Origin of the sequence: Faecalibacterium sp. 3, assembly GCF_048323735.1 — a bacterium.
Classification (GTDB): domain Bacteria; phylum Bacillota; class Clostridia; order Oscillospirales; family Ruminococcaceae; genus Faecalibacterium; species Faecalibacterium wellingii.
This window is the reverse complement of record NZ_JBLWFN010000001.1, coordinates 1,219,797-1,276,328: the sequence shown is the minus strand read 5'-3', so window position 1 is coordinate 1,276,328 and position 56,532 is coordinate 1,219,797. Positions and strand designations below refer to the sequence as shown.

Below are 56,532 nucleotides of genomic sequence, written 5' to 3'. Positions count from 1 at the left end.
CCTCGGTGTCGGGCTTGAAGCGGACATACGCCGTTGCCTGCATGAACTGGGTCAGGTTGTCGCTATCCGCCATGGCTGCTTCGAGGTTCTGGATGGAGCGCTCGCTGATGGTGAACTGATAGCGGTTCGCCAGCAGACGGTGTAACCCCTCCAGCATCCACAGCAGGATGCCGGGACGCTCCTCGGACAGCTCTTCGATGAGGAAGGGATTATCCACCCGGGCAGGGTCACGGTCTTTCACCGTGATGAGAATCTGTCTACGCCAGAAGCCGTCGCTGTCATCGTGAGCAGCCACAAGGTTGCCATTGCCGAAGCAGATGAAACGAACGTACAGCAGGCCTTGGACAGCCTGCTTGTTTTTCCGCTCGATGCACAAACGGTCTTCAGCGGTGACGATGGACTTGATGTTCCGTGTTTCGGGCAAAGCCACCATGTTCAGATCGTCATCGACCATGACCAGCTTATACTCCAGATTTGCACTGGCAAAGCGGTTCGTTTCGATGCGGAGGATGGATTCGGAGTGAGAGGCTTCCCCGAACAGCTTCTTCAGCAGCAAGCCGATGCGGGATTTTCCCTCGCCGCCCTTGCCGGTCATGACCAGCATCTTCTGCGCCTTGGTAGACGGGATCAGGAGATAGCCAAGGTATTCCTGCAAGGTCAGAATGTCCTCCGGGATGAGCAGACCGTCCAAAAATTCCAGCCACTTGGTCGGTGCGGGGGCATCGGGCTGGTATTCCACGGGGAGCCGGTTCAGGCAGAGTTCCTTTTCCGGCACAAAGCCCCGCTCGTCCAGAAAGTAGGTTCCGTTCTGGAGATGGATGCGGTCAAGCTGGGGTTTCCATTCAGGGGTATAGGTTTCGATACGGAGTGCGTCCAGAACCTGCTTCTCCTTCTTGGCAAGGTTGTCGAGCACAAAGTCACGGAGGTCGCTGTGGACTTCGTAGAGCAGTGCATCCTCGTCTACCTCGCCGTTCTGGTCGAACAGCTTCTGTTTCAGGCACATCATGGGGTGTTTCTCTAAAAGGTACTGGCAGTAAGCGGTTTCACGCACTTTGCCCTTACTGTCTACCCAAGGGCATTCGCATTCTTCCTCTTCTTCCAGTTCGTCCTCATCACGCCAATCGTCGTTCCTCTTTTTCCAGTCGCTCATGCAATCCCTCCCAATACTTCCGTAGCTCGTCTTCGGTCTTCGGGTCCGGGAGCACCGAACAGTCCAGATAATATTCAACGATGTCAAGGTTCTTTATCGCTTCAAGGAAGCAGGGGTGAAGTTCTTCTGTGGGTGACTGCGGTGCGTATCGGATCCGCCAACGCTGCAGACAGCGGTAATAGTCCAGCAGCTGCTGCCGGACGGTGGGCGGTCTGCGGGGAGCAAGCCGCACCTTGCCGTCGGCAAGTGCCATGCCGAAATCGTTCTTCAACTTTTCCACGGCCTTATAGGGAGAAAGTTGAAAAAGTCTGCCGACAAAATCGATCACATCGCCATCTGCCTGACAGGCGAAACAATGGAAACGGCTGTCCACCTTCATGCTGGGGTGTTTATCCCCGTGGAAGGGGCAGCACATCATACCGTTCCGGTTTACGGCTAAGCCGTACAGCTCCGCTGCCTGCCGGGTCGAGATGGCGTTCTTTACGTCCGAAAAGACAGAGGTGCTACCCTCCGTCCCAATGGGTGGGGTACAGGCGAAAGGACGAAGCCCGGTGAGGGGCGTGGGTGAGGTTGGGTTTATTCACACATCGATCCGTCAGAGTGTTGTTCATTTGACCTCCTGCTGCGGTACGGTGTGGCTGCGCTCTTCCTTGCGGAAGAAGGCTTCCACGTTCTGTTGTGCGGTGCGGAGTTCACGCAGTTCGATCTGCGCTTTCTTGTAGCGGGTGTAGAACCCGTTTTTCTCCGAGGAAAGGGTCTGATATTCGGCATCCAGCTTTTTGAGGTCCGGCAGTGTCCTGAGCCCGTTGGCCTTGAAATAGGCGCAAGCGGCCTCGTACACGGCAAACTCTGCACGGTGCTGCTCCTTGAACTTGGCGTGGTTCCGCACCGTCTGGAGCTTCTGTGCAAGAGGCTTGTACTGCCGATAGACCACAAGATGCCCGCGCAGCTCCTTGAGGGAGACCATGCGGGCATCCAAGTCTTTGACCACCGCCAGTGCATCGTCGTGCTGGGTTTTCAGTTCGACAATGCGCTGGTTCAGGGCATCTTCGCTGAGCAGCTTTTTCTCCTGCATGAGACACAAGGTCTGCGACCAGCGTTTGAGGTTGAACTTTTTCGCCCAACGCTCATAGCCGATGCCCTTGCCCGCAGTAACGTTCGCCTGAATGTCAACCAGTTTCCTGATCTTATCCGGTTTCTTCTCGCTGCTGGGCTGGATGATGGCGGTAAGCTGGATGTTCTGAGAGAGGGCGGTCAGTACCTGCTCCTTTTCCAGCTTCTTGCTCAGTTTCTTGGCGGTGATGAACTTTGTCCGGCCGGGCGGGCAGTAGCTCAACCGGCCTCGGCTCTCCTTCACGGCGATGCCGTGTTCCTGCATGAGCAATGCAGAAAATTCCTCGAAGGTGGTGGTCTTGTTCAGCACAGCGTAGATCTGCTTTCGCAGCTTGTCCAGCTCGGTCTGATAGACGGTCTGGGTGGGCTGCTGCCCTTCGGCGGCAAGTTTGGCGTTGGCATGGTCGAGGCGGCGTTGTCCGCGCCGCTGTGCCCAATACTCGCGCTCCGAAACATGGTCGCCTTTGGCTTCCAGCAGGTTGATCTGGTTCAGGTCGGCTTGCTCGCACATCTCCATGACTGCGACACGGAGGTGCCGGAGCATGGCAGAGGTGCAGCGGTGCTTCTTGCCCGCTTCCCAGTCGCACGGCTTGTCCATGAAGGTCTGCCGTTCCACGGTGCGGACACGCAAGCTGCCGATGACGATGTGGACGTGGATGTTCCCGGCACTGTTGTGACCGTCCGGGTGGGTGCAGACGATGGCGGGATGACCGGGGAAGTTGTCCTTGCAGAACTGCAAGCCAAGGGCTTGTGCCTTCTCCATGGTCAGACCGTTCTCTACTGCGTCCTTCGGGTCGAAGCTCACAATGTAGTGATGGGTCTTCACGTCCTCCCGCCCGCCGTTTTTGCCGTACTTGCGGTTGGCAATCAGGCAGGCCATAGCGAACGAGGATTCGCCGCACTCAAGGGTGTCGAGCAGGTACGAATCCCGCAGCTTGGGTCTGCCCTTCTCATCCAGAATGGGCAGACCGGTGTACTCGTTGTGCTGAAAGGTGAGATAGCTTTCGGCGGCGGCATAGTTAGAGTTCTTCGAGCTTAAATGCTTGATGGTTGCCATACAGTTCACCAACCGTTTCTTCGGCTTTCAGCCGAAAGCTCGTGAGTGCGGACAGTTCCTCCAGAATCTGTGCCCGGAGCTGCTCGGTGTCTTTGCCGCCGGAGTTGAAGTGCCGTGCAAGCTGGTTGAGGTTGCTGCCTACCTTGCTGCACTGGGCAGACAAGGCGGCAAGCGCCGCCAGTGCATCCTCGCCGCCCTGCGCCACCACAACGGTGTGCTTGACGTTCACGCCGTACAGGACGCGGCGGACGAGTTCGGATTGGGTGAGGTGGAGTTCTTTGCAGGCGTATGCGATCCGCAGTTTTTCCTCTGCGGTCACTCGGACTTTGATGATGTGTGTCTTTCGTTTTCGCGGCGTGTCATTGCGGTTCTTCTTTGCGTGTACATTCGGACTTTTCATTTCAGCCATATTCGACCTCCTGTGAAAATGATAAATGCCCGCTCCGGGATGGAGAGGGCTATGTAATGCGACACGCCGCATTCGCACCAACGGTGCGAAGCTAGAGCAGGGTTTGGGGAAGGCACTCCCCAACAAGGATGACTGAGTGGACAGCAATTTTTCAAGCATTGAAAATTTGTGGCCACAGGTCGATACTTGCTTTCGCCCTTTCCGTGCAACACTGAAAATTTCAGAAGTCGAACCGCAATGCACGTTGAAAATTTTGCAGAGCAAAACGTGTGAAAAGGCAAAGCCCCTGCTCATGGTCACCGTTCACACCGAACGCAGTTCCTGCCCCTGTTTGTGCAGCGGCGTTGTCCGGCTCGCCCACAGAAAGTGTGAGGTCATGGCACAGTATCTCGTTCAGACGGCTTATGAAGAATTCAAGGTGCAGTATGAAGAAAGCCGGACGCAGTGCGGACACTACAACCTGCTTCTTTCAAGCACAAGAATAACACTTTACGGTTGTGCAGTCAACAACCGAAAACAAATTTTGGAAGATTGAACAACTACATAAGATTTTATTTGTGAAAAAGAAAAATACCGCCCACGCAGCGCAGCGATGATTTTGTCGGGTGAAACGGCGGCAAAATAGATCGGGTGTGTTGCGGGGCGGTAAAAATCTTCATGGGGAATAAATCCTCGCCGCTCTGTACTTTTCTACAAAATTGGTGGGATTTGCGATAAAGGGTATCATGGATCGCAGGGCGCGTCAAGATGGTTTTGCAAATTTTATTGCAGTAAAGCGGTGATAGTAGGACTTATATTCTGGGAAATTTGATGGAAACCGGTGCTTGTATGCACGGTTTTATCGCAGCAGTGTCGAGGAGAGCGCGAACAGTGTCGAAAGCGCGGGGTTTAATTACCAAAAAGACTGTCACAATGAAATAAAAACTGTGCAGGGTGTATACTGCAAGCACAAGGAGGGATGCATATGAGAACTGTAATCCTAGCGTCACACGGACATTTGGCATCCGGCATGAAGAACACGGTGGAGATGATCCTGGGAGAACAGGAGGCGCTCAAGGCGTTCGATGCCTACACAACGCCGGAGTGCAATGTCCATGACACACTGGAGGCGATGCTCCGTCAGGCAGACGGAGAATGCGTCATCGTTACGGATGTGCTGGGTGGCAGCGTGAATAAGGAAGCTGTCGTCTTTGCGGCACAGCCTGGTGTGCGCGTGATCACCGGAATGAATTTGACGCTGGTCGCAACTCTGCTGACCGAGGAGGAGCTGCCGCTGGATGAACTGGTCAGAACCGGCATCGCAGAGGCACAGGCTTCCATTCAGCAGCCGGAGTTCGTCAGTAAAGAAGAAGATTTCTGATAAGGAGGAAAAAATTTATGATCCAACTACTGCGCGTTGACCATCGTCTGCTGCATGGTCAGGTGGTTTTCAGCTGGTGTGGCCAGCTGAACCCCAACTGCATCCTGATCGCAAACGATGCGGCCGCTACCGATGATGTGCGCAAGGCTGCGCTGCGTCTGGGCAAGCCCAACAATGCCAAACTCGTCATCAAGACGGTGGATGATTCCATCGCCGCCATCAATGAAGGCAAGACGGACAAGTACAGCCTGATGATCGTGACCGGCAATGTCAAGGATGCGGTGCGTCTGGCGCGGGAGACCACCCAGATCAAGAGCATCAATCTGGGCGGCACAAAGGCTGCGCCGGATCGCCACGCGCTGTCCCCCACGGTCTATGTGTCGGACGAAGAGGAAAAGCTGCTGCACGAGGCCGCCGCGGAGGGCATTGAGGTGTTCATCCAGGTAGTGCCCAGTGATGCCAAGAAGATATTGACCTGATCCATCAAGAACAGGAGGAGAACAACATGCTTGTAAAGACATTATTGATCGCACTGGTTTCCTTTATCGGTTTTCTGGAATGCGGCGTCGGCAACTCCATGATCCAGCGCCCCATCGTGATGGGCCCGCTGGTCGGTCTGGTGCTGGGCGATGTGAACGCGGGTCTGGCCGTGGGTGCTACGCTGGAGCTGGCCTTCATGGGCAACGTGACCATCGGCGCAGCGCTGCCGCCGGAGATCACCGCAGGCGGCATTCTGGGCACTGCGCTGGCCATCGTTTCCGGCAACGGCACCGAAGCAGCCCTTGCACTGGCACTGCCCATTGCAACGGTGGCTCTGCTGATCAAGAACACCTTCTATCTGACCGCCCGCAGCTGGTTTTTGCATAAGTCTGATAAATATGCGGCTGAAGGCAACGCCGCAGGCGTAAATGCCATGCACATGATCAGCTTCCTTTCCTACGATATCGTCATGTCTCTGGTCATCGCCATCTGCTTCTACTGCGGCAGCGACGCGGTGCAGAGCTTCCTGGCCATCATCCCCGCATTCATCATCCACGGCATTTCTGTGGCTGCCGGCATTCTGCCTGCACTGGGCTTTGCTATGCTGGGCAAGATCCTCATCAGCCCCAAGGTTGCTCCGTATTTCCTGCTGGGCTTCCTGCTGGCTGCATACCTCAATGTTCCCGTGCTGGGCATTGCACTGCTGGGCGTGATCATTGTGGCTCTGATGCTGGTCAACGACCAGAACAAGCCGAATAATACTGCTGTGGTTGACGGAGGTGCTGACGATGACTTCTAATAACGAGAAAAAGCTGCTCACCAAGAGCGATATCAACAAGGTTTTCTGGAGATCCTTTACGGTCAATGCATCCTTTAACTACGAGCGCCAGATGAGCCAGGGTGCGCAGTATGCACTGTCCCCTGTCCTGCAGAAGCTGTACCCGGAAAAGAAAGATCTGGCAGAGGCGCTGCAGCGCCATGCAGAGTTCTTCAACACCACGCCCATGCTCTGCCCCTTCATCCTCGGCATTACAGCGGCCATGGAGGAGGAGAACGCCACGCAGGAAGACTTTGAGCCCAACACCATCAACTCGGTCAAGGCCGGCCTGATGGGCCCTCTGGCCGGTATCGGCGACTCGGTATTCTGGGGCACCCTGCGTCCTCTGGCCGGCGGCATCGCCTGCTCGCTGGCACTGACGGGCAACCTGTTTGCGCCGTTCCTGTTCCTGCTGCTGTTCAACATCCCCAACGTGCTGGTGCGCTACTTCGGCTGCCACTGGGGCTATAACTCCGGCATGAAGGCGCTGAACCGCTTTGAGGAACTGGGTCTGACCGAAAAGATCTTTACCGCGGCAGCCATCATCGGCCTGCTGGTCATCGGCGGCATGTCGGCCTCCATGGTCAGCATCAACCCGGTCGTTGCCATTGGCAGCGGCGACAACGCCATCAAGCTGATCGATGTCATCAACGGCATCATGCCCAAGATGCTCTCGCTGTTCACCACGCTGGGTGTCTACAGGCTGCTCAAGAAGGGCACAAAGCCCAACACGATCCTGCTGGGCATCATCGTAGTCAGTGTGCTGCTCACTGCTATCGGTATTTTCTGAGCAGAACTTTTCAAGACGGCGATTTTATAGTAAAATGGAAAGCGGATGGGAGCGTGGGCTGACATCCGCTTTCCCACTTATCAGGAGGCTGCAATGAACTGTACCGAAGAATTTATTGCGAAAATGAAGCAGAAGGATATCGTCATCAACTTTGTGCAGGCATGGCGCAATGATACGCTGGAGGAAAGCTATGCCCGGCTGGATAAGCCTACGCGCCTGCACGCTTATTCGGTAAGCAAAAGCGTTACCTCCATCGGTGTGGGGCTTGCCGTGCAGGAGGGGCTGCTGCGACTGGACGACCCGGTGCTCAGGTTCTATCCGGAGTATGACCCCGCAGAGCTTGCACCGAACCTGCGCCGCATGACCGTGCGGGATCTGCTGAAGATGGGCTGCGGCTCCAAGGATAAAATGTTCTTCTGGAATGATGCGCAGCGGCTGCAGTGCAGGGACTGGCAGGATTATTTTCTGCGCAATGCGTTCCCCTACGAGCCGGGCACTCGGTTCGAGTACAACAATTTCAACAGCTATATGTGCAGCTGCATCGTGGAGCGCGCTGCGGGCTGTACCCTAAAGGACTACATGACGCCCCGCTTTTTTGATAAGCTGGGCATCGGCAACCCGGACTGGCTCACCTGCCCCATGGGACATTCTGCCGGAGCGAACGGCCTGTTTTTGAGCATTGACGAGATGTCCCGCATCGGGCAGTTCCTGCTGCACGACGGTTGCTGGAACGGCGAGCAGCTTCTGGACCCCGCATATTTGCATGAGGCAGAAAAAAACCAGTACCCGGTCAATGCCCCCAAGCACGGCTACGGCTATTTCTTCTGGACGAACCCGGACGACGAATCCTACCGCGCAGACGGTATGTATGGTCAGTACATCGTGGTGGTGCCCAAGAGCAAAGCGGTGATCACGGTGCAGGCGCTGGACAGTAAAAAATTCTTCGACGATGTGTGGTCGGAGCTGGTAGTCCCCTTTCTGAACAAGGGCTGAGCGTAAAAAACAACAGGAGCAAAGGTGACAATGGCAAATCTGCAGAAGCTGAATCCGACCCAGCAGGAGCTGTACAACTATCTGGAACAGCAGACCGGACAGGTGAACTTTGAGGTGCTGCAACCGTTTACCACGCAGGAAATGGGTGCGGTGCTGCACATCAGCCGCAACACGGTGAGCCAGTACCTGAACGAGTTTTTCAAAGAGGGCTGGATGGTCAAGATCAATACCCGGCCGGTCTATTATTTCCTGCGGGAGACGCTGAGCCGGAAATTCAACGTTCAGACGCTGGATTCTGAATATGAGGATCTGCAGTTTCTGCAGCAGGATCTGAACCATGGCCGCCGTGCGGACAGCTGCTTTGCGGGAGTCATCGGCTATCACCTCAGTCTGAAATCCGCCGTGGAAAAATGCCGTGTGGCGGTGGAGTATCCGCCCACCGGTCTGCCGCTGGTGCTGGCGGGCGAAAAAGGCACCGGCAAGCGTCTGCTGGCCGGCAAGACATGGGAGTATGCAAAGGAAAAGCAGGTCGTGCCGGCAGAGAGCCGTTTTGCCGAGTTGGACTGCGCCATGTGGGGCGCAGCAGAGCCGGGCGGCACCGGCTTTGCCGCTTCGTTCAAACGCAGGCTGGAGGCTGGCACCGGCAGCGATTTTTTGTACCTGCACGGCTTTGACCAGCTGGAGAGCAGTGTGCAGGCCGAGGCGGTGCGCTTTTTAACGGCAGTGCTGCCGGAGCTGGGCGCGAAGTATCCGCGCCTGATCTTCGGTGTGCAGACGGTGCCGCCCTCGCTCAAGAACAGTGTGCCGGTGCAGGCAGAGCTTCTGCCGCTGCGCACCCGGTCGCTGCTGGAGAAAAAACGGCTCATCTATCGTTTTTTGATGCAGGAGGAGCAGCGCATCGGCCGCAGGGTGCAGGTGACGGGTCAGGCATACCAGATGCTGATGCAGTATCCGTATGAGCGGAACGTGGGTCAGCTGGAGCAGGTCATCCGTACCAGCTGCACCAATGCATACTCCCGCAGCCGGGACGGCGACATCTGCATCGGTCTGCCGGTGCTGCCGGATGCCGTGTTTGAGAGCTGCCTGCTGCTGCCGGAGGCCGGTGCGCAGAACCGTCCGCTGACATTGGACGACCTGCGGGAGGACTGCGGCTTTGAAAGGGAGCATCGTCTGCTGGAGGAGATCCGGGAGCAGGGGCGGCTGTATTTACAGGGCAGTCTGGAATGTGCCGGATTCTGCACCCGCATGGTGCACCGGCTGGAGGAGTACAACAACTATATCCTGTTCCAGAACAAGATCGCAGATGAGCGCATCAAGGGCATCGAACAGGGAATGCTGCGCATCTCGGAGCGCATCCATGAGCTGTACGGCGTCGGCTTCCCCAACAGCTTTATCCTGATGCTGGCGCGGTGGGTGTATTTCGGCAATGTGTTCGATGATGCCTTGCCGGAGGACAACGCCGAGATGCAGCAGCTGGTGGCAGACCTGACCGAGGCTGTCCGGCGGGATGCGCCCTACAGTTTTGCGGTGGCAAGTGATCTGCTGCTGATGGTGCAGAACACCACCGATGTGCATTTCTCGTCCATCGGCATCCTGATGATCAGCGCTTTTGTGGAGGTGCTGCACCGCCCCGGCAACAAGCTGCCAGTGCAGGCGTTCATCATCTGCCACGGTTACGCTACGGCCAGCAGCATTGCAGACGTGTGCAACAAGATGCTGCATAAGTATCTGTTCAACGCCATCGATATGCCCTATGATGTGCCGGTCAGCGAGATCGTCAGTCAGGTCAAAAAGATCCTTTATTTCAACGAGAACCGCGATGTGCTGATCCTGGTAGACCTCGGCTCACTGGAAAACATCACCGAGCTTCTGGACGACCTGCCGAATGTCAACCTCGGGATCATCAACAATGTTTCCACAGCGATGGCACTTTCGGTGGGCAGCCATATTCTGGACGGGATGCCGCTGGCAGAGGTTCTGGAAAATGCCAAAAATGCTTCGCAGATCCGCTATAAGATCTTGGAAAAAGCCCGCAAAGAGGATGTGATCCTGTTTGTGAGCGAGAGCGGCAGCAACGTCGCTGCAAAGGTGAGCGAGCTGTTCATGCACAGCCTGAATCATCTGAACACGAAGGTAAACGCGCGCTTTTTGTGCTACGATGTGCAGACCTATGAGCAGCTGCGTCAGAATGGCCACTGGGACACCTGCAACGTGTTGTTTGCAGCGTCCACCATGGAGCTTGGCCCGGCGGATTTCCCGGTGGTGGCCGTGGAGGACATCATCACCCAGCGCGGACTGGATAAGATCAAGAGCGGCCTCAGCGGTTATCTGACCGAGGAAGAGTTCGAGCACTTCAAGCAGAATCTGGTCAATCAGTTCTCGCTGGAAAACGTGGTGGAATCGCTCACCATCCTGAATGCATCGCGGGTGCTTTCGCTGGTAGCAGATATGCTGGAGGAGATGCAGCGGGCGCTTGGCTCCCACTTCCAGCCCAAGACCGTGGTGGGTCTGAACCTGCACATCAGCTGCCTGATCGAGCGGCTGGTGAAAAAAGAGGAGATCAAGAGCTACCGTGATCTGGAACGCTTCTGTGAAGAGCACCGGGACTTTGTGGCACTGGCGCGGCGCTGCTTTGCCAACATTGCCGAGCAGTACCGCATCAACCTGCCGGACAGTGAGATCGGCTATATTTACGATTATATTTCCCACGATTACAGCGATGAAAGTCCTTGGAAAAATGAGTTTTGAACCAATAGGAGGAAATTCAAATGGATTACAATAAAGCAGCTCTGGAAATGCACGAGACCCACAAGGGAAAGGTGGGCATCGTGAGTAAGGTGGAGGTCGCCACCCGTGACGACCTGTCCACCGCCTACACCCCCGGTGTGGCCGAGCCCTGCCGCAAGATCAAGGAAAACCCTGACGATGTATATAAGTACACCTTCAAGGGCAACATGGTAGCCGTTGTCTCCAACGGCACCGCCGTGCTGGGTCTGGGCGATATCGGCCCGGAAGCCGGTCTGCCGGTCATGGAGGGCAAGGCCGTGCTGTTCAAGGAGTTCGGCGGCGTGGATGCCTTCCCCATCTGCATCGACGCCCACGACGCTGCCAGCGTCATTGCTGCCTGCAAGGCCATTGCGCCCACCTTTGGCGGCATCAATCTGGAGGACATCAAGAGCCCCGAGTGCTTTGAAATCGAGGAAACCTTGGAGCGGGAGCTGGACATCCCGGTGTTCCACGATGACCAGCACGGCACCGCTATCGTTGTCACCGCTGCCCTCATCAACGCCCTGCGTGTGGTGGGCAAGAAGATGGAGGATGTGCACATCGTGCTGAACGGTCCCGGTGCTGCCGGTACTGCCATCATCAAGATGCTCATGACCGCAGGCGCAAAGGACATCATTGCAGTGGATCAGTTCGGCACCCTGTACAAGGGCTGCAACAGCGCCGAGGCCCACAAGAACTGGCTGGGCGAGGTGACCAATCCCCGTCAGGTCAAGGGCGGCCTGAAGGAAGCACTGGAAGGTGCCGACGTGTTCATCGGTGTGTCCCGCCCCGGCATCCTGACCACCGAGCTGTGCAAGACCATGAACAAGGACGCCATCGTCTTTGCCATGGCCAATCCCACCCCGGAGATCATGCCGGACGAGGCGAAGGCCGGCGGCGTGCGGGTGATGGCCACCGGGCGCAGCGACTTCCCCAATCAGGTGAACAACGTGTTGTGCTTCCCCGGCCTGTTCAAGGGCGCGCTCAGCGTCCGCGCACGGGATATCAACAATGAGATGAAGCTGGCTGCTGCCTACGCCATTGCAGACCTCATCACCGATGCCGACCGCAGCGAGGAGAACATCATCCCCGGCGCGTTCGACCCCCGCGTGGCCGAGGCTGTGGCAAATGCCGTGGCAAAGGCTGCCCGCGAGACCGGCGTGGCGAAGAGCTAACAAACAAGATAAGGAGCCGGACGACACAACGGATATTTTTAATAATGCTTTCGCAGGAAAGAACGATCATGGACGACCTTAAAATCGTATTTAGTGATGTAGATGGAACGCTGCTTGATTCTCGTCAGGAGATCACGCCAAGGACGCTTCGGGCCTTGAAGCTCCTGCAAAAAAAGGAGATCCCATTCGTTATTATCTCGGCGCGCAGTCCTTCTGGCATCGAACCCATTGTGAGGAAATACGGCCTGCGGTGTAGTATTGTTTCCTATAGTGGAAGCCTGATACTGAACGAGGAGCGACAGATCATCTATCACCGCGGGATGAGCCGAGCAGAAGCAGCAAAAATCCTTGACTTTACGGCGCAGCAGCACTTTGATATGGCATGGGGTGCATACTCGTTTGACCAGTGGGTCACACCGGACCGTACGGATCCGCGCATTGAACGGGAAGAGCGAATCGTTAAGGCGACCGCCCAGCAGGGCGTGATCGCGGATATGATCGCCGATGAAGTGCATAAGCTGTTGTTCATCTGTGCTCCCGCTTGGACAGACACCATAGAAGCCACATTGAAGGCTCAGTTTCCGCAATACGAAATTGTCAAATCATCGAATGCTCTGCTGGAAATCATGCCCGGAGGAACGACCAAGGGAGAAGCCGTGAAAAGGATCTGCGCCCTGCGGGATATCTCCCCGAAGGATGCTGTTGCCTTTGGGGATAACTACAATGATGTGGAAATGCTGGAGCTTGTTGGTCACGGCTATCTGATGAGCAATGCACCGGAGCTGCTGAAGAAGCATCTGCCCAGGCATACTACCGATCGTGACCATGATGGTATAGCTGAGGCGCTTGCAGCGCATGGGATATGCTAATAATACAGTTGGCATCATGTAGACGACCAGCTTTTCATGGTCAGGGGCAACTCCATTACAGAGGCCGGAACCGCTGGGTATGAGCCGTATTCTGAGGTGATGGCCTCGCTGATTGCACAGGTGCTGGGTCTGCCGGACTACAACGCTTGGGAAATCGTCAAGCGCACCAATGCCTGCCTGATGGAAGCCCCCTATTGGCTGCGATTCAGCGAGGATGAAACCTTTGAGGACACCACGTGCGGCCGAGCCAGAAGGATCATGAATGAAAATCAGAAAACCAGCTGATGTTAAAAAGCCAAATCTCACCGTACATCCTGTACTGCTTGAGGTTTGGCTTTTTTCTTAAGCAATGCAGACGTATATACATCTGCGCACTTATTGGGAAACCTCAAACCCTGTAATTATCATGCTTCCGTGATGGCTGCGCGCTTCTACGGCGCACCAAAAAGCGTTTTGTAAAAACGCGCAGCCTGCATCGGTACGGTGCAGATCTGAAAGGGTTTGGGATTTCCCAACAAGCATTTTGAAATTGGATTTTAAAAAATCCGATTCAAAAATCGCAAGTTGGTACCAACTTGCACTGCTTGCTGCGAATGCGAACGCCTTTCGAATTGCAAAATGATTTTTCAGTTGCTATACTGGGCTTACCAAAATTTTGTCAGGAGGCTGCTACAGTGACTGCACAGATAATGCAAATCGGGAACAGACCTTGCCGCATTTACGGCGAAGCCCATGCAGAATACCTACTGCTCCAAATGACCGGTGAACATGAGCTGCAAAGCATGGAAAGCGAGGTTACCGCTATTGCACAGAGTGCGCACCACTTTCTGTTTGCGGCTATTCCGGTGGAAAGCTGGAACGATGCACTTTCTCCGTGGATGGAATCAGAAACGTTCCGTTTGCAAGTTCATGTTCGATTTGTTTTTTGCGATTTGTTGCCTCCTCTTTTGTAGAAAAACTTTCCCATTTGTTGCAGTCTTTACCCTGCTCGTCTTGGTAAGTATAGCGGACACCATAGGAGCTGCCGCGTTTCGTGATATATGCCATAGATGTCATGCGGAATACGATTCAGCAGTACATCTGCCAGTACGGACGGGATTGGTCGCGTTTCCGGGATGTTCGGATACAGCTTGTAGATGGGAACACCTATGCACAGCTCTCTGCCGTTGACCTTATCCAGCAGCTACATTGTGTTATCACGCTGGTGTACAAGGATACTGCGTTGAAAACGGTGAACAAAGAAGCATTCCGAGAGTGCGTTAAAAGCTTGCTGAAGCAGTCCAAAATGTTTACCGATAAAGAGCTAGATGCAATGTTTGCGTAAAACAGGATAGCTGAAAATAAGCAAAGCCCACAAGCTGGATATAAAATCCGGTCTGTGGGCTTTACCATATCAGGAGTAATATTTCTGTGTGTGGTTGCCGGGACGAAGTGCTTCTGGAACTCAACGGCAAGACCTATATGCTGTCCCTCAAGGTCTACGAAACGGTGAAAACCGATGTGGCCTATGTGCAGGATAAGACGGTCAGCCAGATTCAAGCAAAGGATCGGATTCTCGAATATCTGAAGCATAAGCCGTCGATTACGAATCAGAAAGCTCAAGAGCTGTGTGGGTTTAATAAGAATCAAACCTATTATATCCTGCACCAGATGTGCAAGGACGGAATCTTGCAGCCTGATGGCGTAGGCCGAGGAACGAAGTACAAAAGCGTGAAGTGAAAATTTACGCTGACTTTTACGCTGAAAGTTTGATTTACGCTGAATTTGCGCTGAAAAACGCGCGCCGCGCGATTAGCATTTTTGCCGCGCGTTTTCTGCGGCTCAATTCTCCGGCCTGCCGTGGTCGCAGCCGAGAGAAAGATAACGCTTCATCTCCCCTCTCAGCACCATCTGTGCATACTCCAAGGGCTTATTATACAGCAGCCAGTCCAGCTCTGCCCGCTGTGCCGGGGTGTTGCCGTACTCATCCTCGACGGCGATGCAGTCGATGGCAAGGGTGGTGCCATCCTCGAACCGGGCTTCCACCCGGTTGCTGTCCGTGTTGTAGCGGCAGGGAAGTAGTTTGTTCATGGTGAACCTCATTTCTATATCAAACGGTGTCTGTTCGGATGTCCTAAACCCTGCCATAGAACCGATGTGTCATGTAAGATTGTTGTTTGGATAAAACTGGGAATTTTTGTGCTGCTGATGCCTCAAAAATCCAGCAGGAAAGTCGCTCATTTTGAGACCATCTTGTCGGGCTGATTTTAGCTCTGCACACTTTTGCACATTTTCTGCACATCGCAAGGATGGATAACAGGTGCAAAGGCGTGCAAGCAATGCAAAGGATGCAACAGAATAACAACGGCAAAATAACGGTGATTCGATTAAAATGACGTTTTAACGTCAAATGATGAAATGGACAAAATGTGCCATTCGGTTCCTACGAATCAGTAGGCCGGGGGTTCGAGTCCCTTCCATCGCACCATGACGAATGTTCTTACAGCATTTAGCTGTCAAAGAGCATTCGTCATTTTTTATTTGCTAAATAGCGACATCACAGGGGGCGTAGTTCACAACTACGCCTTTTCTTGTATTCACCGATACATCAGGTGTCGGCAAAGGAAGTGCGCTTGGAATCTCGATGGTGCCCACGCAGTTGTAGTGAATGCGGAGCCGCTGCTCCCATACACCGTTGACCTTTTCTGCATTGAACACTTCGATTTTTTCCACCAGTTCATTCAGCATCCGGGGTGTCAGCTTTTTTGCTCTGGTGTACTTGCGAACCAGACGGATGAACATATCCGTTGTCATGGTGCGGCTGCTCTGCTTTTCGATTTCGGAGCGGAGCTGTTTGATTTTCTCGGTCAGCTCCTTTTGCTCGTCCTCATATCTCCGGGACATTCTGGAAAAGCGTTCATCAGAGATTTTGCCGGAAACATTGTCCTCATAGATGCGCTCAAAGAGGCCATCCAGTTCTTCGTCACGGGCAAGGAGTGCTTTCAACTCTTTCTCTTTCAGCTTGCGGTCGGCTTCGTCCGCCTGCTGGGAGTGCCCGATAACAGCTTTCAGAAAGTCGTCCTCGTAGAGGCTGGCAAACTTGGTCAGCCGCCGAATCTCGCCCAACACCACTTCTTCCAGAAAGTCTACCCGGATGTAGTGGGTGGATTGACAGGTGCCACGGTTGCCCTTGTAGTTGGAGCAGTTGAAATACTTGATTTCCGGGTTGCCCTGATTGAAGTGGAAATGCAGATTGCAGCCGCAGTCTGCGCAGACAAGCAGGCCGGAGAACATATTGTGTTCTCCGTTGCTGGTACGGCGTTTGCGCATTTTTCCGCGTTTCTGCTGTACCTGTTCAAATACGGCACGTTCAATAATGGGCTCGTGAACATCTTGGAACACTACCCAATTTTCCGGGTCGTTATGAATCCGCTTTTTGTTCTTGTAGGACTTGGAGTAGGTTTTGAAGTTCAGAACATCACCACAATACTCCTGCTGGTACAGAAGATGGGTAATCGTGGAGCCATTCCACTTGGTAGCGGGCCGTATCTTGCTCCTTCCGGGACGGCCGATGCCTTTCTGAATCCAGTAGGCCTGCGGGGTCAGGATGCCTTCTTTTTCAAACTGGGTGGCAATCTGTTCCGTGCCAAAGCCCTCCAACGTCATATCAAAAATGCGCCGGACAACTTGTGCAGCTTCTTCATCAATGACCCAATGCTTGGGATTGTTCGGGTCCTTGATATACCCATAGGGAGGAAGTCCCATCGGTTCGCCGGAGTTGCCTTTGATTTTATTACTGATACGGCGTTTCTTGCTGATGTCGCGGGCATACCACTCATTGAACAGGTTTCGGATGGGTGCCAGTTCATTTTCTCCCTCGGCCGTGTCGATGTTGTCCGAAACGGCAACAAGTCGGATGTCATGGTCTGGGAAAAATTCTTCTGTCAGCCGCCCGACCTCGATATAGTTTCGGCCCAGACGGGAAAGGTCTTTGACGAACACAGCAGAGGCTTTTCCTTGTTCAAGCTGCTGCATCATTTCAACGAAACCGGGACGGTTCATGGTCACGCCGGAAATGCCATCATCCAGAAAGTGAACCAGATTGGTATAGCCTTTTTCCTTTGCAACTTTGGTGAGCAGTTTCTTTTGGTTGCCAATGCTGTAACTCTCGCCCTCCAAATTATCATCACGGGAAAGACGCTCATAGAGAAAAGCGGTTGCTTCACGGGATTTCTTGTTACTCGACTGTTTCATACTCGCTCCTTTCTTGGGACAGTCGAATAGCAAATTCACTTGTACACCTATATTATAACACAATCCGCTTTCTCTGTCCGCTGCCTCCCGAAAGGTCATTATAATTTTTCGCTTTCGGATTTCATCAGCCGGAGAAGAACTTCTCCTAAGGTTTGGGAACTTTCTTCTTTGAACACCGGCTCAACGATAAAGGAGCGATTGCCAATACGATAAGTCGAATCCAGAGTAAGCATCTCTGGATTTTTTGTTTTTTCAGTGTTTGTCTTTTTCGCTTGCATCGTAAAAATCCCCTTTCTTAAAAATCAAAAAATGAGCCAACGGACGGCTGCTGGCAACAGCCCACGGGAATCTCACCCCTGCATTCCTCATGCAGCCCTACTCATTGCCTGCGACGCTCTGAACGCTCGGACTTTGACGGTAAGGGAGTATCAGCCTGTCGGTATGTCATGGCCCGCAAGTAGCCGCGCTTGCATTGCGGCGTGGTGATGATCGCTCCACTTTTCAGAGAAAAGCATCATGGCGCACCCGCCGTCCGGCTCGATACAGACAGCAACGTATCCGTTTGCCCTATGATGCACCGCCGTTATCTTGCGGGCTTTCTTTATCAAGGAACAATAAGGCTTTGTCAGCCTGTAAAAGCATACCGTTTCCGATATGCTTTTACGGAACGACAAACAGCCCATAACGGGAAGCGTGGAAAGGGGTACACGCTCCCCGCATGGGCTTAAAGAGTTAGCCTACATGAAACGCAAGAGTGCGGGTAATAAGGCGCACTTGCAGCCTGTTACGCATTTCTTCGTCCACATAGGAGTAAGTATTGCCCGCGTCGTCTTTCAGTGTTCGGGTACAAAGTTTCGCTATGTAACCCTCGTAGTGCTTCAAGATCGCGCACATGGCGGTTGTGTCGCCGTTTGCCGCTGCGGAAATGACAGGGAACGGCAACAGATTTTCAGACTTCCTAACGGTATTCATCATCTGCTTTTCCCTCCAAATACTGTTTGATTTTCGCAAGCGCGGATTTCCTGTGCCGGAAAACCGTCGTGCGTACAACATTCAGCAGTTCGCCAATTTCCGCGTCGCTCATATCCAAGAAGTAGGACAAAAGGATAATGTCGCGTTTCCTTTCGGGCAAAGCGTTAAGGGCTTCGGCAAGCAGTTCATTTTTGACGAGTACATCAAAGCCGGACACTTGAAAACGGAAATAATCGCTTTCGTATTCGTCCGTTGTGAAAAGCTGCGCGAGTTCGCTTTCGCTCAAATCCGAAAAAGTAACTTCGCGTGCTGCGCGTTTCGCAAGAGTGCGGCGGTGGCTTTTCGCTTCGCCGACCAAAGTTTTCTTTGCTAATGCGTCGTACTGATGTTGTATTCTTTCCTTGTCGGAAGAAGATAGCTCCATAGAGTTCACCTCCTTCCCGCGTGGAGTAGAGGACGGGAGTTAAGGGCTTGTCCTCTCTGCCCCTTTCGCTCCGTACCCGTTCGGGAGATGGCTCTTGAGTGCGCTTTTCAGAAAAAAGTTGAAAAAAGCAAAATGCGCCCGTCCGCAAGACGCGGACGGGCGCAAAGGAAATGTAAGCAGTAGCTAAATGTATTGACAGTTCACATTCATAGCCGGAATATCCCGCTTGCGGAGCATAGCTTTTTTTGACCGCAAAGCATTAGGCGGGTTACAGTAAATAAAAATGGACACGGCGATACCTCCCCGATACCGCCGTATCCTTAAAAAAGGGCGACTTTAATACACTACCCGCAATCCATTCTATAATAGGGAACAGCGGCTTTTGCGCAATATTAAATAAAAAAGCCGATAACACATAGGTTTTTTGACCTAATGCGTTATCGGCTCTGCGTCTATGCGTCTGGCACTTTTAATCATTTTTTTTTGAATTTATTATATGTGTTAGCTAACTGTCCACAAGCCGCGTTAATCTCTCTGCCATGAGAAACTCTCATAGTAACTTCAAGTCCTGCTTGCTCTAATTGATGTTTGAATGCAACTATTTCCCGTTTCTGTGGTGCTTTAATTCTTGAATTGCTTGTTGGGTTGTATTGTAACACGTTAATCATAACTTTTTTGCCCCGAAACCATTTTGCAAGTTGTCTTACATCTGAGGGCCGGTCATTTATACCCGGTAAAAGCAAATACGCAAAGACAATTTTGCGATTATGCCTTTCAGAATAGGATAAGGCTTGCTTAACAACATCTTCAATAGCATATATGCGCATGTGAGGAATAATACGATTTCTTGCAGATTGTGTTGCTGCGTGTAAAGATATTGTCAACTGAATTTTAAGATGTTCCTCGCGCAATTTTTTTAATTGATCGACCGGACCAACTGTTGATATGGTAATGCCGTCGGTTGGAAAGTTGAGCCCATATCTATCTCGGAGAATATGGATTGCTTTTATCAAGTTGTCATAATTGAATAAAGGCTCTCCCATACCCATAAAAACGATACGGTTTACTTTTCGACGCAACAATATAATCTGTTGTACGATTTCTGACGATGTTAGATTACGAACAAAGCCATTTCGCCCGGACTCACAAAAAATACAACCAACAGGACAACCGACTTGTGTGCTCACGCAAACAGTTCCACCATCTCGCCGCTTGATAAAAACCGTTTCAATGTATTTGTTGTCTTTCAGTTCGTAAACATACTTTTCAGTATCACTGCTTTTGCAAATATTTTTTACCAACATTGATAGATTTTTTTTGCGTGGTAATTGCTTATATAATTCTTCATATAAGGCTTTTGCTTCATTCTCGCCAATAACTTCCGACATTTCTTTGTAAGTAAATCCGTATGGATCATTCCGTACTTCCGCAGGCGTATATTTAGGTAAACGTTTCATTTTTATATCCTTTCTTCTAAATAATAAAAGTTTGTTTTTCTGTATTTTTGATTACAATCTCTAATTTTTCTACATCAATGATATGCGTCAATTTGCATTTAGGGCAGAAAAGAGGAAAATCTTTTAATACAGTATTATGAAATACTTGAACTCTCGTCTTTCCGTTACAAATCGGACATTTTATCCAATATTTTTTAAGCATTATATTTCACTCGTCCTTTTTACACAAAAAAATGCAGGTCAATCCTCAACATGAGCATTGACCTGCATTTATAATGCACAGAGCAGTACAACAAAACTAAGGCATAGCTTGCACTATGTCTATACTATATCTATACGTCGTTAGTTTTTTGTATAGCATCCGCAAAATAAGCATGACAAAAAAGCCCATGTTGAAAATGGGAAAATCCTTTTTTTCAATGCTTATCTAATACGCATGCTATGCAACATAAACGCCGCCTCCTTTTACATTAATTTTATTTTATCAGAAAATCAGTCTACTGTCAATACACAACAGGAAGTATTTAACCTAATGATATGAATTGTGTGGACATATCCAAAAAGAAAGGTGAACTGTAAAATGTAACAGGGTGAATGAAAATGGCAAAAAGACCCGTACCATTGTACGACTTTAAGGCTTTCGGGGCAGCTATAAAAGCCGCGAGAAATGAATACGGCGAGAGCCGCAAAAAGGTAAGCGACGAGTTATATATTTCCCCGCGCTACCTTGCGAATATCGAGAACAAGGGACAACAGCCGAGTTTACAGGTATTCTATGACCTTGTAACCCGGTATCATATTTCGGTAGATCAATTTTTCTTCCCGAACAGCAATGCGGAGAAATCCACCGGGCGGCGGCAGCTTGACGCGCTGCTGGACGGTATGAGCGATAAAGGCATACGGATTGTAACCGCAACAGCAAGGGAGATAACGGAAGTCGAAAAAGCAGAGGACTAACCTCACAATATGGGAAACAGGAGATTGCAGCGAGCGCATGGCGGCTGCAATCTTTTTTTGCGTCCAAAATTAAAGGAACGCGCAACAAATACCGCCTTTCGGTGGGGGTATGGAGTAGATAGCAAGCATAGGGAGTGTAGCCACTCCCGGCAAAAATGCTTGCTGGGGAATACCCCAGACCCCCAAGAAACGAGGTGAAACTATGGCGAACCGAACCCGAAAAATTGTTCTGCGTGTTCCCGTGACGCCGGAGGAACAGGAACTTATCCGGCAGAAGATGGCTCTGCTGCACACACGGAATTTTTCAGCCTACGCCCGGAAGATGCTGATAGATGGTTATGTTGTCCACATCGACACCACCGACATCCGGGCGCAAACCGCCGAACTGCAAAAGATTGGTGTCAACGTCAATCAGATCGCGCGGCGGCTGAACAGCATGGGGCCGCTGTACACACAAGACGTTGCGGACATCAAGGGAGCATTGGCGCAGATATGGCAGTTACAAAGATACATCCTATCAAGTCAACGCTGAAAAAGGCATTGGACTACATCGGGAATCCGGCCAAGACGGACGAAAAAATGCTGGTGTCCTCCTTTGCCTGCTCCTACGAAACCGCCGACATCGAATTTGAACTGCTGCTGTCACAGGCCATGCAGAAAGGCAACAATCTGGCCCACCACTTGATACAGTCTTTTGCGCCGGGCGAAACCACGCCGGAGCAGGCCCACGAGATTGGTCGACAGCTTGCAGATGAAGTCCTGCAAGGAAAATATCCCTATGTACTGACCACGCACATTGACAAGGGGCACGTCCACAACCACATCATTTTCTGTGCTGTGGACATGGTGAACCAGCGGAAGTATGTTTCCAACCGGCGGAGCTATGCTTACATCCGGCGCACCAGTGACCGACTTTGCAAGGAACACGGCCTGTCCGTGGTAATGCCCGGCCAAGACAGAGGCAAGAGCTATGCCGAGTGGGACGCACACCGCAAGGGTACAAGCTGGAAGGCGAAGCTGAAAGCTGCCATAGATGCAGCCATCCCGCAGGCCAAGGATTTTGACGATTTTCTGCGGCTCCTGCAGGAGCAGGGCTACGAGGCCAAGCGTGGCAAGTATGTTTCGTTTCGTGCGCCCGGACAGGAACGGTTCACCCGCTGCAAAACGCTGGGCGAAGCCTACACCGAGGAAGCCATCATCGAACGCATCAAAGGGCGGTTCGTGGAGCGGAAGCCCAAAGAAAACCGCAAAATTTCGCTGCGGATTGATTTGGAGAACAGCATCAAGGCCCAGCAGTCCGCAGGGTATGAGAAGTGGGCAAAACTCCACAATCTGAAACAGGCGGCCCGGACGCTGAACTTCCTGACCCAGCATGAAATCGAAAGCTACCCGGATTTGGAAAGCCGGGTGGCCGAGATCACCGCCGCCAGCACCGAAGCTGCCGCCGCATTGAAAGCAGCAGAGCGCCGACTTGCAGAAATGGCCGTGCTGATAAAGGATGTCACCACCTGTAAGGAACTGCACCCACTGTTGCAGGAGTATCAGCGGGCTGCTGACAAAAAGCAGTTCCGACGTAAACATGAAGGAACCTTGATTCTCTATGAAGCAGCGGCGAAAGCTCTAAAAGAGCAGGGCTTTCAAAAGCTGCCCGACCTCTACGCCCTGAAAAACGAGTATAAGCAACTGGCCGAGCAGAAAGACCAGATGCAGCGGCAGTACAATGATGCCAAACGCCAGATGCAGGAGTATGGCATCATAAAGCAGAATGTGGACGGCATTCTGCGGACAGCACCGGGAAAGGAGCAGATGCAGGAACGGTAAATCTGCACAAAATATTGTTCGGATTTTTGAATCCCAAACGCTTAGACCGGGTGGCGTTTCCGCCCGAAATCATGTAAAATAGACTTAGACAACGAAAGCGAGGAACCCTCTATGGCAGAAGTGAACGATAACAGCTCTATCCAGCTTTTTGAAGATCAGAAAATCCGCACTGCATGGGATGCAGAAAAGGAAGAATGGTATTTTGCCATCGTTGATGTGATTGCTGTTCTGACTGACAGCGCAGACCCACAGAACTATTGGCGCGTTCTAAAAAAGCGCCTTAAAGACGAAGGAAATGAAACCATTACAAATTGTAATGGTTTGAAAATGACCGCTCCTGACGGCAAAAAGCGCAAAACGGATGTCGCTAACACTGAACAGCTCCTGCGTATAATCCAGTCCATCCCGTCCCCTAAGGCTGAACCGTTCAAGGCATGGCTGGCAATGGTGGGCAAGGAACGCATCGAAGAAACCATCGACCCGGAGCAAGCTATTGACCGTGCGCTTGATACCTATTTGAAGAAAGGCTACTCCGAAGAATGGATTCACCAGCGGCTTTTGGCAATCCGCATCCGCAACGAACTAACGGACGAATGGAAGAAGCGCGGAGTGCAAAAGGGCAAGGAGTACGCCATCCTGACCGATGAAATCTCCCGCGCATGGTCCGGCATGACCACGGGGCAGTACAAGCGGCTGAAAGGTCTGACAAAAGAAAATCTCCGGGACAACATGACCGATTTGGAACTTGTTTTGACGATGCTGGCCGAAGCCTCTACTACGGATATTTCCAAGACTGCAAAGCCGCAGACCTTTGAAGAAAACAAGCAGGTTGCCAAGCGTGGCGGCAAAGTGGCCGGCATTGCGCGGCAGGCTCTTGAAGCGGAAACCGGCAAGCCTGTTATCACGGAAAAGAATGCGGTTAACTTCCAGCAGCTTGTGACCGACGTTGTAGAAGATGCCGCCGAACTGCCGGAAAATCCCACCGAGAAAAAAGATAAAGACTGATACATGAAAATAGCCGGACACCGTAGCCACAAGGCCACCGTGTCCGGCTATTTCTGTGTTGACAATGGCACATTACTTTCTCTAAAAATAATGTGTCATTGTCAATCTGGCGGTATCACTCACCCGTAAAATCGAAACTCTGTCCGTCAAAGTCGGCATCGGTCATGCGCTTCAACTTTGCAATGGTGCCATTTGCCAGCCGCCGCATTTCCGTGTCCATATCCGGCAGGGCGGCGAGCATCCGTGCCATCGTCTGGCGGCGGTCAGAGGTGTGGTACATACAGATCAAATTTTCTTCTTCTACGCTGAAATTCATGGTCAGACCTCCATTTCGTACTGTTTTCTGCGGGCCGCTGCCTTTATCGGGCTGGCAGCCTGTTTTGTTTCGGAAAGCTGCTTGCGGACAGAAGCGCGGGGCTTGCAAATGCCCTTGTCCCGATTCTCGTTTTTGTCAATCAGCGCGTAGATGCCGAAACGGTCTTTCACGCTGGACAGGTGCAGGGATTTATACGGCAGCATGGCAAGCAGCTGGTCCGTGTCCCGGCTGGATGCCAGCTTGGTGAAATAGGGCGATACCTCTACCATGAAATGATTCTTGTCCGGGCTGTTGGGAGCCGCCAGCCGCTTTATATCGGTTGCGATACGCTGCGCCTCGGCTTCGATCAGCCCGGCGTGTAGTGCTGCAAGATGTTCTTTGAAATCACTGGGCCGTGCAGGTTCCCGGCTGCGTTGCTCCTGACGGATGGCCGCTTGCAGAAGTTCCGGGTCACGGGGCTGCATTTCATACCGCACGAACTCTCCGAAATATTTGTCCGGGCGACTGTCGAAATGCTCTTTCGGGCCAATCTCCCGCATTCCACTTTCGTAGATCAGGCGATTGGAGCCCACGGGCAGGGCGGCATCCCGGATGTGCTGGAAATGCTGCTGGTAGTCCAGTTCATACAGATTGCCTTGCAATGTTCCATTAGCTGTGCCGGTCAGCTCTACCGCATAGGCAAGAATCCTGTCGTGGGTTTGCTCGCCGCAGAATTTCCATGTGTTGTAGGCTTGCGTGTCTTTGAGCAGCACGTCCCGTTCCCGGAAGCAGAATGTTCCAGAAGGCCGGGACAGCCACAACAGCAGCTTATCTTCCGGCTGGTCGCTGCGGGCGGCCTCCCGCATCATCTTGATGTCATAGGCAAAATCGCTCTGGTAGTATGCGGTGTTCTGGTGCATGATAGCTTCCAGCGCAGCGATTACATCCATATTTTCAAATTTCTGCACGGTTTACACCTCCAATTCCTTTGACTTTTCCCGTGGCTGTGTTTGCTTGCTCTGTTCCTTTTTTGCGGCATCCAGTTGTGCCCGGATAGACGGCTTTTTCGGTTTGGCTGCGCGGGATTTCTTGGCTTTCGGTGCCTTTTCTTCGGCCTTGACTGCGGCGGCAAGGTCTGTCAGAGAGATTTGTTCTCCGGCCTTTGCTTTGGCCTCCAATTCGCCCAGAGAGGGCGCATTGTTCAGCACGCCATCAATCATATTTTCGTTTTGTTCCGTGGAAAGTTCTGCGGTGCGCAGCGGATTTTCCCGCAAGAACTCCGGCACCTGCTGGAAGCCCACACTGTCGCAGTAGTGGGCGGTGTCCTGCCCATTCTGGTGCAGCACCACCACATCCGAAACAGACAGCGAGTGTCCCTTGAAATCTGCCGGATAGTCCACATTGAATGTGCGGTAAATGTCCTCCAACGTGGTGCCAGCAGTCAGCGGTGCGGCGTATACTTCCGTATAGTTGGCCTTATCCACGGTCAAACCGGCAGCCTGCAGGCGGTCGTAGGGCTCAAAACGGTAATCACGGGTGGAATCTTCATTGCGCAGCTGGTAAATGGAAAAGCTGTCCTGCTGCGGTGCTTCAAAGCCTGCCGCTGCGTATTCCTCTACCGTCATTCCGGCAGCGGCCGCTTCCTGCTCAATCTCGGCCTGTACCTGCGCCTTGTAATCCTGCAAGCTCTGGTCAAAGTCAGCCAGCTTGGGAGGTTCAGGCAAGTTATACTGGCCTCGGTTAAGCAGCGGGCGGCAGTCATGCACATAGGCCACGACAGCGTTGTAATGGGCAGCCTGTTCCGGCGAAATGTTCTGTCCCTCCCGCAAAGCGGTGGTGGCTGCCTGCTCCATGGCCGAAAGATTGCAATGCTGTTTGAGGTACGGGATAAACTCGGTCAGCACCATTTCCCGCTCTGCCTTGTCTTGTTCCAACGCTTCCGGGCCCTTGTTGTGCAGAACAAAATTTTTCCAGTTCTCGTCCTTGGCGTAGTATTCGTGGTAGTTCTGGATATGCTGAACCAAAGAACCCTCTCCGTCACCAAAATCCTGCCGTCCCTCGTAGTTTTCGGGTTGGCCGTTCAGGGTAAAATCAATACGGAATGCGGTCTTGTCGTACCAGCCGCCCGTGTAGCCGTCCTTTTCCCGGTCTGTGTGCTGGGCGGTGTCCAGTTCTTCAAAAACGCGATTTGCCACAGACAGAGGCATGGTTTCGCCGTCCTGCAGCTTGTCACTTTCGCTCCAAAGAATTGTGACCGTAGGTTCTGCGGCGGGGTCTGGAATTTTAACGGGTGCGGGAATTTCGTTGGCCTTTTCCGCCGCCTCTTGGAACGCCGCCAGCTTATCGTCCAACAGGACTTCCGACACTGCGGCTGTCTGCCCCAACAGATTAAGCGCTTCCTGCCCGGCATCCGGCAGGGTCAGACCGGGCGCGTCCAGCTGGCCTCCGTCCAAAGTCTTGTTATCCGGGCCGTACAGGGTGTAGTCATAGCCGGAATCGCAGGTCTGGATGAATAAAATATTGCCGTTGTCCAGCGCAAATGCGGCTTCCTGTGCAGCGGAAAGGTCTGCTTCCCGCTGTTGGCGCAGTTCTGCCAGATGTTCGTCCAGCGCAGAGATCAGCTCATGGGCCGCGCTGCGGATAACTTCCAGAGAGGCTTTCAGCTCGGCCAGTTCCCGGCCGGAACTCCACCCAGCCACATAGCCAAAGGAATACTCGGACGTGTCCAGCCCGTAGTGCTGGCAGACGGCATAAGCCACGCTTTCCGCCTGCACCTCGCGGGTGCGGCTGTCCGGGCGGTTGGTCTGTTCCGGGTCATTCGGGTCGATGGCGTGCAGCTTGGCATGGGCAATCTCATGGATGGCCGTCTTGATGGTTTGCAGTTGGCTCATGCCCTCTTGGATGGCAATGCGGTTGTCGAGCAGATGAAAGTACCCATGCGCGCCGCCCTCGATGCCCTCAAACTCGATGGGCACCGGGGATGCCTGTTCCAATGCCTTGAAAAAATCTTGGTAGTCCTGCACACTGCCGGACAGTTCGTTCACCGCGATAGAGGGCAGAGGTTCGCCCTCGGTCTGGCTGACATCGAACACGGACACCACCTTGAAAGCCGGAATCTGCACCGTCTTTTCTTCCGTCAGCGGCTTTCCATCCTTATCCAGAATCGGCTTGCCCTGTTCGTCCCGCTTTTCCATCTTCTGCTTGACCTTGTACGGCGCAGGAGCAAGAATCTTGATGCTCTTTTCGCCTTTCTTTACGGTGCGGTGGAACGTGTCCTTCCACTTGTTGAATCCTGCCACCAGCTGCCCGCCCTGCATGGCAATCAGCAAGGTGTTGTTGAAGCTGTAATTGTGGAATTTTGCCATCGTGGTAAGATAGGCTTTGTAGCGGTCGCTGTCGAACAGCTGTTGGATGCCCGTTTCTAACCGGTCCGTAATTTCTTTCATGCGCTCTGTGCTGTCTTTGCCGTTCAGGATGATGGGGATAACTTTCTGCGGTTCCGTTTCAGGCTGAACAGGCGGCGGGATGTTGGCCGCATCCCGCAGAACTTCCGGCGCGGGAAAGGACAGCACCCGGTATTCCTCCGGCACGGGCTGGCCCTCGTGGACTTTCTGCCACTCGTCCCCGCTTTTGACAAGGTAGCCGTACTGGGTGAACGCACCCTGTTCCTGCTGAGCCACATACCGGCCAAACTGTGCCGTGTCGATGCCGCCTTTCCATTCTTCCGGCATATCCACCATGCCGGAGCGGTTCAGGTAGTAATCTCCTAGCTGGGCAGGCCCGTGTACTTCTGGCAGATGTACATAATAGTCCACGTTTTCGGGAAAGTCGGTGATTCTCCCGATGCTGGAAAGCTCACTCTGCGGGGCTTGCAGAGCGGCGTTCAGTTCTGCACGTTCCCCGGCAGAGAGTGTTTCCAGTCGTGATGCCAGAAAGTTTAGTTCATCCACATTGGATGCCAGCACCATGTTGTAGGGGATGGCAAAACGCTTTTCTTCCTCGGCAAAGTAGCCGGAAATGAAAAGGCCCTGCGGGTTATCGGACGAAATGTCGATTTGCCGCAGAGCCGCTTGTACCTGTTCGGTTGTGGTGGGAAGGTCCAGCCAGACGCCATCCCTGCTTTGCTGCCGATTTTGCAGCTGGATGGAAAATAATTCGCTCATTTGGTCACACTCCTTTTTGCTATCCTACGGATAGAGAGAGCCGGTTATGGCAAAATGAATGCTTCACCTTACCATAACCGGCCCTCGTATTTTTGCCTTACTCTTTGCGCTCTACCCGGTAATTGACGTACTTGCCTCCCGTATCTGCCAGAAGCACCGTTGCATCATAGGTTTTGCCTGTTTTCTCGGAGTAGAGGCCCTTGACCTTTGCCTTACCGTTTTTGAGCAGAGCAGCGGCGATCTTCGGTGTGAACGCCTTTTTGCGCTGCTCAAAGAAGCGGTCATTCTTCCACATCACAAACTGACAGCTACGATTCCCGCAGTAGAAGTTTTTCTTGCCCTCATAGACGTTTTCACTGCACCGGGGACACTTGCCGATAATAACCCGTTCCGACTGGAACAGGTTTTGCTTATCTGCACTGATGCAGGAGTAGGTCTTGACCAGCTGGCGCACCTGCGCTTCAATTTCGGCCATGAACTCGTCCGCGTCTGCGTTGCCCTTGGCAATCTCGGTCAGGCGGTTTTCCCATTCGGCGGTCAGGGCGGGAGAGGTCAAACTTTCCGGCAGAACGACCGCCAGATTGATGCCGTCCTTGGTGGGGACAAGTTGCTTGCCCTTGCGCTGCACAAAGCCCATTTGCACCAGTTTTTCCAGAATCGCGGCGCGGGTGGCGGGCGTACCCAGCCCCTTGCGTTCTGCATGGCCCAGGCCACCCTCTCTTGCTCCTGCGGAGCAATTCACCTTGTCCTCCGGCATATCCTCGGCTCCGGCCCGCTCCATTGCTGACAGGAGTGTATCTTCCGTGTAGGCTTTCGGCGGGGACGTGAAATGTTCCGAAATGTCAGCCACCGCAGAAAAACTTTGTCCATCGGCCAGTTCCGGCAGGGTGTTCAGCACTTCTTCCTCGGTATCTGCTTTCAGGGTGGAGCGGAACTGCTGGTCGATCTCTTTCCAGCCGAGAATAAGCACCGTTTTTCCCTTGGCGGTGAACTCGTTCCCTGCACAGGAGAACACGGCGGTCACTGTTTCGTACTCGTGGGGTGCGGCCACCGCACAGAGCAGTTTGGAGCAGACAAGGTTCATCAGCTTGCATTCACTTTCGGCAAGACCAGCGAAGCCCTGTTTTACAAATTCGGCGGTGGGAAGGATGGCGTGGTGGTCCGATACCTTTTTGCTGTTCAGAATCCGGCCCACTTCCGGGGTCAAGTCAAGCCCTTGGGCAAAGGGCAGCAGCCCCAGCAGATCAGACACAAGATGTTGTGCTGTCTGGCCCATGTCCTCGGTCAGATATTGGCTGTCCGTGCGGGGATAGGTCAGCAGTTTCTTTTCATAAAGCTGCTGGGCATAGTCAAGGGTCTGTTTTGCGGTAAAACCGAACAGACGGTTTGCTTCCCGCTGCAAGGTGGTCAGGTCATAGAGCTTGGGCGGCTGTTCTGCCTTTCTCTCCCGCTTGACAGAAGTACAGACGGCAACTGCACCCGTGCATTTTTCTTTGAGAGAATTTGCGGTTTCTGCATCCGCAATGCGCCCACTGTCTGCTTTCAGGCTGCCGGACTGGATGCCGACCGTATAATACTTTTCTTTCTGGAAGCGCAGGATTTTTGCATCCCGGTCCACCAGCATTTTCAGTGTCGGGGTCTGCACCCGGCCCACCGTCAGGGTCTTGTGGTACAGCACCGAAAACAGCCGCGTTGCATTGATACCCACCAGCCAATCCGCCTTTGCACGGCAGAGGGCCGACTGGTATAGCGCATCGTAGTCCGAATCCGGGCGCAGGTTTGCGAAGCCCTCCCGGATAGCAGCATCCTCCATGCTGGAAATCCAGAGCCGCTTTACGGGTTTTGTGCAGCCGGCCATTTGGTAGACAAAGCGGAAAATCAGTTCTCCCTCCCGACCTGCGTCGGTCGCGGCGGTCACACTATCCACATCCGGGCGGTTGAGCAGGGCACGCAGAACTTCAAACTGCGGTTTCTTTTCGTCCGGGACAATGAACTGCCACAGCTGGGGCAGGATGGGCAAATCTTCATACTTCCACTTGCAGTATTTTTCATCGTACTGGCCCGCTTCCGCAAAGGACACCAGATGCCCGATGCACCAGCTGACCAGATACCCGCCACCCTGCCAGTAGCCGTTTTGCTTTTCATCGGCCCCGATCACGGTGGCAATGCTGCGGGCAACACTGGGCTTTTCGGCAATCACCAGCTGAAAGCTCATGTTTCGTCCTCCTGTCCGTCCTCTGAATGAATTTCGATTTCAGCCGGTTCCTCGTCTGCATCCTCATCCTCGCCAAAATCGTACTCGTCCAGATCATCGTGGCCGGTGGTATCGGTCTTGGGCTTGCGGAACTTGAAATAATAGAGGGCCGCGCCGCCGCCCGCCAGAGCCAGCACCAACAGGATCATCAGACTGCCCATGTTGGACTTGGGCTTTTCCTGCGGCGTTTCGGTATCAGTTTTCACCGCTTCCGGGGCCGTGCAGTTACGCAGGCTCTTTTCACACAAGGGGCAGTTTTCGTTGACACTTCCGGCCTCACATTTCACCGTGCAGGTGCAGACCTCGGCGATCTGCGGTTCTTCATCCAGCAGGGCCAGCAAGTCGGCATCGTCCACTTGGTTCAGGAAGTGGACAGAGGTTTCTTTGTCCTCGTTGGCGCGGTCAATTAGAATGTAAAAATAATTCCCGGCTTTGGTGGTCACGGTGATAAGCTGTTTGTCCCCGTAGAAATCATCCACCAGTGTTGCGTTGCCTTTGGGCGTGATGGGCATACCCTCCGGCTCCATGCCGCCCGTGGTGGGTTCTTCTTCGATAATCTCCGGCAGAGGTTCCGGGGCAGGGTCAGTACCGCTTGCGAAAGCGGGCATGGAAAAGGAGCAGAGGCAGAGCAGGATAGCCAGCAGTCCGGCAGCGAAACGGTTCCAGTTGTCAGGTTTCATCGGCGGCATCCTCCTGTTTGTGGTACGGGGTGACGGTAGGAGCGGCGTTCAGCGCACCGCTGCGCAGGAAGGCCGCAAACTCGTCCGGCTTCATATTCATGCTGCGCACCAACTGAATGATCTGCAAATTTTCCTGTTCGGTCTTTTCAGCTTCCAGTTCTTTCAACTGCTGCTGGTATTCGCTGATTTTTTCTTTGAGCCGTTCAATGTCGCGCTCAATGCGGGAAAGTCTTTTTGCCATATAAAATCCTTTCTGGCGTCACGGTAAACGCCCATAGCTGTAAAAATGTTCTTGCCAATATTTCGAGTTGAGGTTTGTGTAAGAGATCGGGTCGCCGCAGTGCAGCATGATGGAATTGCCCACATAGATACCGCAATGGCTCACGCCGGGGGTATCGTAGGTGCCCTTGAAAAACACAAGGTCGCCCGGTTTGACCTGTGCGGCCGAAACAGGAGTACAGAGGTTGTAAAGGCCCTGTGCGGTCTGGCGGCCCACGTTCCAGCCGGAGTGATTCAGAACCCACGAAATGTAGCCGCTGCAATCAAAGCTGGTGCTGGGCGAACTGCCGCCCCACACATACGGGTAGCCGATGTACTTCGTGGCTTCCTCCATCATAGCGGCAAACCTATCATCCTTTAGTGCTTCCGGGGGAATATCGTAGTAGGTGGGCTGCTTGATGGTGGACGCATTGGGGTACTGTGCCTGCCCGAACAAATCCGGCCGGTTGCCCAGTGTGCGCATATAGAGCGAATAGGCACTGAGCTGTTCTTCGGTCAGCACTTCCACGGGTAGGTGGGATAAATCCTTGTTCTTCAGCTTGACCGTGCAAATGTAGTATTCATACGGTTCTTGGTAGGTGATAACTTGCGGCACACCATACGGGCCAATAATGACCATCATTTTTGTACGGTAACGTATCTGCATGGTCACGGTCTCGGTCAGGATGTACTGCTTTTCAAAGAGCATTTCAAGTTCGCCCTGCACCTCGGCCAATGTAAAAACGCCATCATGGAGCGCGGACAAAATCGAGATCAGCACATAGGGGTCATGCTCGATTTCGTCCAGATAAAAATGGTATTCATCGTAGTTGTGGGTGGCCTCGTAGGTGTCGAGATACCGTTGCAGCTTTTGTTCCAGCTTGGCGTAGGTTTTCTCTGCACCCAGCATATCCTTGTCCTTGGAAAAGTAAGAGGATGCCGTCACGCCGGTTCCGGCAGTGCCCGCCATCACGGTGCAGGACTGCAAGCCCGTTATCAAGAGCAGAGCCAGCAGACCGAACACGGCCACGATCAGAATGGTTTTCCAATTCCGGGCCGCAAATTCGACCACCCGTTCGCCGCTTTCCGCTGCAAATTTTGTCACCCGGAAACCATTTTCTGCGGTAGTGGCTGCACCCTGTGCGGCGGCTTGTCCGGCCTGCCGTGCAGCTTTGGCGTACTGTTGCTTGATACGCTGTTTCTGCCACATCCGGGAAATGGGATTGCTGGCGGACTGCGCGATCTGCGGATTGTCCCGCAAAGATTTCTGGTAAAAGTATTCTGCATTGGCAGACATGAGCTGACGCTCTGCCTTTTCCACGGCCTTGTAGGGCTTCATCTTGTGGTGCCGGATGCCGCTGCGGATGGCTTTGGCGGTCTGACGCTCCACCAGTTCTTCACCTTTGTGGCCGCCCTCCACGCCCACATTTTCGTGTTCGACCTCGTGGATTTTTCCGTGAGCGAACAGCAATGCTTCCGACAGCGGGCGGCTGGCCGGGTTTGGTTTCAGGCTGGGCGGGCCTTTGTCCTGCTGCTCAAACCGCAGGGTGGATTTTGCCTTGCCGCTGGCTGCATCGTAAACTTTTTCCTTGACCGGGACACGCTTCTTCGGCAGAGCGGCGCGGGCCGCATCCAGCTTGTCGGCCTTTGCTTCCGCCTTGTGGATGTACGGCTGCAACTCCGGGTCTGCCCGTTCGTCCTCGGTCAATTCCAAACGGGCAGCGGAACGGTGCAGACCATCTTCACTTTTGGCGGTGGCCGCTGTTTCTGCTGCCTTTTTCGCTTTCTTTTTATTTTTATGCCCGTCCTTGATGTCCTCGGCCCGTTCCAGAATTTTTTCGGCCTTGCCCTCGGCATCCGTGGAATAATCCTGTTCCGCTTCCCGGCAGGAAACATTCTCCACAGTGCCGTCAGCCTGATTTTCTACCACCAGACCGTCACGGGTCATGGTTTGGGTGACTTTGGCTTTTGCCTGCAATTCTTTCAATGTTCTTCACCTCCCATCGGACAGCGGCCCGTTTCAATGTCCGCAATGTATTTGAGAATCGGGAACACCTGCGGCGGCGAAACTGCATTGCCCAGTGTTTTCATCCGCTTGCTGCGGTTCGGCACTTCTTCGGTCAGGCGCGGGATGTCGGCGGGTTCTTCGGCCCAAAGGGAATGTCCGTCCATTTGCGCGGGAAACCCATCAGCCACTCTACCCAGTCCGGGTTGAGGTAGGGCTTTTCCAGCGTGGTGGGGGTCATGCGGTAGACCACATGGGAAAGCCGCGCCGTCCATGCCTTGCCATCCTTGTTCATTTTGCGGTAGCTGCCATTTGCAGAAATTTGGATGTCCAGCCCCTTGCCCACATCCCCGGTGTCGCTGGCAAGGGGCGTGGGAAGCAGCGGAACCGATGATGAATACCCGTTTCCGTTCGTGCCACGCGCCAACGGCAGCAGCAGGTAATACGAAAACCCGAACATCGTAACCTGCCTGCTCCAAGTCAATGAGCGTTTTGTCGAGCCCCATACGGAGGAAGCCAGCAACATTTTCTCCAAGCACCCAACGGGGCTGCAATTCCCGGATAACGCGCAGCATTTCGGGCCAGAGGTAGCGTTCATCGTGGAAGCCGCGCTGCCGCCCTGCGGTGGAGAACGGCTGGCACGGGAAGCCGCCTGAAATGAGGGTAACGGTGCGAAGTCCTGTTTTTTCAAAGAAAGCCTCCTTTGTTACAGTGGTGATGTCCTGAAAACGGGGCACTTCCGGCCAGTGGCTTGCCAGCACAGCGGCGGGAAATGCCGCCCACTCGCATTGACAGACAGAGGTAAACCCCGCTGCTTCCGCGGCAAGGTCGATGCCGCCGATGCCGGAAAACAAGCTGAAATGTGTTAAGCTCATAGCTCCACCACCTCGCTGAGCCGGGTGGTCATGATCTTATAGAGCTGTGTGTTTTTCGGGATGGGGTTGGAAAACGGAAGCACCACGTTTTCAAAAATCAGCAGTCCTTCGCCCGGTTCCGAATTGTCGATGTACTTCTGCTGGTCTGCGGAGAGGTTCAGCCGTTCCGAAAGGATTTTGCGGTCGCCGGATGCCTGATTCAGCAGCGTGATGAAGTCGCTGTTTTCCAGAATGTTCTCAATCTCCGGGGAAGAAAGAAGGTCCTTCACATTTTGGGTGGCACCTGTGGGCACGCCGCCCCATTTGCGGAAGCGCTTCCAAATCTCGGCACTGTACGCGGCGGTCTGTTCCTCTTTCAGCAAAAGGTGGAACTCGTCTGCAAAATACCATGTGGCCCGGCCTTGGCTGCGGTTCTGGGTGACGCGGCCCCATATCTGGTCTTGGATAATGAGCATCCCCAATTTTTTTAACTGTTTTCCTAACTCTTTGATGTCAAAGGCCACAAGCCGGTTGTGGATGTCCACATTCGTTTTGTGGTTAAACACGTTCAGCGAGCCGGACACATACAGGTCCAATGCCTGCGCTACCCGGTCCGCTTCCGGCAAGTGTTGGTCGAGCAGGGCTTGGTGCAAATCGGAGAGGATGGGCATATTCTCCGGGCAGGGGCTCGCCAGATAGGGGCGGTAGATGGCTTTCACGGCACGGTCTATCACGGTGCGCTCAATCGCTTCCAGACCTGTTTTACCGCCCATGACCAGCTCACAGAACGACAGCACAAAATCCGATTTCAGGGCAAGCGGACTATCATCCTCGGAGTAGTTGAGGTTGATGTCCAGAGGATTCACATAGTCCTTGCTGGTGGGCGAAAGTTTGATGACCTGCCCATGCAGCCGCTTGACCAGCGGATAATACTCGGCTTCTGGGTCTGAAATAAAAATATCGTCAGCAGTCGTTAAAAACACACTGACGATTTCAGACTTGCAGCTCATGGATTTGCCGCTGCCGGGCGTACCCAGCTTTAGGCCGTTGGGACACCGGGCCTGCTTGCGGTCCAGCATGATCATGTTGTGGGATTTTGCGTTGATGCCGTAGTACATGGCCGCGCCGCTCTGGAAAAGCTCCTGCGTCACAAAGGGCACGAACACCGCCACGTTGGAGGTGGTAAGGCTGCGCTGAATCTTTATCTGGTTGATGCCCAGCGGCAGGCTGGACACAAGGCCTTGCTCCTGCTGGTAGTCCAGCCGGACAAGGGAACAGTTATATTTCTGCGCCACACCTGCGGCTTGGAACACATCGTTGCCCAGCTTTTGCTTGGTGTCGGCCACGTTCAGCACTAAAAAAGTCAGCATGAAAAGCCGCTCGTTCCGGGTCTGCAATTTATTCAGCAGCTTTTTGGCATCCTCGCCATAGGTAGCAAGGTCGCTGGGGAGGATATCCATGTCGTACCCGGAACGAACAGCCTTTTTCTGTTCCTGAATCTTCATAGCGTCAAGGTCTGTGATTTTCCGTTTGATGGTTTTGATGGCCTCGGTCTGGTCGATGGCCTGCACATGGAGATTGACGAGAATGCCGCTTTCGGTTTTGAGGAAGTCGGCCAGCATTTCGTCCGAAAGTTCCGGCGCAAGGATTTGTAAAAAGCTCACAGCTCCATACTTGCCGCCCAGTCCAAAAGTCTTGGCCGTGCCGAAGCAGAGGGAGGACGGGGCCACAAAATCCTTGGTAGACAGGCCGGAGGGTGCCAGCCAGTCCCAGTCAAAACGGAACGGTTCGCCGTCCGGGTGGAAGATGCCGTGCAGAACTTCCAAACGCTCCTGCCCGTCCATAACGTGTGCCACACAGCCCATGGTCTTGAAATAGCCCAGCAGGTCAAGGCCAATGCGGGTCAGACGGGCCCGCGCTGTTTTCAGGCTGTCGGCCTCGATGGTGAAGGTCAGGTATTTCGTTTTGACGATGCCGTTGTTGCCGCTGGCAAGCTGCTTTTGCAGGATGGCGGTGTACTCGGCGCGGATGTCGTCAAAATCATCCCCCTGCGGTGCGATCTCAAAACTTTTTGCGTACTGCACCGGGTCAACCTTGCGATTCAAAAACGAAAGCTGCACATGGATGGAGGCATCCACATAGTTGTAGAGGTCGCACAGGTGTTCAAAGATGGCGGTTCTTGTTTCCGGCTGGGCCAGCTGATAACTGATGTCCTCAAAGGCAATGCACTTGGAGAATGTGCGTCGGTCAATGCGGCACACACCGTCCGGGTAGATGGCCTCATACGGGATGGTGGCCTGTGCCGTGCGGGGCTTGCCGTCACCCTTGTACTTGCGGATAACGGCATCAATTTCTTTTTTCTGGGCGCGGGTGAGCTTTTTGGGCTTTTCGGTCTCGCGGGGTGTCGTTTTTCTGGACAATGGCCTTTACCTCCTGTTCCATTTGGTATTGCCGCACAAGGGCGGCATAAGCATTGTTGGTCTGATAGGGCCTTTCCTTGGGGCGCAGAAAACAGCACTGAATCATTTGCTGAATCACCACTTCAAGGGGTTGGCCGTGCCGCTCGAACAGAGCGAACAGTAGCCCCGGCAGCATGGCAAAAATCATCAGCAGGGCCGCTGCACTGTTGGAAAGATAGTTCCGGGCCAAAAAATAAAGCGGTCCGCCCGTTAAAAGCGCACCGCCGAAGCAGACCAGCTGCCGCTTGGTCAGCCCGAATAAGACTTTGGATTTTACATGGGTCAAATCTTTGGGAACGGTCACATACGCCATACGTTTTTCCTTTCTCGGCCTTAGTGGGCACCAAACACCGACTTGCTGATGCTGCCGGTCTTGAACAGACAGAAACAGAGTAGCACGGTGTAGCCCATGCAGCCCCAGATGGCCCCGGCAATGTCCGCTGCACCTGAAATGTTGCGTATCAGCACCGCATAGATGCCCACGACAATCATAATCAGGAACGCTTGGAAGCCTAACGCCAAAAGCGATTTCAAATAGTTCTGCCCGGTGCTGCGCCACTCGCTGCTGCCCATGGTCGCCAGCGGGATAGGCCCCAGTGCGGTCACAACGTAAATCTCAATCATGCGGCCGTAGGTCACAAGGAAGATGCAGATGGACAGGATGTTCATGGTCAGGCCCACCACAAGGGTCTGGAACCACAGGCTAAGCAGACTGCCGATGGTCATGCTTTCCAGCTGAAATTCCAGTCCGGGTATCAGGCGGTCAAAGTGGATGGACGTTTCACCGATGATAACGCCGGAGCTTTGGTTGACAACGCTCTGGGTGGCATCGAACACGCCCATGACGATATTCCATGTGTTGCTGACAATGAGGATGGCAAAGGCAGACTTGAAAATCCAGCGGAAGAACATGGAAGTATCGAAGTCGTGCATATTGTTCTTTTCGGTAATCATCTGGATAAGCTCATGGCACATCACAAGGGCAAGGATGGCCGCTGCAATGGGCAGTACTACCGTTTCGGAAAGACTGCGCAGCATATTGAAAATGCCGCTGTTCCATGCCTGCGGGGTAGAACCAACGTCCGAAGCGATTTCGCCCACCTTGGCGTTCACGTTATCGAACAGGCCGGAGAGGTTGCCCGTGATGCCATCTATCAAAATGCCTTTTATCCATTTCTCGATGATCTCACTAATCAAGCAAAGATACCTCCTTTCCCGCGCCCTCCCATGTGAGTGGGAGAGCGCGGAGTAGGATTTTAAGTGTTAGTTGTTCGGGAAATTGTGGGCAGCGATGCAGGGCTTAGCCCAGCAGCCCGGACAGCAGCGGGACAAGGGTCACGCCGATCAGGGCAACGCCGCCGCCCGCGACCAACTGCTTCACGCCCTGGCTCTTGCTGCCGGGGTTATCCTGTCCATAGCCCTCCAACAGGTTGATGCCGCCCCAGACACACAGGGCACCGCCCAGACCTACCACGATAGTCTGCAAAGTATCGACTGCGCTGTTGAAAAATTCCATAAGTTCCTCACTTTCTGCCGCTTGTTCTGCGGCACTTAAAAATAAAAATTATTCGGCTGTGTTTTCGTCCGACAGGTCAATTTCGTACAGGTCAAAACTTTCGTCCTGCGCGACTACCTGCTGCCGTTTCCGGCGCAGGGTGGATAAGAACCTGTCCACATCAAAGGTGTTTTTCTTGTCCGCGTCTGCAAGGTACTTGTAGTGCGGGTGCTTGGTGATGTCGAACTTCTCCGAGAAGAACGGCCTCACACCCCGCAGCTGCAAAATACATCTGCCGCCGTCCATGATTGCGATTTCGTCCTCTGACATCAACGCCTTTCCTAATTTTTGATAGTTCAGTCCGTGGGAGGTTTGAGAACCCCGGTTCTCGCTGGTGTTGAAACTGTCGATGGTCTCTTTTCCCAGCGCATCGGAGATCTCTTTGGCATTTTTACCCCGCCCACTCAAAAAGAGAACAGAATCGCAGTTGTCCGAAATGATTTCGGCTGCATCTTTGTAGATGGCTTTTAACTGCGACTGGCTCTGCAAAATGATGGATGCCGAGATTTCCCGGCTGCGGATGGTGGCGATCAGCTTGTCGAAGTTTGGAATCTGCCCGATGTTAGCGAACTCGTCCAGAATCAGCCGCACATGGACAGGCAGCCGACCACCGTATTTATCATCCGCACGGTCACACAGCAGATTGATAAGCTGGCTTTGAAGCATGGCGAGAATGAAGTTGAATGTGGTGTCCGTGTCGCTCATAATCAAAAACAGCACGGTCTTTTCATCCCCAATGGTGTCCAGTTCCATTTCATCGTCCTCCATCAGCTCCCGCACCTCCCGGATGTCAAATGGGGCTAAACGGGCACCACAGCTTATCAGGATGGAGGAACGGGTCTTGCCGGCCGACAGCAAAAACTTTTTGTACTGCCGGACGGCGAAGTGGTCCGGGTCTTTCTGTTCCAGCCGTTCAAACATGAGGTCCACCGGGCTTTGAAACTCCGGGTCATCCTCGCGGGCTTCACTGGCATTTATCATTTCCAGCAGGGTGGTGAAGTTCATTTCCTCTGCCGGGGCCTCGTACCAGATGTAGCCGATCAGAGCCGTGTAGAACAGCCGTTCCGACTTCACCCAAAAATCTTCTGCTGATTTTTCACCCTCGCCCTTGGTGTTGGCGATAAGGGTATTCACCAGCTTCAGCACGTCTTTTTCCGAGTGGATATAGACAAAGGGGTTGTACTTCATGGACTTGGAAAAGTTTATCGTGTTCAGGATTTTCACCCGGTAGCCTGCCCGCTGGAACATTTGGCCTGTTTCGAGAATCAGTGTGCCTTTTGGGTCTGTGACCACGAATGAGGTGGGATAGTCGGAAGTGGGGAAACATTGCATGAGGTTGGGCTTCACATAGAAGCGTGTCTTGCCGCTGCCGGAGCCGCCGATCACCAGCACATTCTTGTTCCGGGCCGTCTTGGGGTCTTTGGGCCGCCCGGTCATGGTCAGGCGTTCGGTCTGGGTCAGCAGGATGTTGTTTTCAAACTTGGGGTCGATGTAGGGGGCAATATCCTTGGCGGTGCCCCACCGGGCAGAGCCGTATTCTTCACCCTTGCGGTACTTCTTGGCGTTCTTGCCCTTGCTGTACACAATGAGACGGACAGCCACCGCCCCAACAACGCCCACACACAGGTCAAACGGGTGCAGGCTGGGCAGCGGGCTTGCAAAGGCGGCGGAGATGCCGCTCGTTAGGTGCAGCAGCTTTGTCGAAGCATCTGCGCCCGCCGACAGACGGTACGTCTGCCCGCATTTGGCAAACAGGTACACGAACAGCAGATATGGCAGATTCAGCACCAGCAGTTTTTTTAGTTCAGGCTTCATCGTTCCAGCTCCCTTTGCTTGATTTTTTCTTTCGCAGGTTTCGGCTGCTGGGCCGCTTTCTGCTTGGCTGCGGTCAGCACCTTGCGGATGGAGGGCCGCTGCTCCTTGGAGAGCGTTTTGGCTGTGAACTCCCGGAACGCCTGTTCCAGATTGTCCGTATCCTTGGCCTTGAAGATCACGATGTAGTGGGGCGGCTGGGTGGTCTTGTCCTTACGCAAGGTGAAGTCCACGCCGTACTTCTTGGCGCAGGGCTTGAACGCCCCGATGTTCGCTTCCGTGACTTCAATGTTGGTCAGGGCCGCGCCGTGGGCTTTCAGCTGTTTCAGGCTTTGCTTGCCGTGGTGCAGCTTTGGCCCCTTGGCCCGGTGCTGCAAATATTTTTTCAGGGCAGCTTGCAACGCTTGGGCGGTGAGCTTGCCCGTTTTCATGGACAGGGCAATAGTTTTCTGGGTGACTTCTTCCTGCAATATGAATCCCTCCTTGTTGCAGAAAATTCAGAGCGGCAGCTAGGGTGGAACCACCAGCCGCCGCAGGTAAAGTGTTCTCATGGATGGGTACTCCTTTCGGTCAGGTGTTGGGCGGGCGGCCCCAATCGGGCTGCGCCATATCGTGCGCCACAAGGGACGCATAGTAGCTGTTGATGGTGCTGGGGGCGTTGAACAGCATGGCCCGCAGGTATTGCTTGATGTTGCGGACTTTGGTGGTGTTGTCCCGCAGGCAGTCCATGACGAACTCGATGTGATGGCTGCCCAGTTTCAGGAACTTGGCCTTGACCAGCTCTGCCGGATAATCGTCCCCGGCAACCCGGATGGACTTGCGGGAAGTGCAGACCGTTTCCAGCAGGATGTCCACGATCTCGTCCAGCTGTTCCCGGTCTATCCGGGGATTCTGGGTGAGGGTGTCATACTCGATGTTCTCCAAAATCAGGTCCCGGTAGATTTGATAGGCCGTTTCCTTTCGGCTTCCGGTTCGTTCCGGCGGCGGTGCCGCTGCCTCGTCCTCGTCCAAAGGCAAGGGGGTTGGGGAATGGATAGGAATGGAATCGGTATTTAATCCCTCTTTCTTTTGTTTTTCTGTAATTAGTTTATCTTTATTTAATTGCATTGGATTTTCCAACGTAGGGTTTTCCTGCGTGGGATTCTCCAACGTTGGATTTTCCAATGTAGGTGAAACCGATGCAGGAATGGGCTGCGGCAGCTCAAAGATCACATAGTCTGCGCCGCGCAGCCGCCCTTTCTCGTCCCGTTCTCTGGAACGCTGGATGTATCCTGCCTGTTCCAGTTCCCGGATGGCCTGCCGTATCGCATCGATGCTTTCCCGGTTGATACGGGCTAGCCCTTGCAGGGTGTAGTCCCAATCTTCCGGCAGGGAGAGCATTTGGGAGAGCAAGCCCTTGGCTTTCAGGGACAAGGCCCGGTTCCGCAGGTGATGGTTCGACATGACCGTGTAGCCGCTGTTCTTTTCTACCCGAAATACTGCCATTTCACGGATGCCTCCTTTCGTTGCAAACAAAAAAAGCAGCGTCCATTTGCTCCCGGTGATGGGAGAAGTGAACGCTGCGCGTACTTGATAATTTTTAGGTTGTGTGGTATATAAAAGGCAACTGTTTTTTCAATACAGCCGCCCATCGGGGTGCGATACAAGCAAGTTGCTATCCGATGACCTCAAAAACAAATTGTACTACGATGGTTTTCAAAAAATGCTGTATCACTACTCGCACCAGAAAATGCCGTGAAATCGAAAGATTTCATGGCTTTTTTGTTTTGTAAGCCATGAGTGCACGGTTTCTGCACGGTTTTTGCACGGTCGGTGTTTTCCATGTCCGATGATGTAGGGCGCTGTATTGCATTGCAATCAGTGCCCTTTTTTGCATCAGGCGAGCAGGGCCAGGCGCAGCTTTGCCTTCATTTCCGGGTCGGCATCCTTGAGCAATTCCAAAAGAGCCGTCATGGAGATGGTGGGTTCGCCTGCGGCGGGTACAGCCTGTGGGCTGGAGGTGTCGGGCTTGGCATAGAAGCCGCTTTCAAACTTCTTGCCCAGCTCCACACGGGAGGACTGCTGGATATGAGCGTAGGTGTTCACCAGCATATCCGCACTGGCGTGTCCGGTAGTCCCCTGCACTGCCTTGATGTCGCCGCCGGAGATCATCAACTGGTAGGTGGCACTGGAATGACGCAGCCCATGAAAGACGATGCGCGGGAACTCCGGGTGTGCATCCTGCCATTTTAGGAACTTCTTGCGGATGAGCACCGGCTCCACCGCCAGACCGTTGGGCAGCCGCAGCAGCATCCCGCTGTTGCGGTACCGCTCCGGGTCGAGGGCTTCTTCCCGTTTCAGCCGTTCCAGCCACTGCTTCAGCTCCTCCCGCAAGGCAGCGGTCATAAAGATGGTGCGGCAGGAGGCTTCGGTCTTGGTGTCCTTCAGGATGAGGGAAGTCTTGCTGCCCTCCAGCTTGTCCGGGAAGATGCGGAGGATGCAGCCCTTGTCCACCTGCGCCAGCGTGTCCTTCTGCACCCGCTGCATGGAACGGTTGACGGTGAAGGTGCCCATGCCGTTGGCAGCATCAAAGTCGATGTCCTCCGGGGTCAGACCTGCCACCTCCCCTTCCCGCAGCGCACCCACCAGCGTCAGGTGCACCGCCAGATGCAGGATGGGGTCCTCCATGCTGTCCAGCGCTGCCCGCATCTCCTCCACCTCCCAGATGCTGCGCTCTTGGGTGGTCTTTTTGGGCGCTTCCACCGGGACGGGGCTTTTGATGAGGATGCCCCACTCCACCGCCAGTAGAAAGGAATTGTGCAGCAGTTGGTGGACCTCATGGAGGGTAGTGCCGGAAAGGGTGCGCTTCTGCTGCTTGGGCGAGAGGTCTCGCCGTTTGCCGCCCACATACTGCCCGCAGGGGGTCTTGCTCAGGGTGTCGTACAGGGCTTCGATGTGGTAGGGACGCAGCTTCTGCATCTGCATCTCCCCGATATAGGGGATGATGAGGTTCTGGATGAGGGCCAGATTGGACTGGTAGGTTTTCGGTGCCCACTTGTGCTTGCTGCACTGCTTGGGCAGCCAGTCCATCAGGAACTCTGCCACCGTCACCGTGGACGGGATCAGGAAATTACCGGTCGCCAGCTCATGCTCGATCTGCTTCTGGCGTTTTACCGCCTCCTCCTTGGTGGGAAAGCTTTCCCATTTGTCGCAGCTCTTGCCGTGCTCATCCTGATAGGTGTAGCGGACACTGTAAGAGCTGCCGCGTTTCGTGATATATGCCATAGATTTGCCTCCTTATCAAGCTGCCCGGTTGAGCCACGCATCGAAGCTGTCTTTCGGGATGCGGATGCTTCCGCCTGCCCGCAGGACACGGAACTCGGTGGTGCTGTTGCACAGGTTGTAGGCGGCACGCTGGCTGATGGCCAGCATCTGTGCGACCTCCTTCACCGTGTACACCAGCTTTGTGGTCTCAGGGCTGTTGGTCGGAGACTTGACGGCATTGGTTCGAGTGACCACCTCCATTGTAGCCGGATCGGAGTCCGACTGCAAGGACTTTTTCGTATAATCTAAAGATTTCACATTCTCGTACATTTTATTACACATAGGCATTTCTCCTTACTTATCGTGGCGCATCGCAGGCTCCTGCGTGCGGTTCTCATAGAATCGAATGACCTCCGGCGGGATGCTGTCCAGCGTTTTCAGGGCGGCTTCATAGTCCTGCCGCAGCTTGGCATCCTCCAGACGCTTCAAGACGCTCCCTTCCTTCGCTTTGTCCAGCGAGGCGGAGAGCGTCTTGTTCTTCTCTTTCAGTTTTTCGTTTTCGGCGGCGGTCTCCGTAAAGGCGACCTGATAGCGGTTCAGTTCGGTGCGCATTTTGGACACTGCCGGGATATAGCTGTCCAGCACCTTGCTGATCTCCGCCGCACGGCTCTTGCCGTTGAAGGGGGTGATGCCCACCAGCAGGGCATCCAACTGCTCCTTCTGCTTGGTCAGTTGGGTCATCTCCTTGAAAATGCGGGGCGGGATGTGCTCCCGCCCGGTCTGGCTGGCGCTTTCACCCCGTTCCAGCTCCGGGTACTGCTTGACCATGTGCTGCCAGAACTCGTCCTGCCACCTCACAAGATTCTTGCGGTTGCCAATGATCTCTTTCGCGCTCAGCCGTCCATCGGCGGTCAGGGGCACGAAGCAGAGGTGCAGGTGGGGCGTTTTCTCGTCCATGTGGACAACAGCCGAGATAAAAGTTTGGGTGTTCTGCTTGCTTTTCAGAAACTCCAAGGCATACTCGAAATACGCCTTGATCTCCCGGTTGTTTTTATCCTTGAAAAACTCCGGGCTGGCGGTGACAAGAGCCTCTACCACCCGCACGCTGTCCTTGCGGACACGGCAGTGGGCCGCTGTGATCATGCGGTCGGCTTCTTCCCGGTACCTGCCCTGCGGCTGCACCAGATGGAGGTTGTAGCGGCTCCGGTTCGTGTCGATATCCGGGTTGCTGGCGTACTGCTCTTTGGTGCGTTCGTTGTGGGCTTCGATGGGGCTGATGGCAGGCCCCTTGTACTTTTTGAATCGTAAAATGCCGTGTTGGGCTTTCATAGATCACGCTCCTTCTTGGGGTGTACAAAAATCTGTACGGACTTCAAATAATCTGTACGGTTCGTACGGCGTACGGAAATCCGAAATACAAACGATAACACGTCTTAATTTGCTTCGATTCGCCGTACAGGTGCATACAAGTACAGACCGTACAGGTTGTACGAACTTCTTCCGTGAAAAAATGCACTTTTTACGGGCAGGGGTGGACAAGCGGTTCGATGCCTACAAAGCCCCGCACCCTGCGGCCACCGGGCAGGTAGATGTTGTTGGTGGCTTCAAGGTTATAGCGGCGGTCATTCTGGCGCAGTTCGGCGCTGAAACGGATCGCCGATACGCTGTGGCAGGCGTTGTCCTCGCACCACTGCTTGTAAATGTCGTAGAACTCCTTGGAGCTGATGGAGCAGTCTGCCTTGAAACGAAAGTAGCCCTCGGACTCCATAAAGTCGATGACATTGTTGCTGCTGCGCTTGATGGTGTCCACGTTGGCAGCGGCTCGTTCGCTGACCGTGAAGCGGAAATCGTTCTGCACCAGCCGGTGCAGCCCTTCCAGACACCAGAGCAGGATGCCCTCCAACTCGGCGCACATCTTCTCCACAAGGAAAGGGTCGTCCGTGCGGTCGGCAGGCTTGTCCTTGGTGGTCAGGATGAGCTGGCGGCGAAAGAAGCCGTCCGAATGGTCATACAGTGAGGTCAACGCGCCGTTGCCGAAGCAGAGGAACCGGGCGTAAATGTCCCGCTGGTAACTCTGGACACCCTTGCGCTCCAAGTCCAACTTGGCTTCGGCAGTCACGATGGTCTTGATATAATTCGTCTTGGGCAGGGCGTTCATGTCCATATCATCGTCGATCATCAGCAGGCGGCGTTCCAGATCGGCACGGGCAAAACGGTTGTTCTCCACTTTCTGGACGCTGCCATTGCTGGCGGCATCCCCCATGAGCCGCTTGAGCACCAGCCCGATGCGGGACTTGCCCTCGCCGCCCTTGCCGACAATGAGCATCATCTTCTGCCCTTTGGTGCTGGGAATAAGGCAGTAGCCCAGATATTCCTGCAAGGTGGGGATGTCGGCATCGTCCAGCAGCTCGTGCAGAAAGGTCAGCCAGCGGTCAGGGCTGGCGGCTTTGGGGTCATACCTCACAGGCAGGCGGTTCTGGCAGAACAGGCGGCTCTCCTGAAAAGAGCCGTCCGGCAGATGGTACACGCCGTTCTGGAGGTGGATGCAGTCCTGCTCGATGGGGAACGGGTCGGAAAAGGCCAGCAGCTTGATGGTCTCCAGAATGTTGGTGACCTTTTTGGACAGGCCGGAGGTGACATATTCCTCGATGTTCTCCAAGATGCGCTGCTTGATCTCGCTCTCGTCCTCCACCGGACCGTCCAGCGTGTACAGCGTTCCGTTGACGCATTTCAGCGGCCACTGTTCCAGAAAGGCACGGCCAAACTGGACTTCGTCGATCTTTTTGCCGTTGTACCAGTCCGGCCATAAGGGGTTGCGGGAAATGTTTTTCTTCATAGGGTGGTTCTCCTTTAGAAAAGTGAAGTGGCGGGTCTCACGGTGAGACCCACCACTTCAGGTGAATCAATCGTCAGGCGCACTTTGCCAGAGCAAGGCGGTCGGTGCGATCCTCCAGCATCAGCAGGTACGACCCGGACAGCAGCCGTGCGGCGGCATCGGCCTTCTGCTGGGGCGTCCCAAATGCAACGCAGTCCGTCAGGTGCTCGATGGTCTCGGTCATGTGGAGGGCTTCCACGAACCGCTCGTCCAGCGGCTCCTCCGGGCTGGCGGGCTTGTAACGCTCTCGCCAATTGTGTAGCAGGTCAAGATAATCGGTCAGCACCCGCAGGCAGTAGGCGATGTCTGCCCACTGCTCGTCCGTCAGGTCACGCTTGGGCGGCGGCAGGGCGATGGCATTGGCGGGCGGCTTATCCGGGTCAAGCCCGAAGTCACTTGCGAGCTTCTCGGCGGCTTGCCGGGGGTTCAGGTCGAACAGCTTGGCGGTGAGGTCGATGGCATCTCCATTGGCTCCGCAGCCAAAGCAGTAATAATAGGTGTCGTTCAGCTTCATGCTGGGGTCGCTGTCGGAATGGAACGGACAGCACACCATGCCATGGCGGTCGGGCTCCATGCCGTACATCTCTCCCACCTGCCGAACGGTGATGGCGGACTTGATCTTTTGATATAAACTCAAAATTTCTCCTTTGGTCAAAGGCTCTGGCATGGATCAATTTGATCCCTGCCACGTTCAAAGCCGGTCTCCCTTGCTGCCTCCCGACAGGAAATCTTTTTGGACTCTGTGTCGGCCCCATGCAGGGCGCTCGCTCCCCCGATGGGAGGTCTTGGCGGTCTGGGCAGTTCGGACGGTCATTCTGTTCTCAAGGTCCTGGTATGAAAGATATTTCAGAGGGCTTTCGCGGGAAGCCCTTAATATGTTCGCTGCTGGGGAGTTATATGTTTTCTTTCTGTCTATAGGATAGCACCGCAATGGCCGCTGTGCCGTATATCCATAATGTCGGAAAACAGGTGCAGAAACTGCAAAATTCCACGCTTATGGACAGGAACCGCCGGAAGTGGTATACTGTGCAAAAAACATCGGAGGTGCGACCATGAACATCAAGCTGACACTGGGAGAACGGCTCAAAGACCTGCGTGTGGAGCGGAATCTGAAGTTGGAAACGCTGGCAGAGCAGACGGGTCTGTCCAAATCGGCACTGTCGAAATACGAGAGCGACGATGTGACCGACCTCAGCATCTATGCGGTGACAACGCTGGCTGAGTTTTATGGTGTGACCACCGACTACCTGCTGGGTGTGACGGAAAACAAAAAACGCCCAGATGCAGTCCTTTCGGACTTGCATCTGAGCGACGGCGCAGTGGACGTATTAAGGAATGGAAAATTCAATCATCGGCTGCTGTGCGAGCTGATCGTGCATGAGAATTTCCAGCGGTTCATGACCGATCTGGAAATCTATGTGGATGGATATGTCAGCGCAAACATTCAAAACCTCAATGCCGGTTTGGAAGCAACGCGGCAAATGCTGAAAAAGAAGTATGCAGCAGATGAAAACGATCTATACATGAGCACCTTGAAGCTGGGGCAGATCGATGAAGATGAGTACTTTGGTCGGGTCTTGTATGACGAGTTGGTGGCTATCCTGAAGAACATCAAGACGGAACACCGCAAGGACAAGACCACTTCGGATGGTGCAATAATCGACAACCTGATGAAGGAACTGGAGGATGCACAGAAACTTGAAGGGTCTGCGGATGAAAAGAAGATCCGAACGGCATTGAAGGCAATCGGCATCAACTACGATAAGCTGACAGAGGATGAAAGAAAGCTGATAAAGAAGATTCTTTATAAAACGGCAATGCTGAAACCGGGGACACTTGCAGGCAACCGGGGCAAGCACAGACGCTGATCATTTGCCCTGCGGCTTATAAGGGAAAACGCTGCTGCGGCAGGAAGGGGAACGTACACCATTGGTTCCTCTGCAAGCCTGCGCTGGGTGGGCAGAAACCATTAGCTGCCACGCCCATCTGCGCATCCTTCTGCCACAGAACAGGTGCTTGCCGGAGCCTTTCGCAGCCCCTTTTCCGCATCAGCCGGAACCAAGGTGTAACACACTAGACTTTGCAAGCAAAGTCGTGTGCCAAAGGGGTGCTGCGGCCCCTTTGGAAACCCAAGAGAAACGCCTATCCACTGCGCTGCTCGTCCTCGGCCAGTGCGCTGATCCGCTTGCCCATGGCCTTGACCAGAGGAACGACAAGCGCATTTCCCATGGTGAAATAGCGCAGTCGTTCCGGCATCCCGGCTGTCCAATCATCAGGGAAGCCGTTGAGCCGTTCGCATTCGATGGGCGTTAGCGTACGCAGACGTTGGGTCTGTGGGTCTGCGACTACATGGGTGCTGCGGGAAACGGAGCCTTCGCTGGTGAGCATCGTGCGGGCAGGAAGGTCGGAACGATCGGGGAACGCCATGGAACCTTCCGAAAAGAAATAAGTAGAACCGTTCCTGCGGTGGCGGGTCTCCTGCTTTGCGCCCTTGAGATACCGCCAGTGGTCGATGTCGGCAGCAGAGAGGAAATATCGCTCTGCAAGTGGGGTGGTCTCCAACACGGAGCGGAGCGGCTTATATGGGAATTGAAGAGGGATACTCTCGACGGAATAGAAGCGGCCGTTGACCATAAGCCCGGAGACATAGAAGTGGCAGGATTGTGCGGCAGACAGATCCTTCAAATCGAGGTAGCGAAACTCATCGAGCCATCCCTCGCTGTATTTCCGTTCAAAGCCATACAAGGGAAAGATGGGGGCAAAGAAGCCGTCCTGCAGGAGCAACTGATGGGCACCCTTCAGACCCTCCACACAGATGAGCTCCGCCGCTTTTCGGAACAGGGCGGTATCGTTTCGGAAGGCAAAGAGAAAGGTGCGCCGCCTGCGCTGTGCTTCGCCATAGTCGGCGGCATTTATCACCCGCCATTCAACGGCATAGCCTGCTTCATAGAAGCACCGCAGGATGATGGAAAAATCACGCCCTTTTTGCCATGCCGGAGATTTGATGAGCCGGTCTACGTTTTCCAAAAGGACATAGCGAGGCTTGTGTGCCCGTAGGATAGCGTTGATCTCCCACCAAAGAACGCCCTTCTTCCCTTCTATCCCTCGTGCGCCCTTTTTGGCGATGGAGTAATCCTGACAGGGAAAGCCACCGACCAAAAGGTCGTGTGGAGGAATGTTTCCTTTGGCGGTCACGATGTCCTGACAAACGTGTTCTGTGCGATGCCCGAAATGCCGTTCGTAGCACTCGAAAGCAAATTGGGAACGCATGGATGGTTCCCACTGATTCGCCCAGACAGTCTGAAAGCAGGAGGAAGCCTGCTCCAGCCCAAGGCGAAAGCCGCCGACCCCGGCGAAAAGCTCAACAACACGGATATTCTCCATGATAGGGCACCTCTTAATCGTGGCGAAAAAGCATAAAAACCAAGGCTGACTAAGCAGCCTTGGTTTTTTGTTATAAGATATCCAGTAATTGCTTGCCCATTTGGGTGATGAGCGGAACGACAAGGGCATTGCCCATGATGAAGTAACGCTGACGCTTCGGCATCCCAGTGTCGGTCCAGCCCGTCGGGAAACCGTTCATGCGTTCGCACTCCTCCGGCAGTAGGATGCGTAACTTCCCTGTTTTAGGGTCGATAATCGCATGGGAGCTGCGGTTCTTGGTGCCCTCACTGGTGAGCATCGTACGACCGGGACGGTCGAGAGGGTCTGGGAACGCAATGGGACCTTCGGAAAAGGTGTAGGAGTAGCCGGTCTTGGAAGTGCGCTCGATGGTCTTGGCACCCTTCATGTACTTCCACTTTTCCAGATCCTCATCCTCGATGAAGAAGCTTTTGTCGATATCGCCGTTGACAACGATCTCGCCAAGCAGCATCGGCTCCTTGCCGTTCGGGACGGCTTCCAGAGAGAAGATCTTACCGTTGCACAGCACACCGCTGTTGTAGAAAGCGGCTCTGAAACGGTTCGTTACATCAACAGTGTCGGTATATTCATTGAAATCGACGGTGGTCACTTTCTTGGGGTCTGCGACCTCAGAATGCACCGGGAACGCATGGGCAAAGAAGCCCTCCTGCATCAGCCAGACACGGCTGTCCTTTGTGTCCGCAGAGAAACACGAGGTCATACGCTTATACTGCTTGGTGGTGTTCTTGAATGCAAAGATGAAGGTACGCCGTCTGCGCTGGACGCAGCCATAGTCTGCGGCATTGATCACACGCCATTCGATGCCATAGCCTTCTTCCTGCAGGCACTTCAGGATGATGCCGAAATCACGGCCACGCTGGGATGCGGGTGATTTCAGCAGGCGGTCTACATTCTCCAGCAGAACGTAGTTGGGATGGTTCTTCTGGATGATCTGATAGATGGACCACCAGAGGACGCCCTTCTTGCCCTCGATGCCCTTAGCACCGGTGCTGGCAACAGAGTAGTCCTGACAGGGAAAGCCACCCACCAGAAGGTCGTGCGGCGGCACTTGATCGATCACGGTGGCGATATCTGCATTCACACAGTGGGAATCCTCGCCAAAATTTTTGTCGTAGCACTTATAAGCCCATTGACCAGCTTGGCCGGGTTCCCATTGGTTTGCCCAAATCGTTTTAAATCTTTCGGAACAACGCTCTAATCCAACGCGGAAACCGCCGACGCCGGCAAATAGCTCAACAACACGAATATCGCTATTTGCTGACACTTTCATAACACCCCATTCTGTGATATACTTAAATCTAAGTATACACTTTTTTGAGAAAAGGATCAACCACTTTTTGCGATTTTGACCGTTTTCTCACCATTATTATAGCAAAAACCTACCGAGGGATCAACCCCTAAAATTGGAGGGTAAGTCATGGAGCAGCGGAAGTACAAAACGAAGGCGGAAGTTCTCGCTCGTGGGCAGGAAGCAGTCGGCAAAACGCTGGGCGAGATCGACAAGACTGGGCGCATCGCAACAGGCAAGGGTGCCATCGGTACCGTTGTGGAGGAAAGCTGGTTTGGATATAAGCCCAACAGCAACCCGGCTCCCGATTTTGAGGAAGCGGGCGTTGAATTGAAGGTGACGCCCTATCGGCAGACCCCTCGTGGCATTCAGGCCAAGGAGCGGTTGGTCTGCGATATGCTGAACTATGATGAAGAATACTATAAGACCTTCGAGACCAGTGCATTCTGGATGAAGTGCGCTTGTATGCTGCTGATGTCCTATGAGCACCGGGATGGAGTGCCCAAGGTCGACTTTACGATCGACAAGGCAGTGCTGTTCCAGTTCCCGGACGAGGATCTGGAGGTCATCCGTAATGACTGGAAGATCCTGATGGACAAGGTCAAGGCAGGACAGGCACACCTGATCAGTGAGGGTGATACCATGTATCTGGCAGCGTGTCCGAAAGGCCGCAACTCGCAGGATACCCGGTCGCAGCCATTCAGCCCTATCCCGGCCATGAAGCGGGCGTACTCGCTGAAGTCCAGCTACATGACGCAGATCCTACGGCGGTACATCTTCGGGGACGAACCTTGCGAGAAAATCATCAAAGATCCGGCAGCGTTAAGAACAATCAGCTTTGAGGACTGGTTCATCGCAAAAGTCCGGCCTTATGTGGGTATGAGCAGGACGGAACTTAAGGCGCGGCTGGGCGTGGAAACGAGTGCCAAGAACCTCAACGAGCTTTTAGTGGCAGCGATGCTTGGCGTGAAAGGGCATCTGTCAAATACAGAGGAATTCCAAAAGGCAGGCATCCAACTCAAGACCATCGCCATTGAACCGAATGGCAGTATAAAAGAGAGCATGTCCTTCCCTGTGATGAACTTCTGCGCAATGATGAACGAAATATGGGAAGAGTCTGCGCTCTATGACCTTCTTGCACCGACCAAATTCCTGTTCATCATCTTCCAAAAGTCGAAGGACGGCGAGTGCTACTTCCAGAGGGTGAAATTCTGGAATATCCCGGCAGAGGATCTGGAAGAGGTGCATCATGTGTGGCAGCGTACGGTCGATACCCTACGGGAGGGCGTTCACATCTGGAAAGATGCCAGCGGGCGGAACTGCAATAACTTGCCTAAGGCATCGGAAAGCCGTGTGGCTCACGTCCGCCCCCATGGGCGGGATAGTACGGATACCGCGCCCCTGCCTACGGGTGGTTCTATGACGAAGCAGTGCTTCTGGCTGAACAATTCGTATGTTGCGGAGCAAATAAAGGAAGTATAAAATGGCAGGATATGTATTTGCTATCGGCGGGGATACCGAGATAATAAAAATCTGTGCAGAACGAGGGGTTTATGCGACTCGCTTGAACAGTTTGGCTTCAAGACCGTTTGAGGCAACGCTGGCGGATTATGTGTCCATGAAACCGGGTGACAATGTTTACTTTTTTAGTGAACGTAAAATCTATGGTATCGGAGAATTGGTTGCAGTCGGCCCAGATTGCAAGTATTCAAATTTTCCGGGTTCCTCAACTTGCGCAGCGGTAGATTACGCAGATGTGAGGGATGACCTGTTGGTCGATTCTGGTGAGGATAGTGTCTGGTACCGATGGTTATGCACTTTTAAGGCATCGCCGTACTTTTTTGAGGAAGGAATCGACACCGATGAGGTGCTGGTCTATAAACCGAACACGTTCAAGATGCTTCGTGCCTTTTGGAACGTCTCGTTTATAAAATTGGGCGATGAAGAAAACGAGTCCCTGAAAGAGATATTATTGCTTCGGCATCAGCAAGAAATGCGAACAGGTCAGCGTGTTTGGGAAAGAAATGAAGAGATACATGACCTGATAGGTGCACATGAGTTAGACCGATATTTGATCAAACCGGAGAGTTTGCTTTGCAATTGTGTAAGAGCAGATAGGGTGAAACATGAAATGGCCCTAGAGGTATCGGTCGTTTATGACTTATGTAATGAGGGAATCCCGAATCTTGGCAGATGGGATTATGTGTCCCATCAAGTGGTAGCATCCCCGTTCAAGCCTATCAATTATATGGATAAGATCGATGTGTTTGCTGCGAGATATTTGGAGGGGACAAGGATCCCGTGCCAATATTTGACCATTGAACTGAAGAAAGATAAGGCAGAAAAGTCGACGATAGACCAAGTCTTGAAATACGTTGATTGGGTGTGTGCAGAGTATGCGTATGGTGACTATGAAATGATAGAAGCCTGTATCATCGCAGCAGATTATGAGGATAATCTGAACGAGTACTATCGAGAAGTTGTACGACGGTACTATACGCTTGGAAGTCACCCGGTCCGCAATAAACAATGGAATCGGCTGAAGCTTTTGCGGTACAGCTGCATCGACAATAGAATCGTTTATGAGGATGTGACACCTCAGATACGGTGATAAAACCAAATGAAACATCCAAAATCATATGATACGACCCCGGAAACATCCAAGCGGATGTCTCGTGTCCACCTGAAGCAAGGAAAGGCGGAAGTGCTTTTGGCGAAGCGTCTGTGGCATCTGGGGTTTCGGTATAGGCTGAACGATAAGCGGCTCCCCGGCTCTCCTGATATCGCTATCCTGAAGTATAATATCGCCATCTTTGTGGACGGTGAGTTTTGGCACGGGAAGAATTGGGAAGAACGCAAATCAAAGCTAAAGCGCAATAGGGAGTACTGGATAGCCAAAATCGAGGAAAATATCGCACGAGATATTCGGGACGATAAGAATCTGCGAGCGCAGGACTGGTATGTTATCCACTTCTGGGAGAAAGAAGTGTTGAAAGATACGGATGGGTGTGTTGACGCGATTCGGGAATTGGTAGAACAAAGAGTAGAAGAAAGTTTGGATATATAAAAATCCACCGCATGGGTGGTGACCCCTATGCGGTGGAAATACATAGCGATATCAGTTCTTCGGATAAAGGATTTCGTCTAGTTCTTCGTCCGAGATGAAATAGCTTGCCTTTCCCGGCTGATATTCAAAGCCGTGATGATAATCGTGTAAGAGAGAAGGACATTCCTTGGCATAGTTACGAGCATACTGTGTATGGCTATTGCCGCGAATCTCAGCATCGTAAACATCCTTTTTATAAGGTGCCATCAAAATGGTACTGCCATCTTTGAGTTCCTTTTGACGGCACAAATCACTACGGTTGTCAAGATGAACCGTCTGACGATATTCGATAACCTGCTCTTTAAGAAATTTTTCTGTCGACATGAGAAGGCGTTTGTGAAGAAATGGTTTAGGACAAAGCCAAATACGCTTTCCATTGCAGCTTAAATCATGCGAGGAAGTTTCTCTCCAGGTAGCAAAGTCGGCATCCCAGAAGAAGCGAGGAACGCACGAAGTTGGATGTATAGTTAATCCATATTTTTCATACTGCATGAAAGTAAAGGTGCGAAGAACTGGCCAGATGATATTAGTTGTCCAGTCTGAAAGTCTATCTGCATCAATTCTATCAGCAAGAACAGGAATATCGGCGATGCTGTTAACGGCATCCTTTTCAAAAAGTCCATCCTCGACCATTTGATAAACAGCTGAGAAGATAAGTGGAAAGGAAGCGCCATTTCCACGAGGAGCACCACGGGACAAACCGAGTTGGGTCTCGTTGAGTTCGCCACAGGTATCGATTGTTAAGTTGCGGACTGCTTCAAAATCTCTTTGAGCTGCTGCATCATAAAGAGTATTAAAGAAAGACTGAATCAAAGCATCGGCTTCCATGGCCCAAGAATATCCAGCAAGTGCTGCAAGATGGATTCTTGCGGGGTCGACAAACAGGCGGTTGTCTGTCCCAACTTGAACATCAGCAAAATCTAAAGAAGCATGATGATGGTCGGGAAGACCGAACACATAAGAAAAATTATCCATGAAAATTTTCCTCCTTTTAAGGAAAGGTCTTGCATCAGAAGGAGGAAATCTGGTATACTATAATAGTCCATGTTCTCCTTTCTGACTGAGTTAAAGGGCGGTCGAACAAGAGGATTTCGGATTCATACCCGCTTGCACTGCAATGCAAGCGGGTTGTTTGCTACTGGTTATGAAAGTCAGAGAGCAAAGCCTAAATCCCTGTGCTGGAAAAAGTATAGCATGAATAGCATGGATCGTCAAGTAATGCGTAAAAATGATACATTTTCTATCAAAAGCGGAAGTTAATATTGAAAAAACAGGGGCTTAGTGATATAATAGGGGCTGCTAGGAGGTGTGGATATGTTCACGAAAATCAGATTGAAGAACTTTTATTCCTTCAAAGATGTAACCTTTGATTTGAGTAAGGGAACCAATTCATACAAATCCTTAGCGGTTGTGTATGGCGAAAATGGGTCAGGCAAAACAAACTTGATGTCGGGACTTGGAATCTTTATCGATTTAATGCGTACGATGGATGTGCGCGATATGATAGAGCAGATTCTATACGACCAAGAACATCCACAGGGAACAGGTGCTCCCTTGCGCAAAATTTCAAGACAAGATTTGGCACAAGCACTGCGATCAAGTGAGAGTTTATTTAATGAATGTCGAATGATTGGCAGTAACGAGCCGGTGTATCTACAATATGATTTTGTCATAAACGCAAAAAAAGGCTCTTATATAGTTGAATTCGGCGAAGATGGGATAATTCATGAAAAGTTGGAATATGTTCTTGAAAAACGAAAGGGAACATATTTTGATTTGACATTGGATAAAAAAATAATAAATAAAGCATTATTTAAAAATGATGCGATTAAAGATGATGTGACAAGTCAGCTAAGACGTTTTTGGGGAAAACATACGGTCTTGGCGATTGTTCTTCATGAGATGAATGATAAGTCAGAGCAGTATTTCAATGAAGGCCTATTAGAGAATTTCTTGACACTGCTTCATTCCTTCTTTAAGGTGTCCTGTTTTATAAAAAACAGTAGTGATCCTCATGCGCTTATAAGTGGACAGGCTAAAGGAAAAATTCTGTTGAATATTGAAGAAGGAACCGTAAAAAAGGGTGATGTAGAGAAAATCGTTAGAACAGAAAAAGTGCTGACGGAATTGTTTAGGGCGCTTAATGCGGACAATCAGGAATTATATTATAAAAGGATATCAAGTGGTGAAGATACCATTGATTATACGTTAAGAATTAAAAAGAAAATTTCCGGTCAGATACGAGATATGCCGTTCGATTTTGAATCGTATGGAAATCATCAGATTATCGAGATCCTACCGTTCCTTTTTCGAGCACTGTCAGGAGAAACGGTCGTTTTAGATGAGGCGGATTCTGGAATACATGATTTGCTCTATTCCAAAATAATTAGCGAAGCGATGCCGTATATTCGAGG

55 protein-coding genes (2 of these 55 running past the window's edge) are annotated in these 56,532 nt (G+C 53.0%); 21 read left to right on the top strand and 34 right to left on the bottom strand.

The features are described 5' to 3' along the window. From ACNSPV_RS05975 to ACNSPV_RS05960, 4 genes are all read right to left on the bottom strand, one after another. Positions 1 to 1,150: the 5' portion of a DNA primase family protein gene (locus ACNSPV_RS05975; RefSeq protein ID WP_005937058.1), read on the bottom strand. The gene continues 197 nt to the left of window position 1, outside the view; the window shows 1,150 of its 1,347 coding nt (coding positions 1–1,150); it begins with the start codon at positions 1,148 to 1,150; its stop codon lies beyond the left edge, outside the window. After that, positions 1,113 to 1,565, bottom strand: coding sequence for a CHC2 zinc finger domain-containing protein (locus ACNSPV_RS05970; protein WP_255536403.1), 453 nt, complete (start codon positions 1,563 to 1,565; stop codon positions 1,113 to 1,115). Before ACNSPV_RS05970 ends, ACNSPV_RS05975 begins: the two co-directional genes overlap by 38 nt. A 192-nt stretch (positions 1,566 to 1,757) precedes the next feature. Further along, positions 1,758 to 3,320: a relaxase/mobilization nuclease domain-containing protein gene (locus ACNSPV_RS05965; RefSeq protein WP_348584183.1), complete on the bottom strand. Its 1,563-nt coding sequence runs from the start codon at positions 3,318 to 3,320 to the stop codon at positions 1,758 to 1,760. Next, positions 3,283 to 3,729 (bottom strand): plasmid mobilization protein, encoded by a 447-nt coding sequence (locus ACNSPV_RS05960; RefSeq protein WP_348584184.1) that lies wholly within the window; start codon positions 3,727 to 3,729, stop codon positions 3,283 to 3,285. Before ACNSPV_RS05960 ends, ACNSPV_RS05965 begins: the two co-directional genes overlap by 38 nt. 136 nt (positions 3,730 to 3,865) lie before the next feature. On the opposite strand from ACNSPV_RS05960, the gene ACNSPV_RS05955 reads away from it, so the two are divergent. The 12 genes from ACNSPV_RS05955 to ACNSPV_RS05900 all read left to right on the top strand — a co-directional run bounded on the left by ACNSPV_RS05955 (position 3,866) and on the right by ACNSPV_RS05900 (position 14,698). Next, positions 3,866 to 4,264, top strand: a complete 399-nt coding sequence (locus ACNSPV_RS05955; protein WP_348584185.1) for a hypothetical protein — start codon at positions 3,866 to 3,868, stop codon at positions 4,262 to 4,264. 429 nt (positions 4,265 to 4,693) lie between these two features. After that, positions 4,694 to 5,089 carry a PTS sugar transporter subunit IIA gene (locus ACNSPV_RS05950; protein WP_249235310.1) on the top strand — a complete coding sequence of 132 codons (396 nt, stop codon included), beginning with the start codon at positions 4,694 to 4,696 and terminating at the stop codon, positions 5,087 to 5,089. Between the two features lie 17 nt (positions 5,090 to 5,106). Further along, on the top strand, positions 5,107 to 5,568 hold the full coding sequence (locus tag ACNSPV_RS05945; RefSeq protein ID WP_348584187.1) for a PTS sugar transporter subunit IIB: 462 nt from the start codon (positions 5,107 to 5,109) through the stop codon (positions 5,566 to 5,568). Between the two features lie 26 nt (positions 5,569 to 5,594). Further along, positions 5,595 to 6,368 carry a PTS sugar transporter subunit IIC gene (locus ACNSPV_RS05940; RefSeq protein ID WP_348584188.1) on the top strand — a complete coding sequence of 258 codons (774 nt, stop codon included), beginning with the start codon at positions 5,595 to 5,597 and terminating at the stop codon, positions 6,366 to 6,368. Continuing rightward, positions 6,358 to 7,176 (top strand): PTS system mannose/fructose/sorbose family transporter subunit IID, encoded by an 819-nt coding sequence (locus ACNSPV_RS05935; protein WP_348584190.1) that lies wholly within the window; start codon positions 6,358 to 6,360, stop codon positions 7,174 to 7,176. The genes ACNSPV_RS05940 and ACNSPV_RS05935 overlap by 11 nt, the downstream gene beginning before the upstream one ends. Before the next feature lie 93 nt (positions 7,177 to 7,269). Then, positions 7,270 to 8,169: a serine hydrolase gene (locus ACNSPV_RS05930; RefSeq protein WP_316542595.1), complete on the top strand. Its 900-nt coding sequence runs from the start codon at positions 7,270 to 7,272 to the stop codon at positions 8,167 to 8,169. Between the two features lie 30 nt (positions 8,170 to 8,199). Beyond that, positions 8,200 to 10,917, top strand: coding sequence for a PRD domain-containing protein (locus tag ACNSPV_RS05925; protein ID WP_348584192.1), 2,718 nt, complete (start codon positions 8,200 to 8,202; stop codon positions 10,915 to 10,917). A 20-nt stretch (positions 10,918 to 10,937) separates the two neighbouring features. Next, a complete protein-coding gene (locus tag ACNSPV_RS05920; RefSeq protein ID WP_117529931.1) occupies positions 10,938 to 12,110 on the top strand; it encodes an NAD(P)-dependent malic enzyme in 1,173 nt (390 codons plus the stop codon). A 68-nt stretch (positions 12,111 to 12,178) separates the two neighbouring features. After that, entirely contained in the window at positions 12,179 to 12,979 is an 801-nt protein-coding gene (locus ACNSPV_RS05915) for a Cof-type HAD-IIB family hydrolase (RefSeq protein WP_158576320.1), read from the top strand. Between the two features lie 36 nt (positions 12,980 to 13,015). After that, a complete protein-coding gene (locus tag ACNSPV_RS05910) occupies positions 13,016 to 13,264 on the top strand; it encodes a hypothetical protein (protein WP_118527432.1) in 249 nt (82 codons plus the stop codon). A gap of 389 nt (positions 13,265 to 13,653) precedes the next feature. Further along, a complete protein-coding gene (locus ACNSPV_RS05905) occupies positions 13,654 to 13,932 on the top strand; it encodes a hypothetical protein (RefSeq protein WP_418268259.1) in 279 nt (92 codons plus the stop codon). A 457-nt stretch (positions 13,933 to 14,389) separates the two neighbouring features. After that, positions 14,390 to 14,698 carry a hypothetical protein gene (locus ACNSPV_RS05900; RefSeq protein WP_348584197.1) on the top strand — a complete coding sequence of 103 codons (309 nt, stop codon included), beginning with the start codon at positions 14,390 to 14,392 and terminating at the stop codon, positions 14,696 to 14,698. A 102-nt stretch (positions 14,699 to 14,800) separates the two neighbouring features. On the opposite strand, the gene ACNSPV_RS05895 is transcribed toward ACNSPV_RS05900, so the two are convergent. From ACNSPV_RS05895 to ACNSPV_RS05865, 7 genes are all read right to left on the bottom strand, one after another. After that, a complete protein-coding gene (locus ACNSPV_RS05895) occupies positions 14,801 to 15,049 on the bottom strand; it encodes a DUF6061 family protein (protein ID WP_117529926.1) in 249 nt (82 codons plus the stop codon). A gap of 453 nt (positions 15,050 to 15,502) precedes the next feature. Further along, positions 15,503 to 17,212 carry a recombinase family protein gene (locus ACNSPV_RS05890; protein WP_158401003.1) on the bottom strand — a complete coding sequence of 570 codons (1,710 nt, stop codon included), beginning with the start codon at positions 17,210 to 17,212 and terminating at the stop codon, positions 15,503 to 15,505. A gap of 98 nt (positions 17,213 to 17,310) precedes the next feature. After that, positions 17,311 to 17,490 carry a hypothetical protein gene (locus ACNSPV_RS05885; protein ID WP_117528009.1) on the bottom strand — a complete coding sequence of 60 codons (180 nt, stop codon included), beginning with the start codon at positions 17,488 to 17,490 and terminating at the stop codon, positions 17,311 to 17,313. 454 nt (positions 17,491 to 17,944) lie between these two features. Then, positions 17,945 to 18,187 (bottom strand): helix-turn-helix domain-containing protein, encoded by a 243-nt coding sequence (locus ACNSPV_RS05880; protein ID WP_002604473.1) that lies wholly within the window; start codon positions 18,185 to 18,187, stop codon positions 17,945 to 17,947. Next, positions 18,171 to 18,608 carry a sigma-70 family RNA polymerase sigma factor gene (locus ACNSPV_RS05875; RefSeq protein WP_002604474.1) on the bottom strand — a complete coding sequence of 146 codons (438 nt, stop codon included), beginning with the start codon at positions 18,606 to 18,608 and terminating at the stop codon, positions 18,171 to 18,173. The genes ACNSPV_RS05880 and ACNSPV_RS05875 overlap by 17 nt, the downstream gene beginning before the upstream one ends. A 473-nt stretch (positions 18,609 to 19,081) precedes the next feature. Next, the gene (gene rlmN, locus ACNSPV_RS05870; protein ID WP_002584956.1) at positions 19,082 to 20,065 is read right to left on the bottom strand and encodes a 23S rRNA (adenine(2503)-C(2))-methyltransferase RlmN; all 984 of its coding nucleotides are present in this window, start codon (positions 20,063 to 20,065) and stop codon (positions 19,082 to 19,084) included. Between the two features lie 16 nt (positions 20,066 to 20,081). After that, the gene (locus ACNSPV_RS05865; RefSeq protein ID WP_003431289.1) at positions 20,082 to 20,267 is read right to left on the bottom strand and encodes a cysteine-rich KTR domain-containing protein; all 186 of its coding nucleotides are present in this window, start codon (positions 20,265 to 20,267) and stop codon (positions 20,082 to 20,084) included. 398 nt (positions 20,268 to 20,665) lie between these two features. Here ACNSPV_RS05865 and ACNSPV_RS05860 point away from each other — a divergent pair, with 398 nt between their 5' ends. The 4 genes from ACNSPV_RS05860 (at position 20,666) to ACNSPV_RS05845 (ending at position 23,848) form a co-directional block, all read left to right on the top strand. Beyond that, positions 20,666 to 21,022 (top strand): helix-turn-helix transcriptional regulator, encoded by a 357-nt coding sequence (locus ACNSPV_RS05860; protein ID WP_002584957.1) that lies wholly within the window; start codon positions 20,666 to 20,668, stop codon positions 21,020 to 21,022. 202 nt (positions 21,023 to 21,224) lie between these two features. Beyond that, complete coding sequence (locus ACNSPV_RS05855) at positions 21,225 to 21,554, top strand: plasmid mobilization protein (RefSeq protein WP_117526957.1); 330 nt, start codon at positions 21,225 to 21,227, stop codon at positions 21,552 to 21,554. Beyond that, positions 21,515 to 22,843 carry a relaxase/mobilization nuclease domain-containing protein gene (locus ACNSPV_RS05850; RefSeq protein WP_158401004.1) on the top strand — a complete coding sequence of 443 codons (1,329 nt, stop codon included), beginning with the start codon at positions 21,515 to 21,517 and terminating at the stop codon, positions 22,841 to 22,843. Before ACNSPV_RS05855 ends, ACNSPV_RS05850 begins: the two co-directional genes overlap by 40 nt. A gap of 111 nt (positions 22,844 to 22,954) precedes the next feature. Then, positions 22,955 to 23,848 carry a Bro-N domain-containing protein gene (locus tag ACNSPV_RS05845; protein ID WP_117535492.1) on the top strand — a complete coding sequence of 298 codons (894 nt, stop codon included), beginning with the start codon at positions 22,955 to 22,957 and terminating at the stop codon, positions 23,846 to 23,848. 115 nt (positions 23,849 to 23,963) lie between these two features. Here ACNSPV_RS05845 and ACNSPV_RS05840 read toward each other — a convergent pair whose 3' ends face one another. From ACNSPV_RS05840 to ACNSPV_RS05745, 20 genes are all read right to left on the bottom strand, one after another. Continuing rightward, positions 23,964 to 24,164 (bottom strand): transposon-transfer assisting family protein, encoded by a 201-nt coding sequence (locus ACNSPV_RS05840; RefSeq protein WP_348584211.1) that lies wholly within the window; start codon positions 24,162 to 24,164, stop codon positions 23,964 to 23,966. 2 nt (positions 24,165 to 24,166) lie between these two features. Then, complete coding sequence (locus tag ACNSPV_RS05835; RefSeq protein WP_348585201.1) at positions 24,167 to 25,093, bottom strand: hypothetical protein; 927 nt, start codon at positions 25,091 to 25,093, stop codon at positions 24,167 to 24,169. A gap of 21 nt (positions 25,094 to 25,114) precedes the next feature. Beyond that, positions 25,115 to 28,306 carry a YodL domain-containing protein gene (locus tag ACNSPV_RS05830; protein ID WP_348584212.1) on the bottom strand — a complete coding sequence of 1,064 codons (3,192 nt, stop codon included), beginning with the start codon at positions 28,304 to 28,306 and terminating at the stop codon, positions 25,115 to 25,117. Positions 28,307 to 28,403: 97 nt separating this feature from the next. Continuing rightward, the gene (locus tag ACNSPV_RS05825; RefSeq protein WP_348584213.1) at positions 28,404 to 30,521 is read right to left on the bottom strand and encodes a DNA topoisomerase 3; all 2,118 of its coding nucleotides are present in this window, start codon (positions 30,519 to 30,521) and stop codon (positions 28,404 to 28,406) included. Next, positions 30,518 to 31,240 carry a DUF4366 domain-containing protein gene (locus ACNSPV_RS05820; RefSeq protein ID WP_348584215.1) on the bottom strand — a complete coding sequence of 241 codons (723 nt, stop codon included), beginning with the start codon at positions 31,238 to 31,240 and terminating at the stop codon, positions 30,518 to 30,520. The genes ACNSPV_RS05825 and ACNSPV_RS05820 overlap by 4 nt, the downstream gene beginning before the upstream one ends. Next, positions 31,230 to 31,481, bottom strand: coding sequence for a DUF4315 family protein (locus ACNSPV_RS05815; protein ID WP_097769763.1), 252 nt, complete (start codon positions 31,479 to 31,481; stop codon positions 31,230 to 31,232). The genes ACNSPV_RS05820 and ACNSPV_RS05815 overlap by 11 nt, the downstream gene beginning before the upstream one ends. An 18-nt stretch (positions 31,482 to 31,499) precedes the next feature. Further along, complete coding sequence (locus tag ACNSPV_RS05810) at positions 31,500 to 33,485, bottom strand: C40 family peptidase (RefSeq protein WP_348584217.1); 1,986 nt, start codon at positions 33,483 to 33,485, stop codon at positions 31,500 to 31,502. Then, complete coding sequence (locus ACNSPV_RS05805) at positions 33,482 to 34,378, bottom strand: DNA (cytosine-5-)-methyltransferase (RefSeq protein WP_348584218.1); 897 nt, start codon at positions 34,376 to 34,378, stop codon at positions 33,482 to 33,484. The genes ACNSPV_RS05810 and ACNSPV_RS05805 overlap by 4 nt, the downstream gene beginning before the upstream one ends. Next, the gene (locus tag ACNSPV_RS05800; RefSeq protein WP_348584220.1) at positions 34,375 to 36,777 is read right to left on the bottom strand and encodes a VirB4-like conjugal transfer ATPase, CD1110 family; all 2,403 of its coding nucleotides are present in this window, start codon (positions 36,775 to 36,777) and stop codon (positions 34,375 to 34,377) included. Before ACNSPV_RS05800 ends, ACNSPV_RS05805 begins: the two co-directional genes overlap by 4 nt. After that, positions 36,704 to 37,129, bottom strand: a complete 426-nt coding sequence (locus ACNSPV_RS05795; RefSeq protein WP_156072400.1) for a PrgI family protein — start codon at positions 37,127 to 37,129, stop codon at positions 36,704 to 36,706. The genes ACNSPV_RS05800 and ACNSPV_RS05795 overlap by 74 nt, the downstream gene beginning before the upstream one ends. A 20-nt stretch (positions 37,130 to 37,149) precedes the next feature. Continuing rightward, positions 37,150 to 38,013, bottom strand: a complete 864-nt coding sequence (locus ACNSPV_RS05790; RefSeq protein ID WP_005927770.1) for a VirB6/TrbL-like conjugal transfer protein, CD1112 family — start codon at positions 38,011 to 38,013, stop codon at positions 37,150 to 37,152. 103 nt (positions 38,014 to 38,116) lie between these two features. Continuing rightward, positions 38,117 to 38,332, bottom strand: a complete 216-nt coding sequence (locus ACNSPV_RS05785; protein ID WP_005922889.1) for a Maff2 family mobile element protein — start codon at positions 38,330 to 38,332, stop codon at positions 38,117 to 38,119. A gap of 48 nt (positions 38,333 to 38,380) precedes the next feature. Continuing rightward, positions 38,381 to 40,186, bottom strand: a complete 1,806-nt coding sequence (locus ACNSPV_RS05780) for a VirD4-like conjugal transfer protein, CD1115 family (protein WP_158401013.1) — start codon at positions 40,184 to 40,186, stop codon at positions 38,381 to 38,383. After that, complete coding sequence (locus tag ACNSPV_RS05775) at positions 40,183 to 40,653, bottom strand: PcfB family protein (RefSeq protein ID WP_158401014.1); 471 nt, start codon at positions 40,651 to 40,653, stop codon at positions 40,183 to 40,185. The genes ACNSPV_RS05780 and ACNSPV_RS05775 overlap by 4 nt, the downstream gene beginning before the upstream one ends. 100 nt (positions 40,654 to 40,753) lie before the next feature. Then, on the bottom strand, positions 40,754 to 41,668 hold the full coding sequence (locus ACNSPV_RS05770) for a DUF6017 domain-containing protein (RefSeq protein WP_158401015.1): 915 nt from the start codon (positions 41,666 to 41,668) through the stop codon (positions 40,754 to 40,756). A 390-nt stretch (positions 41,669 to 42,058) separates the two neighbouring features. Further along, a complete protein-coding gene (locus tag ACNSPV_RS05765; protein ID WP_348584223.1) occupies positions 42,059 to 43,447 on the bottom strand; it encodes a site-specific integrase in 1,389 nt (462 codons plus the stop codon). Between the two features lie 15 nt (positions 43,448 to 43,462). After that, entirely contained in the window at positions 43,463 to 43,756 is a 294-nt protein-coding gene (locus ACNSPV_RS05760) for a helix-turn-helix domain-containing protein (RefSeq protein WP_348585202.1), read from the bottom strand. Between the two features lie 24 nt (positions 43,757 to 43,780). After that, the gene (mobV, locus tag ACNSPV_RS05755) at positions 43,781 to 44,755 is read right to left on the bottom strand and encodes a MobV family relaxase (protein ID WP_348584224.1); all 975 of its coding nucleotides are present in this window, start codon (positions 44,753 to 44,755) and stop codon (positions 43,781 to 43,783) included. A 190-nt stretch (positions 44,756 to 44,945) separates the two neighbouring features. Next, positions 44,946 to 46,262, bottom strand: coding sequence for a phage/plasmid primase, P4 family (locus ACNSPV_RS05750; protein ID WP_348584226.1), 1,317 nt, complete (start codon positions 46,260 to 46,262; stop codon positions 44,946 to 44,948). Between the two features lie 73 nt (positions 46,263 to 46,335). After that, positions 46,336 to 46,938, bottom strand: a complete 603-nt coding sequence (locus ACNSPV_RS05745) for a CHC2 zinc finger domain-containing protein (RefSeq protein WP_348584227.1) — start codon at positions 46,936 to 46,938, stop codon at positions 46,336 to 46,338. Between the two features lie 415 nt (positions 46,939 to 47,353). Between ACNSPV_RS05745 and ACNSPV_RS05740 the strand changes: the two genes are divergently transcribed. Then, complete coding sequence (locus ACNSPV_RS05740; protein WP_348584228.1) at positions 47,354 to 48,169, top strand: helix-turn-helix transcriptional regulator; 816 nt, start codon at positions 47,354 to 47,356, stop codon at positions 48,167 to 48,169. A 274-nt stretch (positions 48,170 to 48,443) separates the two neighbouring features. Here ACNSPV_RS05740 and dcm (ACNSPV_RS05735) read toward each other — a convergent pair whose 3' ends face one another. Then, positions 48,444 to 49,685, bottom strand: a complete 1,242-nt coding sequence (gene dcm / locus ACNSPV_RS05735) for a DNA (cytosine-5-)-methyltransferase (protein WP_348584229.1) — start codon at positions 49,683 to 49,685, stop codon at positions 48,444 to 48,446. A 70-nt stretch (positions 49,686 to 49,755) separates the two neighbouring features. Further along, on the bottom strand, positions 49,756 to 50,994 hold the full coding sequence (gene dcm / locus ACNSPV_RS05730; protein WP_348584231.1) for a DNA (cytosine-5-)-methyltransferase: 1,239 nt from the start codon (positions 50,992 to 50,994) through the stop codon (positions 49,756 to 49,758). 147 nt (positions 50,995 to 51,141) lie between these two features. Here dcm (ACNSPV_RS05730) and ACNSPV_RS05725 point away from each other — a divergent pair, with 147 nt between their 5' ends. The 3 genes from ACNSPV_RS05725 to ACNSPV_RS05715 are packed head-to-tail and all read left to right on the top strand — an operon-like array spanning position 51,142 to position 54,079. Beyond that, the gene (locus tag ACNSPV_RS05725) at positions 51,142 to 52,494 is read left to right on the top strand and encodes a Sau3AI family type II restriction endonuclease (protein ID WP_348584232.1); all 1,353 of its coding nucleotides are present in this window, start codon (positions 51,142 to 51,144) and stop codon (positions 52,492 to 52,494) included. A 1-nt stretch (position 52,495) separates the two neighbouring features. Further along, positions 52,496 to 53,623, top strand: coding sequence for a hypothetical protein (locus ACNSPV_RS05720; protein ID WP_348584233.1), 1,128 nt, complete (start codon positions 52,496 to 52,498; stop codon positions 53,621 to 53,623). A 9-nt stretch (positions 53,624 to 53,632) separates the two neighbouring features. Continuing rightward, positions 53,633 to 54,079 (top strand): very short patch repair endonuclease, encoded by a 447-nt coding sequence (locus tag ACNSPV_RS05715; protein ID WP_348584235.1) that lies wholly within the window; start codon positions 53,633 to 53,635, stop codon positions 54,077 to 54,079. Positions 54,080 to 54,130: 51 nt separating this feature from the next. Here ACNSPV_RS05715 and ACNSPV_RS05710 read toward each other — a convergent pair whose 3' ends face one another. After that, positions 54,131 to 55,093: a hypothetical protein gene (locus ACNSPV_RS05710; protein WP_348584236.1), complete on the bottom strand. Its 963-nt coding sequence runs from the start codon at positions 55,091 to 55,093 to the stop codon at positions 54,131 to 54,133. A 339-nt stretch (positions 55,094 to 55,432) separates the two neighbouring features. On the opposite strand from ACNSPV_RS05710, the gene ACNSPV_RS05705 reads away from it, so the two are divergent. Next, positions 55,433 to 56,532, top strand: the 5' portion of a protein-coding gene (locus tag ACNSPV_RS05705; RefSeq protein WP_348584237.1) for an AAA family ATPase. 253 nt of this gene lie beyond the right edge of the window; the window shows 1,100 of its 1,353 coding nt (coding positions 1–1,100); its start codon is at positions 55,433 to 55,435; its stop codon lies off the right edge, out of view.

Coding starts and splice junctions, on each gene's coding strand:
- ACNSPV_RS05710 (WP_348584236.1), bottom strand. CDS start 55,093: ATGGATAATTTTTCTTATGTGTTCGGTCTTCCCGACCATCATCATGCT.
- ACNSPV_RS05840 (WP_348584211.1), bottom strand. CDS start 24,164: ATGAATTTCAGCGTAGAAGAAGAAAATTTGATCTGTATGTACCACACC.
- ACNSPV_RS05720 (WP_348584233.1), top strand. CDS start 52,496: ATGGCAGGATATGTATTTGCTATCGGCGGGGATACCGAGATAATAAAA.
- ACNSPV_RS05885 (WP_117528009.1), bottom strand. CDS start 17,490: ATGCAAGCGAAAAAGACAAACACTGAAAAAACAAAAAATCCAGAGATG.
- ACNSPV_RS05880 (WP_002604473.1), bottom strand. CDS start 18,187: ATGATGAATACCGTTAGGAAGTCTGAAAATCTGTTGCCGTTCCCTGTC.
- ACNSPV_RS05860 (WP_002584957.1), top strand. CDS start 20,666: ATGGCAAAAAGACCCGTACCATTGTACGACTTTAAGGCTTTCGGGGCA.
- ACNSPV_RS05780 (WP_158401013.1), bottom strand. CDS start 40,186: ATGAAGCCTGAACTAAAAAAACTGCTGGTGCTGAATCTGCCATATCTG.
- mobV (WP_348584224.1), bottom strand. CDS start 44,755: ATGAAAGCCCAACACGGCATTTTACGATTCAAAAAGTACAAGGGGCCT.
- ACNSPV_RS05950 (WP_249235310.1), top strand. CDS start 4,694: ATGAGAACTGTAATCCTAGCGTCACACGGACATTTGGCATCCGGCATG.
- ACNSPV_RS05855 (WP_117526957.1), top strand. CDS start 21,225: ATGGCGAACCGAACCCGAAAAATTGTTCTGCGTGTTCCCGTGACGCCG.
- ACNSPV_RS05770 (WP_158401015.1), bottom strand. CDS start 41,668: ATGGCAGTATTTCGGGTAGAAAAGAACAGCGGCTACACGGTCATGTCG.
- ACNSPV_RS05750 (WP_348584226.1), bottom strand. CDS start 46,262: ATGAAGAAAAACATTTCCCGCAACCCCTTATGGCCGGACTGGTACAAC.
- ACNSPV_RS05945 (WP_348584187.1), top strand. CDS start 5,107: ATGATCCAACTACTGCGCGTTGACCATCGTCTGCTGCATGGTCAGGTG.
- ACNSPV_RS05935 (WP_348584190.1), top strand. CDS start 6,358: ATGACTTCTAATAACGAGAAAAAGCTGCTCACCAAGAGCGATATCAAC.
- ACNSPV_RS05875 (WP_002604474.1), bottom strand. CDS start 18,608: ATGGAGCTATCTTCTTCCGACAAGGAAAGAATACAACATCAGTACGAC.
- dcm (WP_348584231.1), bottom strand. CDS start 50,994: ATGAAAGTGTCAGCAAATAGCGATATTCGTGTTGTTGAGCTATTTGCC.
- ACNSPV_RS05815 (WP_097769763.1), bottom strand. CDS start 31,481: ATGGCAAAAAGACTTTCCCGCATTGAGCGCGACATTGAACGGCTCAAA.
- ACNSPV_RS05920 (WP_117529931.1), top strand. CDS start 10,938: ATGGATTACAATAAAGCAGCTCTGGAAATGCACGAGACCCACAAGGGA.
- ACNSPV_RS05940 (WP_348584188.1), top strand. CDS start 5,595: ATGCTTGTAAAGACATTATTGATCGCACTGGTTTCCTTTATCGGTTTT.
- ACNSPV_RS05740 (WP_348584228.1), top strand. CDS start 47,354: ATGAACATCAAGCTGACACTGGGAGAACGGCTCAAAGACCTGCGTGTG.
- ACNSPV_RS05760 (WP_348585202.1), bottom strand. CDS start 43,756: ATGTACGAGAATGTGAAATCTTTAGATTATACGAAAAAGTCCTTGCAG.
- ACNSPV_RS05865 (WP_003431289.1), bottom strand. CDS start 20,267: ATGCTTAAAAAATATTGGATAAAATGTCCGATTTGTAACGGAAAGACG.
- ACNSPV_RS05930 (WP_316542595.1), top strand. CDS start 7,270: ATGAACTGTACCGAAGAATTTATTGCGAAAATGAAGCAGAAGGATATC.
- ACNSPV_RS05850 (WP_158401004.1), top strand. CDS start 21,515: ATGGCAGTTACAAAGATACATCCTATCAAGTCAACGCTGAAAAAGGCA.
- rlmN (WP_002584956.1), bottom strand. CDS start 20,065: ATGAAACGTTTACCTAAATATACGCCTGCGGAAGTACGGAATGATCCA.
- ACNSPV_RS05725 (WP_348584232.1), top strand. CDS start 51,142: ATGGAGCAGCGGAAGTACAAAACGAAGGCGGAAGTTCTCGCTCGTGGG.
- ACNSPV_RS05830 (WP_348584212.1), bottom strand. CDS start 28,306: ATGAGCGAATTATTTTCCATCCAGCTGCAAAATCGGCAGCAAAGCAGG.
- ACNSPV_RS05820 (WP_348584215.1), bottom strand. CDS start 31,240: ATGAAACCTGACAACTGGAACCGTTTCGCTGCCGGACTGCTGGCTATC.
- ACNSPV_RS05895 (WP_117529926.1), bottom strand. CDS start 15,049: ATGAACAAACTACTTCCCTGCCGCTACAACACGGACAGCAACCGGGTG.
- ACNSPV_RS05765 (WP_348584223.1), bottom strand. CDS start 43,447: ATGGCATATATCACGAAACGCGGCAGCTCTTACAGTGTCCGCTACACC.
- ACNSPV_RS05915 (WP_158576320.1), top strand. CDS start 12,179: ATGGACGACCTTAAAATCGTATTTAGTGATGTAGATGGAACGCTGCTT.
- ACNSPV_RS05965 (WP_348584183.1), bottom strand. CDS start 3,320: ATGGCAACCATCAAGCATTTAAGCTCGAAGAACTCTAACTATGCCGCC.
- ACNSPV_RS05805 (WP_348584218.1), bottom strand. CDS start 34,378: ATGAGCTTAACACATTTCAGCTTGTTTTCCGGCATCGGCGGCATCGAC.
- ACNSPV_RS05925 (WP_348584192.1), top strand. CDS start 8,200: ATGGCAAATCTGCAGAAGCTGAATCCGACCCAGCAGGAGCTGTACAAC.
- ACNSPV_RS05890 (WP_158401003.1), bottom strand. CDS start 17,212: ATGAAACAGTCGAGTAACAAGAAATCCCGTGAAGCAACCGCTTTTCTC.
- ACNSPV_RS05960 (WP_348584184.1), bottom strand. CDS start 3,729: ATGGCTGAAATGAAAAGTCCGAATGTACACGCAAAGAAGAACCGCAAT.
- ACNSPV_RS05785 (WP_005922889.1), bottom strand. CDS start 38,332: ATGGAATTTTTCAACAGCGCAGTCGATACTTTGCAGACTATCGTGGTA.
- ACNSPV_RS05795 (WP_156072400.1), bottom strand. CDS start 37,129: ATGGCGTATGTGACCGTTCCCAAAGATTTGACCCATGTAAAATCCAAA.
- ACNSPV_RS05825 (WP_348584213.1), bottom strand. CDS start 30,521: ATGAGCTTTCAGCTGGTGATTGCCGAAAAGCCCAGTGTTGCCCGCAGC.
- ACNSPV_RS05845 (WP_117535492.1), top strand. CDS start 22,955: ATGGCAGAAGTGAACGATAACAGCTCTATCCAGCTTTTTGAAGATCAG.
- ACNSPV_RS05715 (WP_348584235.1), top strand. CDS start 53,633: ATGAAACATCCAAAATCATATGATACGACCCCGGAAACATCCAAGCGG.
- ACNSPV_RS05835 (WP_348585201.1), bottom strand. CDS start 25,093: ATGGATGTAATCGCTGCGCTGGAAGCTATCATGCACCAGAACACCGCA.
- dcm (WP_348584229.1), bottom strand. CDS start 49,685: ATGGAGAATATCCGTGTTGTTGAGCTTTTCGCCGGGGTCGGCGGCTTT.
- ACNSPV_RS05910 (WP_118527432.1), top strand. CDS start 13,016: ATGGTCAGGGGCAACTCCATTACAGAGGCCGGAACCGCTGGGTATGAG.
- ACNSPV_RS05970 (WP_255536403.1), bottom strand. CDS start 1,565: ATGTGCTGCCCCTTCCACGGGGATAAACACCCCAGCATGAAGGTGGAC.